At 69.0% G+C, this 56,054-nt stretch carries 57 protein-coding genes and 1 pseudogene (2 of these 58 cut by a window edge); 28 read left to right on the forward strand and 30 right to left on the reverse strand.

Annotated elements, in window-relative coordinates:
• Window positions 1–1,194 carry the 5' portion of a DNA polymerase Y family protein gene (locus ACQ5DX_RS16815; RefSeq protein WP_430333667.1) on the reverse strand. It extends 363 nt beyond the left edge of the window, so the window shows 1,194 of its 1,557 coding nt (coding positions 1–1,194); it begins with the start codon at window positions 1,192–1,194; the stop codon falls past the left edge of the window.
• A complete protein-coding gene (locus ACQ5DX_RS16820; RefSeq protein ID WP_430333668.1) occupies window positions 1,191–1,976 on the reverse strand; it encodes a hypothetical protein in 786 nt (261 codons plus the stop codon). Before ACQ5DX_RS16820 ends, ACQ5DX_RS16815 begins: the two co-directional genes overlap by 4 nt.
• Before the next feature lie 178 nt (window positions 1,977–2,154).
• Between ACQ5DX_RS16820 and ACQ5DX_RS16825 the strand changes: the two genes are divergently transcribed.
• Window positions 2,155–3,387, forward strand: a complete 1,233-nt coding sequence (locus ACQ5DX_RS16825) for a serine/threonine-protein kinase (RefSeq protein WP_430333669.1) — start codon at window positions 2,155–2,157, stop codon at window positions 3,385–3,387.
• A 9-nt stretch (window positions 3,388–3,396) separates the two neighbouring features.
• Here ACQ5DX_RS16825 and ACQ5DX_RS16830 read toward each other — a convergent pair whose 3' ends face one another.
• Window positions 3,397–4,071, reverse strand: coding sequence for a response regulator (locus tag ACQ5DX_RS16830; protein ID WP_430333670.1), 675 nt, complete (start codon window positions 4,069–4,071; stop codon window positions 3,397–3,399).
• A 9-nt stretch (window positions 4,072–4,080) separates the two neighbouring features.
• Window positions 4,081–5,460: a PspC domain-containing protein gene (locus ACQ5DX_RS16835; protein ID WP_430333671.1), complete on the reverse strand. Its 1,380-nt coding sequence runs from the start codon at window positions 5,458–5,460 to the stop codon at window positions 4,081–4,083.
• A gap of 104 nt (window positions 5,461–5,564) precedes the next feature.
• Between ACQ5DX_RS16835 and ACQ5DX_RS16840 the strand changes: the two genes are divergently transcribed.
• Both ACQ5DX_RS16840 and ACQ5DX_RS16845 read left to right on the forward strand, forming a co-directional pair.
• Window positions 5,565–6,857 (forward strand): PspC domain-containing protein, encoded by a 1,293-nt coding sequence (locus ACQ5DX_RS16840; RefSeq protein ID WP_430333672.1) that lies wholly within the window; start codon window positions 5,565–5,567, stop codon window positions 6,855–6,857.
• Window positions 6,858–6,882: 25 nt separating this feature from the next.
• Window positions 6,883–7,119, forward strand: coding sequence for a hypothetical protein (locus ACQ5DX_RS16845; RefSeq protein WP_430333673.1), 237 nt, complete (start codon window positions 6,883–6,885; stop codon window positions 7,117–7,119).
• Between the two features lie 63 nt (window positions 7,120–7,182).
• Here the strand turns inward: ACQ5DX_RS16845 and guaA are convergent, their stop codons facing one another.
• The 4 genes from guaA to guaB form a co-directional block, all read right to left on the reverse strand.
• A complete protein-coding gene (guaA, locus tag ACQ5DX_RS16850; protein ID WP_430333674.1) occupies window positions 7,183–8,754 on the reverse strand; it encodes a glutamine-hydrolyzing GMP synthase in 1,572 nt (523 codons plus the stop codon).
• A gap of 42 nt (window positions 8,755–8,796) precedes the next feature.
• Window positions 8,797–10,548 carry a GMC family oxidoreductase N-terminal domain-containing protein gene (locus ACQ5DX_RS16855; protein WP_430333675.1) on the reverse strand — a complete coding sequence of 584 codons (1,752 nt, stop codon included), beginning with the start codon at window positions 10,546–10,548 and terminating at the stop codon, window positions 8,797–8,799.
• A 174-nt stretch (window positions 10,549–10,722) separates the two neighbouring features.
• Window positions 10,723–11,862, reverse strand: a complete 1,140-nt coding sequence (locus tag ACQ5DX_RS16860) for a GuaB3 family IMP dehydrogenase-related protein (RefSeq protein ID WP_430333676.1) — start codon at window positions 11,860–11,862, stop codon at window positions 10,723–10,725.
• A 44-nt stretch (window positions 11,863–11,906) separates the two neighbouring features.
• Window positions 11,907–13,430, reverse strand: coding sequence for an IMP dehydrogenase (gene guaB / locus ACQ5DX_RS16865; RefSeq protein ID WP_430333677.1), 1,524 nt, complete (start codon window positions 13,428–13,430; stop codon window positions 11,907–11,909).
• A 192-nt stretch (window positions 13,431–13,622) separates the two neighbouring features.
• Here guaB and ACQ5DX_RS16870 point away from each other — a divergent pair, with 192 nt between their 5' ends.
• Window positions 13,623–14,027, forward strand: coding sequence for a DUF5319 domain-containing protein (locus ACQ5DX_RS16870; RefSeq protein WP_430333678.1), 405 nt, complete (start codon window positions 13,623–13,625; stop codon window positions 14,025–14,027).
• A gap of 87 nt (window positions 14,028–14,114) precedes the next feature.
• Here ACQ5DX_RS16870 and ACQ5DX_RS16875 read toward each other — a convergent pair whose 3' ends face one another.
• From ACQ5DX_RS16875 to ACQ5DX_RS16885, 3 genes are all read right to left on the reverse strand, one after another.
• Window positions 14,115–15,092 (reverse strand): anti-sigma-D factor RsdA, encoded by a 978-nt coding sequence (locus ACQ5DX_RS16875; protein WP_430333679.1) that lies wholly within the window; start codon window positions 15,090–15,092, stop codon window positions 14,115–14,117.
• Window positions 15,085–15,663 (reverse strand): sigma-70 family RNA polymerase sigma factor, encoded by a 579-nt coding sequence (locus ACQ5DX_RS16880; RefSeq protein WP_430333680.1) that lies wholly within the window; start codon window positions 15,661–15,663, stop codon window positions 15,085–15,087. The genes ACQ5DX_RS16875 and ACQ5DX_RS16880 overlap by 8 nt, the downstream gene beginning before the upstream one ends.
• A 129-nt stretch (window positions 15,664–15,792) precedes the next feature.
• The gene (locus ACQ5DX_RS16885; protein ID WP_430333681.1) at window positions 15,793–16,596 is read right to left on the reverse strand and encodes a hypothetical protein; all 804 of its coding nucleotides are present in this window, start codon (window positions 16,594–16,596) and stop codon (window positions 15,793–15,795) included.
• 508 nt (window positions 16,597–17,104) lie between these two features.
• Here ACQ5DX_RS16885 and ACQ5DX_RS16890 point away from each other — a divergent pair.
• Window positions 17,105–17,395: a WhiB family transcriptional regulator gene (locus tag ACQ5DX_RS16890; RefSeq protein WP_430333682.1), complete on the forward strand. Its 291-nt coding sequence runs from the start codon at window positions 17,105–17,107 to the stop codon at window positions 17,393–17,395.
• A gap of 75 nt (window positions 17,396–17,470) precedes the next feature.
• Here ACQ5DX_RS16890 and groL read toward each other — a convergent pair whose 3' ends face one another.
• From groL to ACQ5DX_RS16915, 5 genes are all read right to left on the reverse strand, one after another.
• Complete coding sequence (groL, locus tag ACQ5DX_RS16895) at window positions 17,471–19,084, reverse strand: chaperonin GroEL (protein ID WP_430333683.1); 1,614 nt, start codon at window positions 19,082–19,084, stop codon at window positions 17,471–17,473.
• An 89-nt stretch (window positions 19,085–19,173) separates the two neighbouring features.
• On the reverse strand, window positions 19,174–19,476 hold the full coding sequence (groES, locus tag ACQ5DX_RS16900; RefSeq protein ID WP_005518479.1) for a co-chaperone GroES: 303 nt from the start codon (window positions 19,474–19,476) through the stop codon (window positions 19,174–19,176).
• Between the two features lie 193 nt (window positions 19,477–19,669).
• Entirely contained in the window at window positions 19,670–20,968 is a 1,299-nt protein-coding gene (locus ACQ5DX_RS16905; RefSeq protein WP_430333684.1) for an MFS transporter, read from the reverse strand.
• 218 nt (window positions 20,969–21,186) lie between these two features.
• A complete protein-coding gene (locus ACQ5DX_RS16910) occupies window positions 21,187–21,621 on the reverse strand; it encodes a hotdog fold thioesterase (protein WP_430333685.1) in 435 nt (144 codons plus the stop codon).
• Window positions 21,618–22,589 carry a zinc-binding dehydrogenase gene (locus tag ACQ5DX_RS16915; RefSeq protein WP_430333686.1) on the reverse strand — a complete coding sequence of 324 codons (972 nt, stop codon included), beginning with the start codon at window positions 22,587–22,589 and terminating at the stop codon, window positions 21,618–21,620. Before ACQ5DX_RS16915 ends, ACQ5DX_RS16910 begins: the two co-directional genes overlap by 4 nt.
• Before the next feature lie 248 nt (window positions 22,590–22,837).
• Here ACQ5DX_RS16915 and ACQ5DX_RS16920 point away from each other — a divergent pair, with 248 nt between their 5' ends.
• The 10 genes from ACQ5DX_RS16920 to ACQ5DX_RS16965 all read left to right on the forward strand — a co-directional run bounded on the left by ACQ5DX_RS16920 (window position 22,838) and on the right by ACQ5DX_RS16965 (window position 32,125).
• Entirely contained in the window at window positions 22,838–24,175 is a 1,338-nt protein-coding gene (locus ACQ5DX_RS16920; RefSeq protein ID WP_430333687.1) for an aromatic ring-hydroxylating dioxygenase subunit alpha, read from the forward strand.
• Window positions 24,172–24,522, forward strand: a complete 351-nt coding sequence (locus tag ACQ5DX_RS16925; RefSeq protein WP_430333688.1) for a bifunctional 3-phenylpropionate/cinnamic acid dioxygenase ferredoxin subunit — start codon at window positions 24,172–24,174, stop codon at window positions 24,520–24,522. The genes ACQ5DX_RS16920 and ACQ5DX_RS16925 overlap by 4 nt, the downstream gene beginning before the upstream one ends.
• Window positions 24,523–24,529: 7 nt before the next feature.
• Window positions 24,530–25,768 carry an NAD(P)/FAD-dependent oxidoreductase gene (locus ACQ5DX_RS16930; RefSeq protein WP_430333689.1) on the forward strand — a complete coding sequence of 413 codons (1,239 nt, stop codon included), beginning with the start codon at window positions 24,530–24,532 and terminating at the stop codon, window positions 25,766–25,768.
• A 7-nt stretch (window positions 25,769–25,775) separates the two neighbouring features.
• Window positions 25,776–26,342 carry an aromatic-ring-hydroxylating dioxygenase subunit beta gene (locus ACQ5DX_RS16935; protein WP_430333690.1) on the forward strand — a complete coding sequence of 189 codons (567 nt, stop codon included), beginning with the start codon at window positions 25,776–25,778 and terminating at the stop codon, window positions 26,340–26,342.
• Window positions 26,343–26,387: 45 nt separating this feature from the next.
• Window positions 26,388–27,269 (forward strand): alpha/beta fold hydrolase, encoded by an 882-nt coding sequence (locus ACQ5DX_RS16940; RefSeq protein ID WP_430333691.1) that lies wholly within the window; start codon window positions 26,388–26,390, stop codon window positions 27,267–27,269.
• A complete protein-coding gene (gene hcaB / locus ACQ5DX_RS16945; protein WP_430333692.1) occupies window positions 27,266–28,102 on the forward strand; it encodes a 3-(cis-5,6-dihydroxycyclohexa-1,3-dien-1-yl)propanoate dehydrogenase in 837 nt (278 codons plus the stop codon). The genes ACQ5DX_RS16940 and hcaB overlap by 4 nt, the downstream gene beginning before the upstream one ends.
• The gene (locus ACQ5DX_RS16950) at window positions 28,099–29,700 is read left to right on the forward strand and encodes an acyl-CoA synthetase (protein WP_430333693.1); all 1,602 of its coding nucleotides are present in this window, start codon (window positions 28,099–28,101) and stop codon (window positions 29,698–29,700) included. Before hcaB ends, ACQ5DX_RS16950 begins: the two co-directional genes overlap by 4 nt.
• The gene (locus ACQ5DX_RS16955; protein ID WP_430333694.1) at window positions 29,697–30,095 is read left to right on the forward strand and encodes a hypothetical protein; all 399 of its coding nucleotides are present in this window, start codon (window positions 29,697–29,699) and stop codon (window positions 30,093–30,095) included. Before ACQ5DX_RS16950 ends, ACQ5DX_RS16955 begins: the two co-directional genes overlap by 4 nt.
• 154 nt (window positions 30,096–30,249) lie before the next feature.
• On the forward strand, window positions 30,250–31,080 hold the full coding sequence (locus ACQ5DX_RS16960; protein WP_430333695.1) for a class I SAM-dependent methyltransferase: 831 nt from the start codon (window positions 30,250–30,252) through the stop codon (window positions 31,078–31,080).
• 37 nt (window positions 31,081–31,117) lie between these two features.
• Window positions 31,118–32,125, forward strand: coding sequence for an endonuclease/exonuclease/phosphatase family protein (locus ACQ5DX_RS16965; protein ID WP_430333696.1), 1,008 nt, complete (start codon window positions 31,118–31,120; stop codon window positions 32,123–32,125).
• Here the strand turns inward: ACQ5DX_RS16965 and ACQ5DX_RS16970 are convergent.
• From ACQ5DX_RS16970 to ACQ5DX_RS17000, 7 genes are all read right to left on the reverse strand, one after another.
• A complete protein-coding gene (locus ACQ5DX_RS16970) occupies window positions 32,095–32,601 on the reverse strand; it encodes an HNH endonuclease signature motif containing protein (RefSeq protein WP_430333697.1) in 507 nt (168 codons plus the stop codon). The two genes, ACQ5DX_RS16965 and ACQ5DX_RS16970, sit on opposite strands and share 31 nt — an antisense overlap.
• Window positions 32,602–32,895: 294 nt before the next feature.
• A complete protein-coding gene (locus ACQ5DX_RS16975) occupies window positions 32,896–33,096 on the reverse strand; it encodes a hypothetical protein (RefSeq protein ID WP_430333698.1) in 201 nt (66 codons plus the stop codon).
• Entirely contained in the window at window positions 33,097–33,435 is a 339-nt protein-coding gene (locus ACQ5DX_RS16980; RefSeq protein WP_430335715.1) for a DUF222 domain-containing protein, read from the reverse strand.
• 139 nt (window positions 33,436–33,574) lie between these two features.
• The gene (locus ACQ5DX_RS16985; protein ID WP_430333699.1) at window positions 33,575–33,925 is read right to left on the reverse strand and encodes a hypothetical protein; all 351 of its coding nucleotides are present in this window, start codon (window positions 33,923–33,925) and stop codon (window positions 33,575–33,577) included.
• Window positions 33,926–34,069: 144 nt separating this feature from the next.
• A complete protein-coding gene (locus tag ACQ5DX_RS16990; protein ID WP_430333700.1) occupies window positions 34,070–34,888 on the reverse strand; it encodes an alpha/beta fold hydrolase in 819 nt (272 codons plus the stop codon).
• A gap of 129 nt (window positions 34,889–35,017) precedes the next feature.
• A complete protein-coding gene (locus ACQ5DX_RS16995; protein WP_430333701.1) occupies window positions 35,018–35,950 on the reverse strand; it encodes a 3-carboxyethylcatechol 2,3-dioxygenase in 933 nt (310 codons plus the stop codon).
• A gap of 65 nt (window positions 35,951–36,015) precedes the next feature.
• Window positions 36,016–36,822: an IclR family transcriptional regulator gene (locus ACQ5DX_RS17000; RefSeq protein WP_430333702.1), complete on the reverse strand. Its 807-nt coding sequence runs from the start codon at window positions 36,820–36,822 to the stop codon at window positions 36,016–36,018.
• A gap of 198 nt (window positions 36,823–37,020) precedes the next feature.
• Here ACQ5DX_RS17000 and ACQ5DX_RS17005 point away from each other — a divergent pair, with 198 nt between their 5' ends.
• The 12 genes and pseudogenes from ACQ5DX_RS17005 (at window position 37,021) to ACQ5DX_RS17060 (ending at window position 50,007) form a co-directional block, all read left to right on the forward strand.
• Entirely contained in the window at window positions 37,021–37,617 is a 597-nt protein-coding gene (locus ACQ5DX_RS17005; protein WP_430333703.1) for a helix-turn-helix domain-containing protein, read from the forward strand.
• Window positions 37,618–37,730: 113 nt separating this feature from the next.
• Complete coding sequence (locus tag ACQ5DX_RS17010) at window positions 37,731–38,528, forward strand: IclR family transcriptional regulator (protein ID WP_430333704.1); 798 nt, start codon at window positions 37,731–37,733, stop codon at window positions 38,526–38,528.
• A 156-nt stretch (window positions 38,529–38,684) separates the two neighbouring features.
• Window positions 38,685–39,413, forward strand: coding sequence for an HD domain-containing protein (locus tag ACQ5DX_RS17015; RefSeq protein WP_430333705.1), 729 nt, complete (start codon window positions 38,685–38,687; stop codon window positions 39,411–39,413).
• Between the two features lie 2 nt (window positions 39,414–39,415).
• A pseudogene (locus ACQ5DX_RS17020) lies at window positions 39,416–40,684 on the forward strand (cytochrome P450); the annotation flags it as partial.
• A 57-nt stretch (window positions 40,685–40,741) separates the two neighbouring features.
• A complete protein-coding gene (locus tag ACQ5DX_RS17025) occupies window positions 40,742–41,815 on the forward strand; it encodes a PEP/pyruvate-binding domain-containing protein (protein ID WP_430335716.1) in 1,074 nt (357 codons plus the stop codon).
• A 65-nt stretch (window positions 41,816–41,880) separates the two neighbouring features.
• Complete coding sequence (locus tag ACQ5DX_RS17030) at window positions 41,881–43,695, forward strand: PEP-utilizing enzyme (RefSeq protein ID WP_430333706.1); 1,815 nt, start codon at window positions 41,881–41,883, stop codon at window positions 43,693–43,695.
• Window positions 43,688–44,434 carry an SDR family NAD(P)-dependent oxidoreductase gene (locus tag ACQ5DX_RS17035; protein WP_430333707.1) on the forward strand — a complete coding sequence of 249 codons (747 nt, stop codon included), beginning with the start codon at window positions 43,688–43,690 and terminating at the stop codon, window positions 44,432–44,434. Before ACQ5DX_RS17030 ends, ACQ5DX_RS17035 begins: the two co-directional genes overlap by 8 nt.
• Before the next feature lie 11 nt (window positions 44,435–44,445).
• A complete protein-coding gene (locus ACQ5DX_RS17040) occupies window positions 44,446–44,766 on the forward strand; it encodes a 2Fe-2S iron-sulfur cluster-binding protein (protein WP_430333708.1) in 321 nt (106 codons plus the stop codon).
• A 2-nt stretch (window positions 44,767–44,768) separates the two neighbouring features.
• Window positions 44,769–46,079, forward strand: a complete 1,311-nt coding sequence (locus ACQ5DX_RS17045) for an NAD(P)/FAD-dependent oxidoreductase (protein WP_430333709.1) — start codon at window positions 44,769–44,771, stop codon at window positions 46,077–46,079.
• Window positions 46,080–46,085: 6 nt separating this feature from the next.
• Window positions 46,086–46,733 carry an HD domain-containing protein gene (locus ACQ5DX_RS17050; protein ID WP_430333710.1) on the forward strand — a complete coding sequence of 216 codons (648 nt, stop codon included), beginning with the start codon at window positions 46,086–46,088 and terminating at the stop codon, window positions 46,731–46,733.
• Complete coding sequence (locus ACQ5DX_RS17055; RefSeq protein ID WP_430333711.1) at window positions 46,730–48,196, forward strand: aldehyde dehydrogenase family protein; 1,467 nt, start codon at window positions 46,730–46,732, stop codon at window positions 48,194–48,196. Before ACQ5DX_RS17050 ends, ACQ5DX_RS17055 begins: the two co-directional genes overlap by 4 nt.
• Window positions 48,197–48,282: 86 nt before the next feature.
• A complete protein-coding gene (locus ACQ5DX_RS17060; RefSeq protein ID WP_430335717.1) occupies window positions 48,283–50,007 on the forward strand; it encodes a TIGR03767 family metallophosphoesterase in 1,725 nt (574 codons plus the stop codon).
• Between the two features lie 31 nt (window positions 50,008–50,038).
• Here the strand turns inward: ACQ5DX_RS17060 and ACQ5DX_RS17065 are convergent, their stop codons facing one another.
• A complete protein-coding gene (locus tag ACQ5DX_RS17065; RefSeq protein ID WP_430333712.1) occupies window positions 50,039–50,593 on the reverse strand; it encodes a potassium channel family protein in 555 nt (184 codons plus the stop codon).
• Window positions 50,594–50,817: 224 nt separating this feature from the next.
• Between ACQ5DX_RS17065 and ACQ5DX_RS17070 the strand changes: the two genes are divergently transcribed.
• Entirely contained in the window at window positions 50,818–52,215 is a 1,398-nt protein-coding gene (locus ACQ5DX_RS17070) for an exopolyphosphatase (protein ID WP_430333713.1), read from the forward strand.
• Here ACQ5DX_RS17070 and tsaD read toward each other — a convergent pair.
• The 6 genes in view from tsaD to alr are tightly spaced (at most 26 nt apart) and all read right to left on the reverse strand, a layout consistent with a single transcriptional unit that may run on beyond the window.
• On the reverse strand, window positions 52,160–53,200 hold the full coding sequence (gene tsaD, locus ACQ5DX_RS17075; RefSeq protein WP_430333714.1) for a tRNA (adenosine(37)-N6)-threonylcarbamoyltransferase complex transferase subunit TsaD: 1,041 nt from the start codon (window positions 53,198–53,200) through the stop codon (window positions 52,160–52,162). The genes ACQ5DX_RS17070 and tsaD overlap by 56 nt on opposite strands.
• Before the next feature lie 5 nt (window positions 53,201–53,205).
• Window positions 53,206–53,703, reverse strand: a complete 498-nt coding sequence (gene rimI, locus ACQ5DX_RS17080; RefSeq protein ID WP_430333715.1) for a ribosomal protein S18-alanine N-acetyltransferase — start codon at window positions 53,701–53,703, stop codon at window positions 53,206–53,208.
• Window positions 53,700–54,356: a tRNA (adenosine(37)-N6)-threonylcarbamoyltransferase complex dimerization subunit type 1 TsaB gene (gene tsaB, locus ACQ5DX_RS17085; RefSeq protein WP_430333716.1), complete on the reverse strand. Its 657-nt coding sequence runs from the start codon at window positions 54,354–54,356 to the stop codon at window positions 53,700–53,702. Before tsaB ends, rimI begins: the two co-directional genes overlap by 4 nt.
• Before the next feature lie 26 nt (window positions 54,357–54,382).
• Entirely contained in the window at window positions 54,383–54,880 is a 498-nt protein-coding gene (tsaE, locus tag ACQ5DX_RS17090; RefSeq protein WP_430333717.1) for a tRNA (adenosine(37)-N6)-threonylcarbamoyltransferase complex ATPase subunit type 1 TsaE, read from the reverse strand.
• Window positions 54,870–55,964: an alpha/beta fold hydrolase gene (locus ACQ5DX_RS17095; RefSeq protein WP_430333718.1), complete on the reverse strand. Its 1,095-nt coding sequence runs from the start codon at window positions 55,962–55,964 to the stop codon at window positions 54,870–54,872. The genes tsaE and ACQ5DX_RS17095 overlap by 11 nt, the downstream gene beginning before the upstream one ends.
• A protein-coding gene (gene alr / locus ACQ5DX_RS17100; protein WP_430335718.1) for an alanine racemase crosses the window boundary here: on the reverse strand, window positions 55,961–56,054 show its 3' end. It continues 1,025 nt past the right edge of the window; 94 of the gene's 1,119 nt are visible here — the last part of the coding sequence; the start codon falls outside the window, past its right edge; its stop codon occupies window positions 55,961–55,963. Before alr ends, ACQ5DX_RS17095 begins: the two co-directional genes overlap by 4 nt.

The following is a 56,054-nucleotide window of genomic DNA, read 5'->3' on the forward strand; positions in this document are numbered from 1 at the left end:
CACCAACGTGATTCGCTCCATCGGGCCACGGCCGCCGCTGAGTACCCCCACCTGGACGGACTCGCCGCCGAGCAGGCCCTGGACCCGGACCAGTGCCCGACGGGCGCGTTCGTCCTCCTCGCCGACACCACCCCACAGCCCCAACTGCAGCGCCCCGGCCGTGACCACTTCGACCGGTTCGAGGCGCAGCACCGTGATCCCGGCCGTGGGCCGGGACTCGCTGCGACCGGTGAGCCAACCGTCCAACTGCCACCGCACCCGGTCCGCGGTGCCCTCCGGCGTCAGCGGCTCGGCGCACCGCCACGTCCGGATCAGATGCTCGCCGTTCCCGGTGCTCGCCGACACCTGCAGCCGGGTGCACGCCACTCCCGCACCGGACAGCTTCGCGTGCAACCGCTCGGCCATGGCGCGGCCGGCGAAGGCCGCCGCGTCGACCCGCTCGATCGGCGGATCGCACCGCTGCTCCACCTCCAGGTCCGGAGGCAGGACGCGGGCCGACGGCGGGCGCTCCGGCTCCCCGCGGGCAGCCCGATGCGCGAGGACCGCGTCGGCGCCGAACCGCGACGCCACGTCCACCGCCGTCAGCGCCGCGAAGGAGCCGACGGTGCGCAGTCCGAGCCGGCGCAACAGATCCACCAGGTCGCCACGCTCCGGCGCGGCGAGACTGGGCTCGGCCGCGATCTCGGCGATCGGCAGCGGGGCCAGGAACCGCGCCCCGTCACCGACGGGGATCAGGGCCGCGTGGCGGGCCGCGATCACGGCGGTGGACAGTTCGTCGGCGACGCCGATCCGGCACTCCGCTCCGGCCGCGGCCACCGCGTCGACGAGCCGCTCGGCCGCGGCTTCCTCCGACCCGAAGTAGCGGATCGCGCCGCGCGCCGCCAGCACCAGCAGCCCCGGACGCAGGATCTCCACGCCGGGCGCCACCTCGTCGACGGCAGTGACCACGGACTCGAACAGTCGCGCATCGCGCTCCGGATCGGACTGCGCCACATGAAGTTCCGGACATCTCGCCTGCGCCTCCCGGCGTCGCAACCCGCGGCGCACCCCCTGCGACCGCGCCGTCGCCGAGCACGCGATCACCCGGTTGGCATGCAGCACCGCGACCGGATCCGTGGCCAGCAGGTCCGCCGCCGCGGCCGCGGCCACCGCGGGCCAGTCCGGACACCACACCGCCAGCACCCGTGCGCTCATCGGGCCACTGCCTCCGGGATCAACTCGACGGCCTCCGGAACCCACTCGACCCGCCCGCAACTCGACCGCACGTCCAGGCGTGCGGTCCTCGGCTGGAACGCCCGCCCCTGCGCCCGCACCGACAGCCGGACCGAACACAGCCGACCGCGTCCACCGTCCACCCCGCGACCCACTCCGTCGTAGCCGCGCACTCGGGCCTCCAACCGGACCTCGGCCCCGCCCCAGTGCCCGCCCGTCACCACCAGCGTCGACTGCCTGCTGCGGGCGCGAGCGACCACGGCGCGGGCCCGCGACGGCGGGACCGAGATCCCGCCCAGCCCGAGCACCACCAGGTCCATGCCGTCGAGCAGCACCGCCGCGACCTCGACGGGGTCCGGCCCGGGGTCCGGCACGAACGCGAGCCTGCGTAACTGGGCGCCCATCTCGGTGGCCGCCAGCACCCCGAGTTTCGGATGTCCGATCACCGCGGCATGCCCACCCGCCTCCGTCACCGCGGCCAACAGCCCCAGCAGCAGCGACGTCGCGCCGGAGACCGAGACCACCGAACCCCGGGTCAGCCCACCGCGTGGCAGGAGTGCGGCCAGCGGCCCGGGGACGGGAAGGACCCGTTCCACGACATCCCCGGCACCAGCCGCGTCCCGGGCGGCCGTCTCGCCACGGGCCGGCACCGCCGCAATCCGCCGGCGCAGGTACTCCAGCCGCTGCTGGCGGGTCAGCCCCGACAGCGGAGATTCGGAGGACGCCGGTGGCGGCGGTGCGGACAGCTGGGCTGGTTCGGTCATATCGACTCCCCGGGAGAACACATGTGCTGGTCTCGGGGCGTTTCGGTCCCGAGGTGTTTCGGCGCGCGGGGAAGACGCGACACACAGATGTTCGAACATGCATTCGAACACCTCCAGTAAAGCTCGCCGGGGGTCAGCCAGTCAAGACGAACGCCGCCGATCCACTAACCTCGAATGCGTGACTGAGCAGGAACGCACCCGATCCGACCGACGAAGCCGAGCGGTCGTCGGACCGGACTTCCTGATGGCAGGCAGATACCGGCTGCGCTCCAAGCTCGGCGGAGGCGGCATGGGTGCGGTGTGGCTCGCACACGACACGCTCCTCGACCGCGAGGTCGCCGTGAAGCAGGTCACCTCCACCACCGGCATGGACGACGAAGCGGCCCGCGAGATCCGGAACCGCGCCCTCCGTGAGGGACGCAACGCCGCGCAGTTGTCCCACGATCACGCGATCGCGATGTACGACGTCGCCGTCGAGTCGGGCGAACCGTGGCTCGTGATGGAGTACCTGCCGTCCCGCAGTCTCGCCGAGGCCATGAATCTCGTCGACACCCTCCCGCCGCGCGAGGTCGCACAGATCGGCACGCAGATCGCCGCCGCCCTCACCGACGCGCACGCGGCCGGCATCCTGCACCGCGACATCAAGCCGGGCAACATCCTCGTCGCCGACCGGGGCGACGCGCTCGGCGTCGTCAAGATCAGCGACTTCGGGATCGCGCGCGCCAAGGGCGACGCACCCAGCGGCAAGCCCGGCGTCATCACCGGCACCCCCGCCTACTTCGCCCCCGAGGTGGCCCGCGGCGACGACCCCACCGAGGCCAGCGACGTCTTCTCCCTCGGCGCCACGCTGTACACCGTCGTCGAGGGGCAGCCGCCGTTCGGACTCGACAGCGATCCGATCGCGCTGCTGCACCGGGTGGCGAAGGCCGAGATCTACCGGCCGAGCCTCAGCGGGCCGCTCACCGACACGCTGCTGCACATGCTCGAACCCGACCCGACCCGGCGCCCCACGATGGCGCAGGCGCGGGACGCGCTCGCCGCCGTCGCGCTCGACGCCGACACCCCCGGACATTCCGAACTGCTGATGGGCGAGCCCGTCAAGACGTCCGACGGCACCGTCCCGCACTGGGCGTACCGCTCGGCGCCGGCCGCGATCCCCCGACGCCGGCTCGGCTCCACGACGGCCACGGATCTTCCTGCAGCGCAGCCGAACACACCACTGAGTTCGGTTCCTCGCCCGGCGGCCGGGCGGGCGTGGCTGCGTCAGCTCACCGAGGGCCTGACCGGCCCGCAGGCGCCGACGGACCTGCGCGGCAAGATCGTCGCCGCCGCCCCGCTCGCGATGGCGGTCATGGTCGGCATCATCGTGCTGGCGTTCGTCGTGGTGCTGATCGTCGCGCTGGCGCTCTGAGGACCGGGCTCAGTCGATCCGACGCCGGTGCGCCCACCGCGTGAGGGCGTTCCTGTTGGACTGCTGAGTCTTTCGCAGCACGTTCGACGCATGCGTCTCGACGGTCTTCACCGAGATCACCAACTCCTCCGCGATCTCCCGGTAGGTGTAGCCGCGGGCGAGCAGTCGCAGCACCTCGAGCTCGCGGGGCGTGAGCGAATCCAGTTCCGGGTCGAGCGGCGGCTCCGGCACACTCGACCGCCCGGTGAACGAGTCCAGCACGAACCCCGCGAGCCGCGGGCTGAACACCGCGTCGCCGCCGGCGACCCGCCGCACCCCGTCCGCGAGTTCGGCACCGGAGATCGTCTTCGTCACGTACCCGCGGGCGCCGGCCCGGATGACCGCGATCACGTCCTCGGCGGCGTCGGACACGCTGAGCGCCAGGCACACCGGGCCCGAGTCGATCCCGCCCAGCACCGCGACACCGCCACCGTCGGGCATGTGCACGTCGAGCAGCACCACCTGCGGGCGCAGCGCGTTGATGCCGGCGATCGCCTCGGCGACGCCACCGGCCTCGCCGACGACCTCCATGTCGGCCTCCCGGCCGAGTTCCGCGCGCACACCCGCCCGGAACACCGCATGGTCGTCCACGAGGAAGACACGGAACTTGTCGGGAGCGGGCGAAGCGGAAGCCGGGAACGTCACGGCCCCAGATTAGGACATGGTGCCGGTCTCGCCCGCGACCTCCTCCGCGGCGGCGGCGTCGGCGGCCGTGTCTTCGAGGTCGTCGCCGACCGGCCGCGGCATGTGGATCCGCACCTCGGTGCCCTTCCCCGGTGTCGACCGAACCTCGACGCGACCGCCGCGCCGCTCGATGCGGGCGCGGATCGACTTCGCCAGACCCTGCCGGTCCTCGGGCACCGAGTCGGGATCGAACCCGACGCCGCGGTCACGGACGAAGATGCTCACCTGGTCGCGTTCGGTCTCGGCATACAGGTCGATGTTCGACACGCCCGAGTGCTTGGCCGCGTTGACGAGGGACTCGCGGGTGGCGCCGAGCAGCGCGGTGAAGGACTCGCGCGACAGCCCCGAACCCGGCTTCCCCTCGGTCTCGAGCGCGACGTCGCCGACGGTCACCGGACGCACCGTGACACCGTGGTGGTCCTCCACCTCACCGGCGATCGTCTGCAGCGCCTCGGACAGGCTCGTGTGCGCTGTCTCCCCGCCACCGAACAGCCACCGCCGCAGTTCCCGTTCCTGCCCGCGCGCGAGCCGGGTCACCTCTTGCGGTGAGTCGGCCTGCTTCTGGATCAGCGCGAGCGTCTGGAGCACGGAGTCGTGCAGGTGCGAGGCGATCTCCTCGCGTTCGTCGTTACGGATGCGCGCGGCGCGCTCCTCCCCGAGCGCCCGCCACAGTTTGAGCCACAGCGGCACGGTGAGCAGGCCCGCCCCGACGAGCGTCACGACGACGGCGAGCAGCGAGGACCGCAGCGCGGCGATGTCGACCTGGGCGAGAATCACCACACCCAGTCCGGTGACGATCAGGGTGATTCCGCCGAGGACCCGGGCCCAGGTCAGCACCGACGGCCGCTGCGGCAGCCCCAGCACCGAACGCGAGCCGTCGGTGTCGAACTCGCGCCACACCAGTGCCGCACCGAGCGCCACCACGATGAACGGCGTCACCACCGACGCGGCCGTCCCGTTGATCAGCCACGCCAGCGCGGCGCTGCCGGCGAGCCCGATGACCGCCAACCCCAGCGCACGCCGACGCTCGTCGGCACTAGGCCGCTCGGTGTCGGTGCCCGCCGGGGTGAAGATCCACAGCAGCGCGTAGGCGACGACGCCCGCGCCAGCCAGTGCGGCCAGCAGCGTGAACGCGACCCGCACCTTGAACACGTCGACGTCGAGATGATCGGCGATCCCTCCGGCGACGCCGCCCACGACGCGGCCCCCGACCCGGCGTTGCAGCTTCGGGTGGAGGGCTTCGTCCGGGATCGGAGCGGGAACCGCCGACAGTCCGGGATTCACCGCCTGGTTCGGGTCGGCCAAAGGTTGCACAGTCCCGATCCTGGCACGAATGCGCCGGTCCGACATCAGGGCCCGACCCTGAGATCCGGGAGCCGCGGGCCGGTGGATCAGGGAAAGATCAGGGTAGTTCCCGATGGTCCGGACCGCGGGGTCGGCGGCACGATTGACGCATGACGACTGGGAGCTTTTCCGATCAGCTTCACGACCTGTGGCGAACCCGCCCGCTGCGACTGCCTAAGCAGGGCCACGTCGCCGGTGTCGCGGCCGGGATCGGCCACCGCTACGGCGTCGACCCCATCCTGGTACGGGTCGCGTTCGTCGTGTCGACGCTCTTCGGCGGGGCAGGCATCATCCTGTACCTCGCCGGCTGGCTGCTGCTCAGCAAGCCCGGCGACCAGGTGTCACCGGCCGAATCGCTGCTCGGACGGGGACGGAGCTCGCAGTCCGGGACCAAGACCGTCGTCCTCGTCGTCGCACTCGCGATCGCCCTGAGCACGATCGGTCCGATCGGCTTCGGCATGGGCGGCTCGGTGTTCATCAGCTTCGCCCTCATGCTCGGTGGGCTGTGGCTCCTCTATCAGCGGCAGCCCGTCCCCCCGGCACTTCCGGCGAGTGTCACGCAGACGATGGCCGGCTACCCGGTCACGCCGTTCCAGACGGCGCAGGCGGGCGCGTACCCGCCGCCGGCCTACAGCCCGTACACGCGGCTGCCCGACCACTACGAACCCACCCCGCCCCGCCAGCAGGACGCCACCGGCGACGACCGCCCGGAGACCGGCGATCCGACGCCGCCCGCCTGGGACCCACTGGGCGTCGCGCCGTTCGCGTGGGATCTACCCGAACCGGCGAGCCCACCCGCACTGCCGGTGGAACCGCCCCGCAAGCGCTCCCGGTTCACGTCGGTGGTCCTCGGCCTGGCGATCCTGGCGGCGGCGGCCGCCGCGGCGGTGTCGGCCGCGGTCGGCTCGGAATGGTTGTCCCCCGGCCGGATCGGCGCGATCTCGCTCGCGGTGATCGGCGTCGGACTCCTCCTCGGCGCCTTCCTGCGCCGCGGGTACGGATTGCTCGTGGTCACGTTCCCGCTCCTGGGATTCGTCATCCTCGCGTCGATCGTCGGACCGATGAACTGGGACGAGACCAAGGTCGGGCACCAGGTGTGGACCCCGAACACCCTGGCCGAACTCGCCCCCGTCTACACGGGCACCGCCGGCGACTTCACGCTCGACCTCACGCACGTCGACCTGACCACGGACCGCGAGGTTCGTGTCGAGGGCAAGCTCGGCAACTACACGGTGATCGTGCCGCAGAACATGAACGTCCGGAGCGACTGCTCGGTGACCGTCGGCGACAAGATTTGCATCGGCGACGGCTACGTCGACGGCGGCGCCGACGGCACCGCCGGACCGGTCCTGACGGTGAAGATCGACAACAAGGTCGGAGAGGTGCGTGTCGAACGTGGCTGAATACGCTGAGAACTCGGAACCCCGCATGAACTCGGAACCCCGCGCCGAGGAGACGACCGAGCAGTCCACCCCGAGGGCGTCCCGGCGCCCGTCGGTGGGTCTGCTCCTCGCCGGACTGGCCGCACTGCTCGTCAGCGTCTGGGCCCTGATCGGGCCGTTCTCGCTCGCACCACTCGCGGACGTCGAGACCCGTTGGCTGTTCGTGATCGCGGCCGTGGCAATCGGCGTGGCGCTGGTGTTCGCGCCCCGTCGCCGCCGGTAACCACCCGGGAACAACGAAGGGCGCCTCGGCCGGATAGCCAAGGCGCCCTTCGTCATTCGGGGATCACTCCCACTCGATCGTTCCCGGCGGCTTGCTGGTGACGTCGAGCACGACGCGGTTGACGTCCGCGACCTCGTTCGTGATGCGGGTCGAGATGCGCTCGAGGACCTCGTACGGCAGACGGGTCCAGTCGGCGGTCATGGCGTCCTCGCTGGAGACCGGACGCAGCACGATCGGGTGACCGTACGTGCGGCCGTCGCCCTGGACGCCGACGCTGCGGACGTCCGCGAGCAGCACCACAGGGCACTGCCAGATCTGGCCATCGAGGCCGGCGGCGGTGAGTTCCTCGCGCGCGATCGAGTCCGCGTGGCGCAGGATCTCGAGGCGCTCCTGCGTCACCTCGCCGATGATGCGGATACCCAGGCCCGGGCCCGGGAACGGCTGGCGTCCGACGATCTCCTCGGGCAGACCCAGCTCGCGGCCGACGGCACGCACCTCGTCCTTGAACAGCAGACGCAGCGGCTCGACCAGCTTGAACTGCAGGTCCTCGGGCAGACCACCGACGTTGTGGTGGCTCTTGATGTTCGCGGTGCCGGTGCCGCCGCCGGACTCGACGACGTCCGGGTACAGCGTGCCCTGGACGAGGAAGTCGACGGTCTCGCCGTGCGCAGCGCTCTCGCCGAGCACCTCGGACACCGCGCCCTCGAAGCTGCGGATGAACTCGCGGCCGATGATCTTGCGCTTGGTCTCCGGATCGGACACGCCGGCCAGTTCACGCAGGAACGTCTCGGACGCGTCGACGGTCACCAGGCGGGCGCCGGTCGCGGCGACGAAGTCCTTCTCGACCTGCTGGCGCTCACCGGCACGCATCAGGCCGTGGTCGACGAACACGCACGTGAGGCGGTCACCGATCGCGCGCTGCACGAGCGCCGCGGCAACCGCCGAGTCGACGCCACCGGACAGACCACAGATGGCCTTGCCGTCGCCGACCTGCTCACGCACCTGCTCGATCAGCGCGTCCGCGATGTTCGCGGCCGTCCACGCGCCGGGGATCTCGGCGATCTCGTGCAGGAAGCGGCTGAGCACCTGCTGACCGTGCGGCGAGTGCAGGACCTCGGGGTGGTACTGGACGCCGGCGAGCTTGCGGGCGCGGTCCTCGAACGCGGCGACCGGCGCGCCGGCGCTCGACGCCGTCACCTCGAAGCCCTCGGGCGCGGCCGTGACGCCGTCGCCGTGGCTCATCCACACCGGCTGCGTCGCGGGCAGGCCGTCGTGCAGGACGCCGCCCGAGACGGTCATCTCGGTGCGGCCGTACTCGCGTCCACCGGTGTGCGCGACGGTGCCGCCGAGGGCGTTGGCCATCGCCTGGAAGCCGTAGCAGATGCCGAAGACCGGGATACCCAGGTCGAACAGGGCGGCGTCGAGCTGCGGCGCACCCTCCTCGTACACGCTGGACGGGCCACCCGACAGGACGACCGCGAGCGGCTTCTTGGCCGCGATCTCCTCGACGGTCGTGGTGTGCGGCACCACTTCCGAATACACCTTCGCCTCGCGTACGCGGCGAGCAATCAGCTGCGCGTACTGGGCTCCGAAGTCGACTACGAGAACCGGCCTGTCCTGCTGGGTTTCTGACACCTGCACAGTCTAATATGCGCAGCTCCGCCGCTTGCCCCGGGACTAGGCGACTCCGGAGCCGGCCCCCTTGTCCTCCTTCTGACCACCCCGGATCTCGACGATCGGCAGCGTCAGCGCGGCCGGCGCACCCGCGGGGACCACCGGCTCGTTCGGCGCGACGGCCGCCAGGCGCTCGTACGAGGCGCCCTGTGCGGGCCGAATGTCCTGCTCACCATTGTTCGGCCACAGCGACGCCGCCCGCTCCGCCTGCGCGCTGATCGTCAGCGACGGGTTCACGCCCAGGTTCGCCGAGACGGCGGCACCGTCGACGACGCTGAGCGTCGGGTACCCGTACACGCGGTGGTACGGGTCGATCACGCCGTGGTCGGCGTCGGCGCCGATGGTGCAGCCGCCCAGGAAATGGGCGGTGAGCGGGATGTTGAACACCTCGCCCCAGGTGCCGCCGGCGATGCCGTCGATCTTGTCGGCGATCCGTCGGGTGGCCTCGTTGCCGACCGGGATCCACGTCGGGTTCGGCTCGCCGTGGCCCTGCTTACTGGTGACCTTGCGGCGTCCGAGGACGCCCCGCTTGGTGTACGTGGTGATCGAGTTGTCGAGGTTCTGCATGACGAGCGCGATGATCGTGCGCTCGCTCCAGTTCTTCACCGACAGCATCCGGAGCATCTGCCCGGGGTTCGCGGCGATCGTCTTAAGCAGCTTCACGAAGCGTGGCGTCGTGCCACCGCCGTCGGTCATGAGCGTCTGCAGCAGGCCCATCGCGTTGGAGCCCTTGCCGTAGCGGACCGGCTCGATGTGGGTGTCGGACGTCGGATGGAACGACGACGTGATCGCGACGCCGTGGGTGAGGTCCATCGCCGGATCGACCTTCATCTTCCCGGCGCCGACGATCGACTCGGAGTTCGTGCGGGTGAGCTCGCCGAGGCGGTCCGACAGCTTCGGCAGCGCACCGGTGTCCTTCATCTTGTGCAGCAGGTGCTGGGTGCCCCACGTGCCGGCGGCCACGACGACATACTTCGCGGTGTAGGTCTTGTGGTTCTTGCGGACCTTCGCGCCGGTGCGGTGCGTGACGACATCCCACGTCCCGTCGGAGGCCTCGTGCAGCGCTTCGACCGTCGTCATCGGGACGATCGTCGCACCGGCCTTCTCGGCGAGCCCGAGGTAGTTCTTGATCAGCGTGTTCTTGGCGCCGTGGCGGCAACCGGTCATACATTCGCCGCACTCGATGCAGCCGGTGCGCGCCGGTCCGGCACCGCCAAAGTAGGGATCCTCGACCGTCTTGCCGGGCTCTCCGAAGAACACACCGACCGGCGTCTGGATGAACGTGTCACCGACGCCCATGTCCTCGGCGACCGACTTGATGACCTCGTCCGCGGGCGTCATGTGCGGGTTCTGCACCACGCCGAGCATCTTGCGGGCCTGCTCGTAATGCGGCGTGAGTTCGGCGTCCCAGTCGGTGATGTCACGCCACTGCGGGTCCTCGAAGAACGACGCCGGCGGCTTGTACAGCGTGTTGGCGTAGTTGAGCGAGCCGCCGCCCACTCCGGCGCCGGCGAGGATCAGGACGTCGCGCAGCAGGTGCACCCGCTGGATGCCGTAGCAGCCCAGCGCCGGTGCCCACAGGAACCGCTTGAGATCCCAGCTGGTCTTGGCGAAGTCCGAGTCGGCGTAGCGGCGCCCCGCCTCGAGCACACCGACCTTGTAGCCCTTCTCGACCAGCCGGAGCGCGGTGACGCTGCCACCGAATCCTGAGCCGACGACGAGCACGTCGTAGTCGGTTGCGCGCTGCTTGCCCATGGGATACCTCCACCGGAGAACCAGATTTGTTACTCGCCAGTATGCACCGCCTACCTGTGACTCGAGCCACAAGGGTGTCCTAACTGTAACCACCGGTCGCACCAACGGTGGCGGATCCCCGAAACACACGTGTGGCCCGGCACCGAGGTGCCGGGCCACACGGGAAGAGGTGGATCAGGCGCGAACGCTCAGGCCGACCTTCTGGAACTCCTTGAGGTCCGAGTAGCCCGACTTCGCCATCGAACGGCGCAGGCCACCGACGAAGTTGAGCGAACCGTACGGGTCGTCGGACGGCCCGTTCAGCACCTGCGCCAGGCTCGGACGCTCGCCGTACGACACCGGCAGCAGCGAACCGCGCGGCATCGACGGGTGCGCGGCGGCGGACGGCCAGAACCAACCGCCACCCGGGGCCTCCTGCGCGACCGCGAGGGGCGCACCGAGGACGGCCGCGTCGGCACCGCACGCGATGGCCTTCGCGAAGTCGCCCGACGTGGTGATGTCGCCGTCGGCGATGACGTGCACGTACCGTCCGCCGGTCTCGTCGAGGTAGTCGCGGCGGGCCGCGGCGGCGTCGGCGATCGCGGTCGCCATCGGCACGCCGATGCCCAGCACCTCACGGGTGGTGGTGGCGCCCTCGGTCGAGCCGTAGCCGACGATCACACCGGCCGCACCGGTCCGCATCAGGTGCAGCGCGGTGCGGTGGTCGCTCACGCCGCCGGCGATGACCGGGACGTCCAGCTCGGAGATGAACGTCTTGAGGTTGAGCGGCTCGCTCTCGCCGTGCGCGACGTGCTCGGCCGAGATGATCGTGCCGTGGACGACCAGCAGGTCGACCCCGGCCTTGATCAGCTCCGGGGTGAGCGCGCGAGCGTTCTGCGGGCTGACCCGGACGGCCGTGGTGACGCCGGCGTCGCGCACCTGCGCGACGGCGGCGGCCAGCAGACCCGGCTGCAGCGGTGCGGCGTGCAGTTCCTGCAAGCGCGCAACCGCGGCGTCGGGATCGACCTCCTTCTCGGCCAGCTCCGCCAGCTCGGCGAGCTTGCCCTCGACGTCGGCGTGCCGACCCCACAGGCCCTCACCGTTGATCACACCGAGACCACCGGCCTTGCCGAGCTCGATCGCGAACGACGGCGACACCAGCGCGTCGGTCGGATGAGCCAGCACCGGGATGTCGAAGCGGTACGCATCGATCTGCCAGGCCGTCGACACCTCCTTGGAGGAACGGGTCCGGCGAGAGGGAACGATGTTGATGTCGTCCAACTCGTAGGTGCGTCGGGCAGTCCTGCCCATGCCGATTTCGACGAGGTCGCGCACGCGCGCCCCTTTCTCGATTGTGTTGTGTGCTTAGCGGAGTGTGCTCAGCGGGCAGCGTAGTTCGGCGCTTCGACCGTCATGGTGATGTCGTGCGGATGGCTCTCCTTGAGGCCTGCCGCGGTGATCTGGACGAACTGCGCATGCTGCAGCTGCTCGATGGTGGCGGAGCCGGTGTAGCCCATCGCCGCACGCAGACCGCCGGTCAGCTGGTGGATGACCTGCGACAGCGGACCGCGGAACGGCACCCGCCCCTCGATGCCCTCCGGAACGAGCTTGTCCTCGGCGAGGACGTCGTCCTGGAAGTAGCGGTCCTTGGAGTACGACTTGCCCTGGCCACGTCCCTGCATCGCGCCGAGCGAGCCCATGCCGCGGTAGCTCTTGAACTGCTTGCCGTTCACCAGGATCAGCTCACCCGGCGACTCGGCCGTGCCCGCGAGGAGCGAGCCGAGCATCGCGGTGGACGCACCGGCCGCGAGGGCCTTGGCGACGTCGCCGGAGAACTGCAGGCCGCCGTCGGCGATGACCGGCACGCCGTGCGCCTTGGCCGCCGCAGTGGCCTCGAGGATCGCGGTGATCTGCGGGGCGCCGACACCGGCGATGACACGCGTGGTGCAGATGGAGCCGGGGCCGACACCGACCTTGACGGCGTCCGCGCCGGCCTCGATCAGCGCCAGCGCGCCGGAGCGGGTGGCGACGTTGCCGCCGATCAGCTGGACGCGGTCGCCGATCTCACCCTTGAGCTTGGAGATCATCTCGAGCACGCCGCGGGAGTGGCCGTGTGCACTGTCGACGATGAGGACGTCGACGCCTGCATCCGCGAGCGTCATGGCGCGGGTCCAGGCCTCGTCGCCGACGCCGACCGCGGCGCCGACCAGGAGACGGCCGTCGCGGTCCTTGGTGGCGTTGGGGTGCTGCTCGGTCTTGACGAAGTCCTTGACCGTGATCAGGCCGGTGAGCTTGCCGTGGCCGTCGACGATCGGCAGCTTCTCGATCTTGTGGCGACGCAGCAGGCCGAGCGCGACCTCGGCGGTGACGCCCTCGCGGGCGGTGATCAGCGGCGCCTTGGTCATCACCTCTGCGACCTGACGGTTCTGGTCGACCTCGAACCGCATGTCGCGGTTGGTGATGATGCCGACGAGCTGTCCGGCGTCGTCGGTGACCGGAAGACCCGAGATCCGGAAGCGCGCGCACATCGCGTCGACCTCGGCGAGCGTGTTCGTCGGCTTGCACGTCACCGGGTCGGTGACCATGCCCGCCTCGGACCGCTTGACAGTCTCGACCCATCCGGCCTGCGCCTCGATGGACGAGTTGCGGTGCAGGACGCCCATGCCGCCGGCCCGCGCCATGGCGATGGCCATGCGCGATTCGGTGACAGTGTCCATCGCGGAACTCACCAGCGGAACGTTCAGGCGGATCTCGCGAGTCAACTGGCTCGAGGTGTCCACCTGGTTCGGGACGACGTCGGATGCCGCCGGCAGCAGCAGCACGTCGTCGAAGGTGAGACCCAGCATCGCAACCTTGTTCGGGTCGTCTCCCCCGGTGTGCACGTGCCCTGCGGAACTACTCATGCGGCTCGGGCCCTCCATGAAGCGTCGATCGATTAAAGGAAGAAGCGGCGGGAGGCGCGACCGTCGTGCGACGTCGTCCGCCCGTCCCTGACCATGGTATCGGCTCGCCCGAGAGGGCACACGGGCGCTCCCGGCGACTCACCGGGCGCTATCAGCTAGCGCAGACCGGGCTGACCTGCGTACCGTGGTCTTGTGCGCGATCAACTGCCTCCCGGTCTTCCTCCGGACCCCTTCGCCGGCGACCCCGCCGACCCGTCCGCTGCGCTCGACGCGATCGAGCCGGGACAGCCGCTGGACCCCCACGAGCGTCTCGCCGTGGAAGAGGACCTCGCGGACCTCGCCGTCTACGAGGCACTGCTCAGCCACCGCGGCATCCGCGGGCTGGTCGTGTGCTGCGAGGACTGCCAGCAGGACCACTACCACGACTGGGACATGCTGCGCGCGAACCTGCTCCAGTTGCTGGTGGACGGCACGGTCCGCCCGCACGAGCCGGCCTACGATCCGTCGCCCGACGCGTACGTGACGTGGGACTACTGCCGCGGGTACGCGGACGCCTCGATGAACGACGCGCTCCACGGCGACAGCTTCGACCTCTGAGGCGCAGCACACAGACGACGACCACGGCCCGGCAAGGAAACTTGCCGGGCCGTGGTCATTTTCGCGTAGTGGTGCGTGCCGCCGGTGTCAGCCGGTCGGCGACGGCGACGTGCCGCCCGCGGATCCGCTCGTCGCCCGCGTGGTCGACGTCGCGGGAGACGACGTCGGGGTGGTGGTCGGTGTCGCGGTCGCCGGCGAGGACGACACGGGAGGCTGCGACGGGGTCGCGGTCGCCGACGCGGACGACTCCGGCGCGGTGGGGGTGCCCGGGATGGTCGACGGCGACTCCGGGTTCTGCGTCGTGCCCGCGCCTCCCGACATCGGCGAGGCGGTTTGCGAGCCCAGCACCGACGAGGACTCCGCGGCGGCCGTCGACTCCGACGGCGTCGCCGTCGGCGGGGCGGTCGGCGGGGGCGGCGGCGTGGCCTTCTCCAGTTGTGTCAAGAGCCGGTCTCGCCACCCGTTCAGTTCGTTGCGGGTGCTCGCCTCGTTGACGTCGCTCGCGCGAGCGCCGGCGGAATCGAGCTTGGCCTTGGCACCGGCCGTGTCACCGGAGGCGATGAGCCGCTCGGCGTCCTGCAGGTTCGAGGTTGTGTCGATCTTCGCGACGGTCGAGGCGGCACGCTCGGTGAAGACGACCTGCTTGACGCCCCACAACGGATCGCCGGGTTCGGCGTTGTACGAGAAGATCGTCATCCCGCCCATCGCAATCGCGACGACCGCTGCCGCGGCTGCGATCGGACGGAGCAGGCGAAGTTGGCTGCGACCAGATCGGGTGCGCGTGGAGAGGGATCCTTGCGCCTCGAGCTCACGGTGGACGCGCTCGACGATGTCGTCGAGGTCCGGCTCGGCGGGCATCGGCTGCGCGAGGATCTCGGTGCGCCAGTTGGAGAGCAGCGCAGCGACCTGGTATTCCTCGGGACTGTCGGTCGCAACGGGATCGCCTCCCGCGATCGCGTCGATCAGCGCGTCGTCGCGACGCACCGCCGAGACGTCGACCGGATTGCCGTTCCCGGCGAGATCAGCGTAGGGATCGCCCGGCTCGCCATTGTGTCCCCTAGCCATGTCTCTCACCTGCTCTCGTCACTTCCTTCTTCAACTTCGCGATGGCTCGGTGCTGAGCCACGCGCACTGCACCGGCGGTACTTCCTACCGCCGCCGCCGTCTCCTCCGCCGACAGGCCGACGACGAGCCGCAGAACGAGGATCTCGCGATGCTTCTCGGGAAGCGTTTCCAGCAGCGCGTTCACCTGTCGGCTCGTCTCCGAACTCAGCGCCCGGTCTTCGGGACCGTCTTCGGAGGAAACGACATCTGGTACTTCAGCAACTGGATCGGATTTGTTACGCGCCGCGTTTCGGTGCGCGTCGGCAACCTTGTGAGCGGCGATGCCGTAGACGAACGCCATGAAGGGACGGCCCTGGTCCTGGTAGCGCGGCAGCGCGGTCATGACGGCCAGGCACACCTCCTGCGCAACGTCGTCCGGGGACAGATTGCCCCGCTCCGCGGCCCCGACCCGCGCCCGGCAGTAGCGCACGACAAGCGGGCGAATTGTCTGCAAGACCTGGGACAGAGCGCTCCGGTCGCCCTGTGCCGCAGCGGCGACGACGGAGTTCAACTCCTCACCCGTGTTAGACATCGTCAGAGCGAATCCTGGCGTTACAGTGGCACGTCCCCCCAGCCGGGTGTGCTTCCGTCTCACGACGGAACGTCTGTAAGAGTAACGACACAGTCCGACCGGACAGTACAACGTTCCGATATCCGACGGTCATTTCGCGAAGTTCCCGCCCCGGCGCCCGATTTCAGCTGCGCATTCGTCCCGGACGGCTCGCGCGGCGGTGCTGGGCCGGACACCGTCGACGAGCATCGCAGCGGCCCACCGCAACGGCACGAGTCCGTGGGCGGCGCTGTCGGCCTCCACCCGTTCGGCGGTCTCGAGCGCCAGGTCCGACGTCGGTCGGCCGGTGGCGGCGGCCGCGAACAGCAGTGCCGACTTGACGCGGTGCCGGACGGACGGACCGTCGGCGGATCGGTCGACGGCCGCCTGCGCATGCGTCGTCGCCGTCGCGAAATCACCGGACGCCAGCGCGATCTCCGCGGCGACCCAGTGCAGTCGCACGTGCTGACGCCACAGCCCGTCCGCGTCCCCGCGGTCGTCGAGGTAGGCAGCGCACCGCTCCAGCAGTCGGTGCCCCAGGGCCAGCCGACCGCAGCCGAGGGCGTCGGCCGCGAGCCCGGTGAGCGCGTCGCATCGCGCTTCGTGCCACAACCCCGCATCCGACGGGTTGCCCACGGGGGTCGTCCCGACCAGAGCCAGGGCAGTGCCGTCGTACCCGGCAGCCAGGGCGTGGGAGCCCAGTTGCCGAAGCAGCGACGCCTGCGTGCTGGCCGCGAGCGACACGATCGCCGGCGACGCGGTCGACCGCCGTACCACCTCGAGTTCGGCGCGGGCTCGGGCATAACGCCCCTGACCACCGAGCGCCACGGCACGCAGCCACCGTCCGAAGGGATCGCCGGGCGCCGGCAGCGGGTTTCGCCCGGGGTCCGGGCCGAACGCAACGTCACGAAGCATCCGGTGATCATCTCACCGTGGCCTGCGGGACATTCGAACCGACCGACTCGATACGGGAGAGGAACTATCGGATTTGTCGGATTTCTCCAACTGGACGACCGTTTAAATTCTGCACCACATCCCGATCAGCGGAAACTCGCGCAGTTTGCTTCAATTTTGAAGAATATGTGGCCAACCGGTTAACGAGAACCGTCGGACAATACTCCCGAGTAACAAAATCGGACATCGGCTCCGGACGATCGTCCAGGTAAGGCGCGCATCGACCTGCGCCGACGTCACCAGCCTGCGTAGGGACTACGCAATCACACCAGCATGACGATGTAAATGACCAGCTCGTTAATTCTTCGCGCGGGAGATATGTAAACCGCCACTCGACGAAAGTATTGACGTGATTTCGTATACCCCTTTACGGTTGCCTGTGCGTGACCGATTTCATTGGTCCCGTCATCCACGGGGGGTGGCGGGCCGCTCGCAGCTTCATCGCGAGCCTGCTGACAGAGGAGTACTGATGCCTGTTCCTAATCACCTTCCCGGCCCGAATGCCGACATCTGGGACTGGCAGATGCGAGGGCTGTGTCGTGGCGTCGATTCCTCCGTGTTCTTCCACCCGGACGGCGAGCGTGGCCGTGCCCGGGCCCAGAGGGAGAACCGCGCCAAGGAGATGTGCCGGCGTTGCCCGGTGCTGACCCAGTGCCGCAACCACGCCCTGGCGGTGTCCGAGCCGTACGGGATCTGGGGAGGGATGTCGGAGGCCGAGCGGGAGATGCTGACCAGGCAGTCTCGCCGGCGAATCGCATAAGGGGATAGCCCGAAACACGAAGACCCCCGGACGAATTCGTCCGGGGGTCTTCGCTGTCAGCGGAGTCTGAGGAGATCAGTGAGCGTGGCCGTGGCCGTGATCCGCTGCTTCCTCGGTGGGCTTCTCGACGACGGCGCTCTCCGTGGTGAGCACCATGCGCGCGACAGAGGCCGCGTTGACGACGGCGGACCGCGTCACCTTGACCGGGTCGACGACGCCCTCGGCGACGAGGTCGCCGTAGGTGAGGGTCGCGGCGTTGAAGCCGTGGCCCTTGGGCGCCTCGGAGACCTTGCTGACCACGACGGCACCGTCGAGACCGGCGTTGGTGGCGATCCAGTACAGCGGAGCCTCGAGCGCGGTACGCACGACCTCGACACCGGTCGCCTCGTCGCCGGAGAGCGACGCGGCGAGGTCGGTGAGGGCCAGACCGGCCTGCACGATGGCGGAACCGCCACCGGGGACGATGCCCTCCTCGACCGCAGCCTTGGCAGCGTTGACCGCGTCCTCGACACGGAACTTGCGCTCCTTGAGGTCGGTCTCGGTGGCCGCGCCGACCTTGATGACGGCGACGCCGCCGGCCAGCTTCGCCAGGCGCTCCTCGAGCTTCTCGCGGTCCCAGTCGGAGTCGGTGTTCTCGATCTCACGCTTGAGCTGGCCGACCCGGGCCTCGATGTCGGCCTCGGTGCCGGCGCCGTCGACGATCGTGGTCTCGTCCTTGGTGACGACGACACGACGTGCGCTACCCAGCAGATCCAGGCCCGCATCCTTGAGCGTGACGCCCATGTCCGCCGTGATGACGGTGCCCGCGGTGACGACGGCCAGGTCCTCGAGGAACGCCTTGCGACGGTCACCGAAGAACGGAGCCTTGACGGCAACGGCCTTGAGCGTCTTGCGGATCGAGTTCACGACGAGCGTCGACAGCGACTCGCCCTCGATGTCCTCGGCGATGATCAGGACCGGCTTGCCGGATTCGGCGATCTTCTCGAGCAGCGGCAGGAACTCGGGCAGCGAGCTGATCTTCTCGCGGTAGAGGAGGACGAGCGCGTCCTCCAGGATCGCCTGCTGCGCATCGATGTCGGTGATGAAGTAGGGCGACAGGAAGCCCTTGTCGAACTGGACGCCCTCGGTGACGACGAGCTCGGTGTGCAGGGTCGAGGACTCCTCGACCGTCACGACACCGTCGACGCCGACGCGGGTCATGGCCTCGCCGACCATCTCGCCGATCTCCTCGTCGCGGGACGAGACGGTGGCGACCTGCGCAATGGCGTTCTTGTCCTCGACCGGCGTGGCGGCGGCGATCAGGGCATCGGAGACCGCATCGGCGGCCTTCGCGATACCGACGCCGAGCGCGATCGGATTGGCGCCTGCCGCAACATTCTTCAGACCGGCCTTGACGAGCGCCTGGGCGAGAACAGTGGCAGTGGTGGTGCCGTCACCGGCGACATCGTTGGTCTTGGTGGCGACGCTCTTGACGAGCTGCGCGCCGAGGTTCTCGAACGGATCCTCGAGCTCGATCTCGCGGGCGATGCTCACACCGTCGTTGGTGACGGTGGGGCCGCCGAAGGCCTTGGCCAGCACGACATGCCGACCGCGCGGGCCGATGGTGACCTTGACGGCGTCGGCGAGCTGGTCTACGCCGCGCTCGAGCGCACGCCGGGCCTTCTCGTTGAACTCAATTTGCTTGGACATTGATTCAGCTTCTCCTGGCTCAGGGTTTCATCCCGAAACGCACTCCGCCCCGGGTCCGATGCGGAACTCCGGGGCGGGAGGCGTGAGGCTTACTTGGCGACGACAGCCAGCACGTCGCGAGCCGACAGGATCAGGTACTCCTGGCCGGCGTACTTGATCTCGGTTCCGCCGTACTTGCTGTAGATGACGGTGTCGCCTTCCTGGACGTCCAGCGGGATGCGCTTCTCGCCGTCCTCGTCCCAGCGGCCGGGGCCAACGGCGACGACGGTGCCCTCCTGGGGCTTCTCCTTCGCCGTGTCGGGGATGACCAGGCCGGAGGCAGTCGTCGTCTCGGCCTCGTTGGCCTGGACGAGGATCTTGTCCTCAAGCGGCTTGATGTTCACGCTCGCCACGATGAGCCCTCCACTTTCAGGGGTTCGTTGGGTCCGAGGCTGTTCCTCGGACCACGATCAGTTCAGTCACCACGGTGACTCCTCACGGGCCCCGTCGTCGCGGGTGCCGGGACTCGCTCAGCGTCGACTAGCACTCTATACATGAGAGTGCCAGCACTCAAGGGCGGCGTGCGCTCGCGTCCGCTGCGCTCGCCTACTCGAGCACCTTGCCCTTCGTCTCGGGCATCGTCGCGACGATCGCGCCCGAAACCACGGCACACACCGCGAGGTAGACGAAGAAGTACCGACCGAGCCCGGCGGCCATGAGCGAAGTCATCAGCAGAGGTGCGGTGCCGCCGAACAGCGCGACGGTGACGTTGTACCAGGTGCCGATGCCGATTCCGCGCAGCTTGGTCGGGAACATCTCGGCCATCGTGCACGGCACGATCGAGGTGTTGATGGTGAACACCGCAAGGCCGATCACGAAGAGCACGACCATGTTTGCCAGACCCGGACCGATCAGGAACGACGCCGGAACGGTGAACACCGCCATGAAGGCGCAGTAGACCAGCAGCTGCGGTTTGCGCCCGAACCGGTCCGAGAACGCACCGGCGGGGTACTGCAGCGCGATGAAGAACAACGTGCCGATCGACAGCGCCACGAAGACGTCGGACGGGTCGGCGCCCTGGCCCTTGACGGCGTACGGGGTGATCGCCGAGTAGAAGGTGTAGTACGCCAGGCACGGCATCATGATGAAGCCGATGAGGTGGACGACGGCGCGCGGATGGTTGCGCAGCGTCGTACGCAGCGGGTGACGCACCTGGACCGCCTCGGCCTGCGCCTTCTTCGACATCTCGGTCTCGTCGAGGTTGCGGCGCAGCCAGAGCGCGAGCAGACCCAGGAGAGCACCGATCACGAACGGGACGCGCCAGCCCCACGTGTTCAACTGCTCGTCGGTGAGCAACTTGGTTGCGGCGACGCCGAGCAGGGACGCGAGCAGGACCGCGACACCGGTCGACATGTAGTACACCGACGAGTACCGCCCGCGACGGTCCGGCGGGGCGATCTCGGCCAGGTACGACGACGCGCTCGACGTCTCGCCGCCCATCGAGATGCCCTGGAAGACACGGGCAGCGAGCAGCAGGACCGGGGCGAGCCAGCCGACCTGTTCGTAGGTGGGCAACATCGCGAACACGAGCGACCCGCCGGCCATGAGGGCCACGGTCACGACCAGACCCACCTTGCGCCCGCGCATGTCGGAGATCCGGCCGATCAGGATGCCGCCGAGCGGCCGGAAGAAGAAGGCGAGCGCGTACGTCGCGAACGTGCTCATGAGCGCGAGTGCCTGATTGCCGGGCGGGAAGATCTGCGTCGCGAAGTAGATCGAGAAGGTGGCGTATACCGTCCAGTCGAACCACTCGATCGCGTTGCCGAGACCGGCAGCGAACAGGGCCCTGACCGGCATGCGGTGTGTACCGGAGACCTCCGCGTGCAATGGAGCAATTGCCGTCATTGAGAACGCCTTTCATGGATGCCGCCCGTGCGGATCGCAGGGGCGAAGGTGTGACCACGACCACGTCGGCGGAAATCCTCGCCGTGACCCGCGCCACAGGCGAGGATGCGTGCCGTCAGGCGGAACACCGGACATTTCCGACAGCACACGCACGCCGTCCCGAAAGACGAAAGTGGCGCCGGAGCGAATGCTCCGGCGCCACTTCCAGGTAACGGATGTCAGTACTGGGAAGGCATCTCCAGCACCGCCATGGTGCAACGGGACACGCACACCAGCTTGCCCTCGTCGTTCACGATCTTGATCTCCCACACGTGAGTCTTGCGGCCCAACGCGAGCGGCGACGCCTCGCCGTGGACCCACCCCGAACTCACCGGGCGCACGTGGTTGGCGTTGATTTCCATACCCACGCAGTGGAACCGGCTGCGATCGACGGCGAAGATGGATGCCCAGCTCGCGAGCGTCTCGGCCAGCGCGACCGACGCACCGCCGTGCAGTACGCCGGCGGGCTGCTTGGTCCGCTCGTCGACCGGCATCCGGCCCTTCAGCGAGTTCTCGGTCATCTCGGTGATCTCGATGCCGAGGTTGCGATTGAGGGTGTCGGCCCCCTTCTCGTTGGCGATCTCGATGGTGGGATCGCCGATCCAGATGCTCATGAGACCTTCACCACGACCTTTCCGTTGACGTCACCGTCGATCATGGCCTGGAACCCGGCATGGATGTCCTGCAACGGGATCACCCGGTCGATCCTGGGCCGCAGGCCGGTGGCCTCCATCATGCGCAGCATCGCCACCAGCTCGGCGCGGGTACAACCCGTCGACCCGAGGATGCGCTGCTGCAGGTAGAAGATGCGGGTCAGGTCCGCGGGCGGGTTCGATCCGGACGTCGCGCCGGCGATCACGATCGTGCCGCCCGGACGCAGCGCGCGCATCGAGTGCCCCCACGTCGCCTCGCCGACGGTCTCGATGACCACGTCGACCTTCTCGGGCAGCCGGGCCCCGGCCTCGACCGCCGTGTGCGCACCGAGCTCGAGCGCGCTCGCGCGCTTGTCGGCGCTGCGGCTCGCGGCGTACACCTTGGCGCCCGCCGCGGCTGCCAGGCTGATCGCAGCGGTCGCGACGCCGCCGCCCGCCCCCTGCACCAGGACACGATCGCCGGCCTTGATCTGTGCCTGTGTGAACAGCATCCGGTACGCGGTGGTCCATGCGACGGGCAGGCACGCGGCCTCGTCGAACGACAGCCACGCCGGCTTGGGGATCAGGTTGCGCTTCGGCACCACCAGGTACTCGGCGAACGAACCGTCGTGCTGTTCCGACAGCAGCGCCCGGTTCGGGTCGAGCGTCTCGTCGCCCATGCCTCCGTCGGCGTCGGCGATCACCGGGTAGATGATCACCTCGTTGCCGTCCTCGTCGACGCCGGCGGCGTCGCAGCCGAGGATCATCGGGATCCGGTCGGCCGGGTGACCGACGCCGCGCAGGGTCCACACGTCGTGCATGTTGAGCGCGGACGAGCGCACCGCGACCTTGGCCCAGCCGTCGGGAACGACCGGTTCGGGCACCTCGCGAAGCTCGAGTCCGCTCAGCGGATCGGCGGCGTTCTGGGCGACGGCGACGGCTGCGAGCATGGGTTCTCCTGTGCTGTCGGACACAACCACCGGGTGCAGCAGCTGTGAAATACGTGTTCGGGTAGCCATGTTCGACGCGACATCTCTCCTCGCGCGAGGGCGCGTTCCGTACCTCGGCACGACCGCTGGCCCCGGAAGTCGCCGGGACGGTCTCCTGTTACCCAGACCCAGCCGACAGCCCGCCCACCGCGGTGTCGGCTTGCGGGCCCGCCCGACGTCACCGTCCGCTAGATCAAGGGAGACGACACATGTGTACCTCCGATGGAGGAAGCCCGATCACGGGCTCGATCCAGAGGCCGGCCGCCCTCACCCGGTTCGTCGACGTGTCGACGATGGTGGACAGCGAGAACGGCTATGTCGATCGCGCGGTCTTCACCGACCACGCCATCTACCAGCAGGAGCTGCGCCGCATCTTCGCGCCCAGCTGGCTGTTCCTGGGCCACATCTCCCAGATCTCGAAGCCGGGCGAGTTCCTCACCACCTACATGGGTGAGGACCCGGTCATCGTGACGATGGGCAAGGACCGCAAGATCCGCGCGTTCCTCAACTCGTGCCGCCACCGCGGCGCCCGCGTGTGCCGCGCCGACTTCGGTGCCACCAAGAACTTCACCTGCACCTACCACGGCTGGAGCTTCGACACCGCCGGACAGCTGGTGAGTGTCCCCAACGAGGCGGGCTACCCGGATTCCTTCGACAAGAAGGACTGGGGCCTGGTCGAGGTCGCCCAGCTCGACACCTACCACGGGCTGATCTTTGCGACCTGGAATCCCGCCGCGCCGTCGCTGAAGGAAGCACTCGGCGGCATGGCCTACTACATGGACGCGATGCTCGATCGCGATCCCGAGGGCACGGTCGCCGTCGGCGGCATCCACAAGTGGGTGCTCGACGGCAACTGGAAGCTGGCTGCCGAACAATTCGCCACCGACTGGTACCACGTCAACATGTCGCACGCGTCGGCGCTGATGGTGCTCTCCCCCACCGGCCGCGGGCCCAAGCCGGAGATCGCCAACACCCCCGGCCGTCAGTTCTCCGATCCGCTCGGTCACGGCGCCGGCTTCCCGACCCACCCGCGCAGCCGCTTCGACGCGCAGCCGGTGCACGAGTTCTACGACTACGACGCCCTGCGTGAACGCCTCGGCGACGAGCGCGTCGAGGGCCCACTGACCACCGGTCACGCCACCGTCTTCCCGAACTTCTCGTACCTGCCGGTCAACGGCAGCATCCGCGTCTGGCACCCCAAGGGACCGGACAAGATGGAGGTCTGGGCGTGGACGATCGTCGACAAGTCGATGCCCGAGGACGTGCGTGAGGCCCAGCGTCTCTACAACCTGCGCACCTTCGGTCCCAGCGGCATCTTCGAGCAGGACGACGGAGAGAACTGGAGCGAGTGCCAGTCCATCGCAGGCGGTTTCATCACCAACAGTGTGCCGCTCAACTACCAGATGGGCCTGGGCAGCGAGCGCGAGGACGGCGTCTACCCCGGCAAGACGACCGAGCTGTACAGCGACGCCGCCGGCCGCGGTTTCTACCGGCGCTGGGCAGAACTGATGAACACACCGGCATGGCACGAAAAGGGCGCGAAGTGAGCGAGACCACCACCAAGATCAAGGTCGGCGCAGTCGGCGACATCGAGGACGGCGAGGCGCTGGTCGTCGACGCCGAGCAGACCGGCACGGGCGAGCCGATCGCGGTCTTCCACGACGACGGCGAGTACTTCGCGCTCAACGACCGCTGCAGCCACGGAGAGGCGTCCCTGGCGGACGGCTGGATCGAGGGCGGTCAGGTCGAGTGCCCGCTGCACTCGGGCAAGTTCTGCCTGCGCACCGGCGCGGTGCTCTCGATGCCGGCGACCGAGGACGTCGCTGCGCACAAGGTCGAGGTCGAGGGCGACGAGATCTGGCTGTACCCCGGCCAGTCCGCCGCCGCGGAGTGACGCGTCCATGAGCACACTCGAGCGCACTCCCGAACACATCGTCGTGGTCGGCGGCGGGCTGGCCGGCGTCAGCGCCGCCGGCGAGCTGCGGGTCCGCGGCTTCGAGGGCACGATCACCCTCGTGGACGGCGGACCCGCACCGTACGACCGCCCGCCGCTGTCGAAGGCGTTCATGTTCGGCACCGCCGACGAGTCCGATCTCGCCCTGGCGAAGCCGGATTGGTATGCCACGCAGCGGATCACGCTGCGCACCGGGGTTCCGGTGACGGCGCTGAAGCCGGACGAGGGCGTCGTCGAACTCGCCGACGGCTCGCGCCTGGACGCGAACGTCACGATCCTGACCACCGGCGCCGGCGCCCGACCGCTGCCGGTTCCGGGCGGCGACCTGCCGCAGGTGCACCTGCTCCGCACGATCGACGACGCCCACGCGCTCAAGGCCCGGCTGGTGCCGGGTGCGCGCCTGGTGGTCGTCGGGGCGGGTCTGATCGGCGCCGAGACCGCTTCGGCCGCACTGCAACTCGGCGCGACGGTGACGATCGTCGATCCGCTCGATCCGCCGATCGTGCCCGCGGTCGGTCCCGAGATGGCGCGGTACCTGCACGACCAGCACGCCGAGCACGGCATCGCGGTGCACACGGCCGGTGTCACGGAGATCCGTGAGAGCGGCGCCGCCGCGACCGTCGTGCTGACGACCGGCGCGGAACTGCCTGCCGACGTGGTGCTGGTGGGTATCGGCTCGATCCCGTCGACCGAACTGGCGGAGACCGCCGGCCTCGACGTCGACGGCGGCATCCTGGTCGACGAGAACCTGCGCACCAGCCACCCGGCGGTGTACGCGGCCGGTGACGTCGCGCGTCGACGCGACACCGACGGCACGCTGCACCGCCGCGAAGAGCACTGGGAGGCCGCACAACTGAGCGGACGCGCGGTCGCTGCTCGCGTGCTGGGGCAGGAACCCGAACCCGAGTGCGCTGGCTGGTTCTGGTCCGACCGGCACGGCATCCACGTGCAGGGCGTCGGATCGATGACCGCCGAGGGCGAGACCGTGATCCGGCCTGCTTCCGACGATCCCGCCCGCCCGCAGATGGCATTCCGCGTCCGGGGCAACGCCCTGGTCGGCGCCGCGTTCATCGACGCCGGCCCGGCCGTGCGGGCCGCGCGCATCATCATCGACCGCGCTCTTCCCGTCGATCCGGCCGCCCTGGCCGACCCGACCGTGAACCTGCGCAAGCTCGCCAAAGGATGAGTGACTCATGGCAACCGACACCACCTCGGCCGGCTCCGCCCAGCGGGCCCTCGCCGACGCCGACACCCACTTCCGGGTGCAGCAGCTGTACTTCCACGAAGCGGAACTGATCGACGACGGCCGATTCACCGACTGGCTCGACCTGCTCGCGGAGGATCTGCACTACTGGGCCCCCACCCGGACCAACCGGCTGCGGCGCCAGCAGTCACTCGCCGTCGCGGCGTGCGGCGAGGCCGCCTTCTACGACGAGACCCGCGCGAGCCTGGCGTGGCGCATCCGGCGCTTCGACTCCGGCATGGCGTGGGCGGAGGATCCGCCGTCGCGCACCCGGCACCTGGTGAGCAACGTCGTCGTGCGGCACGCCGACGAGGACGAGCGCGAGATCGGCCAGTGGTACGCCCGATCGAACTTCATCGTCTACCGCAATCGGCTCGAGCGTGAGGTCGACATCTACTCCGGCGGTCGCGAGGACATCCTCCGCGAGACCCCCGACGGCAACCTGGTGGTCGCCCGCCGCAAGATCCTGCTCGACCAGAACGTGCTGCTGGCCAAGAACATCAGCACCTTCTTCTGATCGCCCCAGCCACCGACTCTTCCCAGACACAGGAGCGCGTGAACAGTGACAACGAATGCAGCGGCGGAGACTGCCCTGACCACCCGCGAGGTCGAGACCTCGCTCGGCACCATCAAGGTGAGCGAGGCCGGCAGCGGCCCCGTCCTGGTGATGCTGCACGGCGGCGGTCCGGGCGCGTCGGCGATCGCCAACTACAGCCAGAACCTGCCGGCCCTGACGCCGCACTTCCGCGTCGTGCTGCCGGACCAGCCGGGCTTCGGCGGCAGCTACCGCCCCACGGAGGAGGACCTCCAGGAGCGCAGCATCACGCAGATCACCGTCGACGCGCTGATCCAGACGCTGGATGCGATGGGCATCGAGGAGTTCCACCTGATGGGCAACAGCCTCGGTGGCGCCGCCGCGATCGCGCTCGCGCTGGCGATCCCGCAGCGGGTCACGCGGCTGGTGCTGATGGCGCCGGGTGGCGGCTGGCTGCCGTTCGGTCCGACGCCGACCGAGGGCCAGAAGGCGATGTTCCGCTACTACAACGGTGGCGGCCCGACCGTGAAGAAGATGAAGGACTTCGTCCGCACCATGGTCGCCGATCCCAAGCAGTTCGACGACGCGAACATCCAGGCCCGCTACGAGGCGTCGCTGGACGAGAGCCACATCGAGTTCTACCACCGCTACAACGCCGCGTTCGCGCGCCGGCACGGCATGGATCCGCTGTGGCGTGACGCCCACAAGATCAAGGCTCCGACGCTGCTGCTGTGGGGCACCGACGACCGCACCATCACGTTCGAGGGCTCGCAGTTGATGCTCAAGCAGATCCCGAACGTGCAGCTGCACGCGTTCAGCAGGTGCGGCCACTGGGTGCAGGTCGAGCGTCAGAAGGAGTTCGAGCGCCTCGTCACCGACTTCCTGGCCGAGTGTTCGGAGGATCAGTGACCGGCTGGCTCGAGGGCAACGTCGCCCTCATCACCGGCGGCGGCTCCGGACTGGGCCGGGCCGTCGCCGAGCGGTTCCTCGACGAGGGTGCGTCGGTGGTCGTCGCCGACCGCGACCCGGCGAAGCTGACCGAGCTGGTGGAGGCGGCCGGTGACCGCGCCGACCGGGTCCACACGGTGGAGGCGGACGTCCGTTCCACCGCCGACCAGCATCGCGCGGTCTCCGAGGCCGTCTCGCGCTTCGGTAAACTCGACACCCTGGTGCCCAATGCCGGCATCTGGGACTACCAGCGTTCCATCACCCGGCTCGACGGTGAGTCGTTGTCGGCGGCGTTCGACGAACTGTTCGCCATCAACGTCAAGGGCTATCTGCTGGCCGTCGAGGCCGCGTGGCGGGAGCTGGTCAAGACCCGCGGCAGTGTCGTGATGACGTTGTCGAACTCGGCCTTCTACCCGAACGGAGGCGGTCCGCTGTACACCGCGAGCAAGCACGCCTGCCGCGGACTGGTGCTCGAACTGGCCTACGAGCTGGCTCCGAAGGTTCGCGTCAACGGTGTCGCGGCCGGCGGCATGCGCACCGACCTGCGCGGCCCGGAGTCGATGGGGCTGGCCGACCGTTCGATCGAGGCTTCGTTCGCGCGCAGCACCGCTACGGGTGACAACCCGCTGCTGCCGTTGCACGACGCGAGTGTCGACCCTGCCGACTTCACGGCGCCGTACGTGCTGCTGGCCTCGTCGGCCAACAGTTCCAACATCACCGGTGCGATCATTCCCGTCGACGGCGGTATCGCCGCGCGCGGGTTCCGCACCGCAGCGGGCGGAGACGATCTGTGAGCACCGAGAAGACCCCTGTGAACATCAGCCCCGCCCGTGCACTGCAGTCGCTCGGGCGGCTGCACGGCGCCAACACGGCGCTGATGTACGAGGGCCACACGATCGACTACCGCACGCTCACCGAGCGCGTGCACGCGATGGCCCTCGCCCTGCACGCGTCGGGCGTCCGCAAGGGTGATCGGGTGGCCTACCTCGGCCTCAACAGCCCGACCTTCCTCGTGACGTACCTGGCGTCGGCGTGGGTGGGCGCGGTGTTCGTGCCGATCAACTTCCGTCTCGCCGCTGCCGAGATCGCCTACCAGCTGGGCGATTTCGGACCGCGTGTTCTGATCGTCGAGCCCGGTCACATGCCCGTGGTGGACGAGATCGATCCGTCCGTCCTGCCGGCGCGGATGTTCGCGGTCGACAACGACGACGCGGTGCCGCTGGCGGGTGAGCCCGCCGAGCTGTGGGAGCGTCTGACGGCGGCGCTCGCGCGCGGGGCAGACCAGGGGGTCGAGCTGACGCCGATCCCCCGCTTCGCGGACGATCTGGCCGCGCTGATGTACACGTCGGGCACCACCGGGCGCCCCAAGGGCGTCATGCTCACGCACGGCAACATCTGGTGGAACTCGTTCAACGTGGACTCGGTGGTCGACACCAGCCGCCGCGACATCAACCTGGCGGTGGCCCCGCTGTTCCACATCGGGTGCCTCAACTCGTTCACGCTGCGCAGCCTCGCGCGCGGCGGGGCGACGCTGGTGCGTCGCACGTTCGACCCGGCCCGCACGCTCGCGGACCTGGTTGAGTACAAGGTCAACACCATCTTCGCGGTGCCGGCGATGTTCTCCGCGATCGCCCAGTTGCCGGAGTTCGCAAACGCGGATCTGTCGCAGCTGCGCTCGGCCATCGTCGCGGGCGCGCCCGTGCCGCCGAGCCTGGTCAAGGACTACGGCCACCACGGCGTCGCGCTGCAGCAGGCGTGGGGCCTGACCGAGACCGCGCCGTTCGCAACGTCGCTGCCGCCCGAGCGCACGCTCGAGCGGGCGTCGTCGGCGGGCCTGCCGATGCCGTTCACCGAGATCAAGATCGTCGATCCGGTGACCGGTGCGACGCTCACCGAGCCCAACGCGGCCGGTGAGATCTGCGTGCGCGGTCCGAACGTCACCCCCGGGTACTGGGCCAACCAGCAGGCCACCGACGCCGCGTTCGACGCCGAGAACTGGTTCCACTCGGGCGATCTGGGCTGCCTCGACGAGGAGGGTTTCCTCTACATCGTCGACCGCATCAAGGACATGATCATCTCGGGCGGCGAGAACATCTACCCGGCCGAGGTCGAGCGGGTGCTCGTCGAGTTCCCGGGTGTCACGGACGCGGCCGTCGTCGGCGCACCGGATCCCAAGTGGGGCGAGATCGTCGTCGCAGTCCTGGTCGTCTCGACCGAGGCCGATCCGACGCTCGAGGAGATCCGCGAGTTCACCGGCGAGCGCCTCGCCCGGTACAAGCTGCCCAAGGAGATCCTGGTTCTGGATTCGTTGCCGCGCAACGGTTCCGGAAAGCTCGACAAGGTCTCACTGCGCAAGCTCGCGGCCGCCGGCCACGGTTCGCTGAGCCGATGACCACGCCGGGCTGGCTGCTGGCGTACACCGTCGACGACGGTGGAACTCCCCGCGAGGTCCGCGCACGGTTCGCCGTGCGCGGGCCCCTGGGGTACGCCTATCCCGCCGGAATCGCCGATCTGGAACTCGATGCCGAGGGCCTGCGCGACGCCGGCGCGCTGCGTGCCCTCGGGGAACGGATCCTGCGGGAGAACCCGGCGTGCCGGCGGATCGTGCTGCCCGTCCCGGCGGGTGACCTGGACGCGATCGGCCTCGGCGAGGACGCCGGCTTCCGGTACGTCGTCGACGTGGACGTCCCCGGGGAGCCGGGTGCGATCGCGGAGCTCGCACTCCTGGTCATGGAGCCGGGCTGGGTCGCGGACGCCCCGACCGCAGTGAACGACCTCCCCCTCTGAGCGGGCCAGCCCGAAGGGTGGTCGGATTCGTCAGAATCCGGCTGCCCTTCAGTCATTTTCGACCCCCGCTGCGGCGCGCCTCCCCCACCTGGGACCGCTGGTCTGGTACTTGGTTGAGGTGAATACACCTGTTACGCCGAGCCCATCGGCCCTCATGTCAGCCGCCGCCCGAGCCGCGCACGCGATCGTGGACTCGCCCCCGCATCTGATCGTCGACGAGACCGCGCGACGGGTCTGCGCAGCCGCCGGCAGCCCGTCACCGCTCGACTTCCACCTCGCCCACCCCGCCGAACCGGTGCTCGCCGCGGCCCGGGTCTCGGCCGCCACCCGCAGTGCGTACACCGGCCGCGCCCTTCACACGTCCGGTATTCGTCAGTACGTCGTCCTGGGCACCGGCCTCGACACGTCCGCACTGCATGCACCGGACGGCTGCGACGTCTGGCATGCCGACCTTCCCGGCGTGCTCTCCTGGCGCGCGGCGCTCTTGGAGACTGCTGGTGTTCCCGAGCGGGGTGTGCCGGTGCCGGCCGATCTCGCAGTGAGCGACCCGGTTCCCGAGCTCGTGCGTGCGGGGCTGCGCCCGGATGAGTCGGTGTTCGTGTCGTGGCTCGGGGTGTCGATGTACCTCGACGCCGAGGCCGTGCGGCGGACGTTCGCGTCGCTGGGTGCACTCGCACCGGGGTCGGAGTTGGTGTTCGACCACATCGTGCCGCCGGCCGATCGGGACGACGCCGGCGCCGAGTACGCACGGGCGGTGGGTGCGGCGGTCGGCGCACAGGGCGAGCCGTGGCGGTGTACGCCCGCACTCGCCGAACTCGGGTCCTGGCTGGAGGGGGCCGGGTGGTCCGTCGTCCAGTCGATCGCCGAGCCTGATTCGGTTCCCGCAGGCTTCTGGGACCGGTCGGATGCGTTGCGCCCGATGAAGCTGGTCCAGTTCACGCACGCCCGCCTCTCGACAGCCGACGGGACCGGGCGAAACGGATAAACTGCGGCGTCTCGATCGACGACGTAGGGGGGATCCGATGAGGGGCTCGATCGCTGTTCGCCGGGCGGCGACGGTTGTCGGTGGTGCCGGGATCGCGTGCGGCCTGGCCGCGCTCGTCGCGTTCCGTTCGGGAGCTTCCACCAATGTCGTCATCGTGGCCGCGTCGCTGGCTCCGTTGCTGTTGGTGGTGACGATCGTCGGTGCGGTCGTCACCGCCGCGGCCCGGCAGTGGATTCTGCTCGGGATTTCCGCACTGGTACTGGCGTTGGGTGCGTGGGCGTTCGGACCGTTGTGGGTCGGGGGCGCATCGGGCGGTGGCCCCGATCCGCAGGGTCCGTCGATCCGGGTGATGCAGTCGAACATCATGGTTGGCTCCGCGGATCCGGAGGCGCTGGTGCGGACGGTGCGCGATGAGGCCGTCGACGTGCTCACCATCCAGGAGCTGACGGAGCCGTCGGTGGCGGCGCTGCGGGCGGCAGGGCTCGAGGATGCCCTGCCGCACACCTATCTGGCACCGCACGTGACGGGTGGTGGCGGCGCAGGGATCTACAGCCGACTGCCACTGTCGGCGGGGCGCCGGGTGGACGGGATGGCGCTGGCGAATCTCGCCGTCGAGGTCGATGCCGGGCTCGCCGGGCCGGTTGCACTGTACGACGTTCATCCGGTGCCCGCCTACATCGCACCGGCGGCCGACTGGACCGCGGACTTCGAGCGGTTGCGGGACGAAATGGATTCGGCGGCAGCCGCACACGAGAACGTGATCGTCAGCGGCGACTTCAACGCCACCTACGCGCACCGCAAGTTCCGTGACCTGCGGCGTGGCGGGTATGTCGACGCGGCGGACCAATTGGGCGCCGGCGTCGTGCCGACGTACCCGACCGACAAGCGCTATCCGGCTGTCGTCGGGATCGACCACATCCTCACCAAAGGCGCGCGGGCCACGTCGCTCGAGCGCATCGACGTCGTCGGCTCCGACCACCACGGGCTGATCGCGGACGTACGGCTCGGCAATTCTCAGACCGGCGGCGGCTCGACGTCGCGGTGAGCGACCGCAGTCCGTCCAGCGCGTCGACGGCGCGGGAGCCGCGGCACCAGCCAGTTCTCGGGGTCGCGCGCGAACGCGCCTCCGGGCAGGGTGACCGCCCTGGTGCCGTACCGGCTCGTCCACACCACGGTTCCGCCGCCGAGCATCGTGGCGCGGCAACGGCCCATCGTTTTCAGGTTGTGGTGAAACTGGCACAGGCACTGCAGATTCGCCGCGATGGTCCAGCCTCCGGCAAACGGCCGACGATGATCGAACGGAACGACGTGGTCGAGTTGGCAGCGCGGCGCGGGCACGGAACAGCCCGGGAATCGGCAGTGCCCGTCCCGTGTGCGCACCATCGTCGCGGTGGGGGCGTCCGGCCGCCGTCGCTGGACCGGCCGGGGCGCCGGATTGTCGGGCCGATCGAAGTCGGAATCGGTAGCGAGGCCCCGCTCCTCGTCGGAGACCAGCCCGAGTTCGGTTGCCAGATCGACCATCTCGGTGAGCATTGGCCTGCCAGGTCGCGTCCTCGGCCAACAACTGTGCGAGCTTCGGATCGATCGGACCGTGCCCGTCCAGGTGCGCCGGCGAGGCGGTCAGCCCGAGCAGCGTCGCGATGTCGACGGGGATCTGCACGAGCGGCTTCCGGCGTGACGGCATCGACGCCACACCTGCTTGGGGCAGTCCGCCTTCTCACACGTGCACGGCAGTGCTGATTCGCCGTGCATCAGTGCCATGAACGCATCGACGAACAATGCCTGACGGCCGCGTCGGTCCTTGCCGCAGACGGTCTAGGCCATTTCGCAGACGAGTTGCCACGCAGCCTGCCCCTGCTCGGCGGTGACCACCGCCGTGAATTCCGACAGGGGCCCTGCAGGGCGAACCTTGACACGGCACTCGGCGTCGGCGAGTTCCCGGTCGGAGTCGGCCTCGTCGGGACTGGCCCGGATGATCAGTTCCCTGATCTCGCGGCCGAGCGCTGTGGGCGCCAATCACTTTGCCGATTCGACGATTTCGGCTTCGAGTAGCGCGACTGTGGCCGGGAGAAGCCTGGCGGTCTCCCGATGGATCCGCCAGGCTCGGGCATAGTCGAGTTCGCCGGCCAGGAACGCAGCTCGGGTGCGCGGGAGACGGAGCCGGAGATCGACTCCGAGGTCGCAGAAATGGGAGGCCATGGTGTGCGAGCACCCGAGCCGAACCGACACCTCCGCGATGGCCTCGCTGCCGCAGTCGCGAATGTCGCCACCCCGCAATGCGACATCACGTTCCAGCGCGGAGAGTGTCAGCTCCCCCGCCAAGAGCACCTTGCGCGCCGCATGCATGTTCTCGATCCGCGCGCCCGCTCGGACAACTCGACGAACCGCACCGCGTCACGCGCGACATCCTCCGCCGCCAGTTCTCCGACCCCACCCCTGGTATCGAACATGATTTCGATACTACTGCCGCCCACCGACAAAACGACGGCGCTCGTCAGCGCCCGCGGGTACCCCCGAACCTCCGGCGGCGAACGATGACACCGGCCGCCACCATCGCTCCGACCAGAACCACACCGGCGACCGCCAGGATCGGCGTAGCGCGAACGGTGGTCCCCGCGGTCCGTGTCCCGATCACGGCCACGGGCGCAGACTCTTCGGGCGGATGCGGTGCGCCGTAGACCTGCTCCGTCACGGCGCGAATGTCGAACGGCGACCCGGTATAGGGACCGCAGGAATAGCCTTCCCAGGCCGCATCGACGTCGTACGGCCTCGACACGAAGAGCAGGTACTCTTTGCCGACCTCGTACCCGGTCCCGCAACCGTTTCCGTTCGCGAGCGTGCCCACCGTCGTCGTGGAACCGACGTCGCCTGCGAATACTTCCGAGACGTCGAACTCGTAGATGTCGGTGTATCCGTCGGAGACCTTGTCTGTCGCACGGGCAACGAAGACTCCGGATGCGGTGGAGACCGCTTCTTCCGGCGTCTCGCGTCACGCGACATCGTCGCGTCCCACCACCCGCTCGAGATGGGTGCGCAGCGCGCGTGACACGACGTCCGGGTCCTCGAGCATCGGGATGTGTCCGACACCGGGAAGGACGATTTCCCCGACCTCGCCGGACAGTTCGTCGAAGAAGCGCTGGATGCAGGTGTCCCGCGCCAGGAAAGTGTCGAACTCGCCCAGGATCAGCGACGTCGGCGTCGTGACCCGGTCGAGTCCGGTCAGCGGGCCGTCCCGGAGGAAGGCGAGCAGGATCGGCAGATACACGGTGCAGTGCGACACGGCGCGAACGACATTCGTCGCGTCGTCGGGATCGACGGCCGTGACGTCGTGGCTGCAGTTCGCGATCACGGGGCGCTGGAAGAACCTGCCGGCGGCAGCGCGGTCCCCGATCACGCGGGCGAGGGCCATGAGCGGAAACTGCGCGACGAACCCGAACCCGGTGCGGAACTCGGTGCGGGAGTATCGCTTCCACCCGCCACCAGGATTCACCCCGGCAACGGACCGGGCACGGCCCCGACGCGCCAGTTCGAACGCCACCTGACCACCCAGCGAGTTCCCGGCGACATGGCAGGTGTCCCAACCGATCGCGTCGAGTTCCCGTTCGATGCCGTCGGCGATCCCCGCGATCCCCAGATCACGCCACCGCAGACGCGCTCCGCCCCAGTGTCCGGGCATCGTGAGCGCCAGGACGTCGTAGTCGGCTGAAAGATCGTCCACCACGCGGTGCCACACGTGGTGCGAGAGCGTGAAACCGTGGAGCAGCAGCACCGGTTCGCCGGATCCCGCCCGCCGAGCAGAGGTCACCATGGCATCTCCTCCCCGTGAAGCCTGGTGATTCATGGGTAGCACCGCATGCCGTCGGTGTCCAGAGCCCCGCGAAACGACGCGAGGCCGGGCTCCCTTGTGGGGAACCCGGCCTCGCCGAGAGTTTTCCGGTTACTTCGCCGTGGTCACCGCGAAGCCCGCGACCCACTCGGGGATGGGCCGGTAGTAGCGCGAGTGCAGTTCGTACGAGCCGGATGCCGCGAGCGCCGCGTACGCCGCGATCCATGTGCGCACCTCGTGCGACGAGCCGCCGCCCTGCTCCTCGAAGAACTCGTTGGTCCAGCCGTCGAACCGCTCGAGGTCACCGGACGCGACGATGTCGAGCACGTCGTTGTCCCACTCGGGGTTCAGAGGCTTGCGCGTGGACGTGCCTGCGGCCAAGTCGATTCCGGACTGGACGACGCGCTGTTCACCGCGGGCCCGCTGCTCGGGGGTGGGCGGGTTGCCGAGAATCAGCGCCTCCGCGACGCGCGGCGGTGCGCCCGCGAGGATCGGCACCGGCGGGTCGTGCGACAGACCGCCGGACGCCAGGAACAGCACGCGCTTGTCGAGCAGCGACGCGGCTTCGCCGAGCGCCTTGCCGAACTGGCGGATGCGGCGCACCGGGCCGAGCGGCGCGGCCACACCGTTGACGAACACCGGCACGACCGGGACCGACTGGATGCCGCCGAACAGCATCTCCAGCGGCTGCACGAAGCCGTGGTCGACCACCATGCGGGCCGAGATCGTCAGATCGATGTCACGTTCGAGGACACCCTCGGCGATCCGGTTGGCCGACTCGGCGTCGACGAGGATCTCGCCCTCGGCAGATCCGAAGTCGCCCACCGCGATCGCACCCGTCGCGATCGCGAACGGAGGCATCTTCTCGTAGAAGAATCCGTTGTAGTGGTCGGGCGCGAACAGCACCACGAGCTCGGGATCGAACTCCTCGATGAACTTCCGCGCCCCGGCGACGGCGTGATCGACCTCGTCGAGCACCTGCTGAGCCGGGTCGTTGAGCCCGATCAGCGGTGAGTGGGACAGCGCAACCAGCGCGACTGGCATGGACGGCTCCTTCGGCCTGAATCAGATTCCGGGACAGGGTCTTCCCGGACGTTGTGGTGTCGGCTCTACGACGCGAGCGCAACCTGCGACGCGGACAGCGCACGCGACGCCGCCAGGCACACCCGGCGCAGTGCGGGCTCCGCGCTCGCGGGTGAGTACCGCGACGCCTGACCCGAGACGGAGAACGCGGCGATCGGCCGCGACCCCGCGCCGGTGACGACGCCGCCGACACACACGAGACCCTCGCGAGTCTCCTCACGGTCGAAGGCGACACCGGCCCGACGCACCTGGGACAGCTCGCCGCGCAGTCGGCCGATATCGGTGATCGTGCGTTCGGTCCTGGCCACCAGCTCGGGCCCGATCAGGCGCTCCGCGTCCTGGGCCGAGTACGCGAGCAACGCCTTGCCCACCGCGGTGCAGTGCGCCGGCGCGCGTCCACCGACCCGGGAGGGCGACGAGACGGACCGGTGACCGTAGAGCTTGTTGATGTAGAGGATGTCCGCCCCGTGCAGCACCGCGAGATGGACGGTCTGGCGAGTGGCCTCGTACAGGTCGGCCAGGAACGGCGTCAGGACGTCGCGGACGACGGAGTGCTGCGGCGCGTACACCCGGCCGCCGAGATTGTGGAGCTCGGCGCCGAGACGGTAGTCGCTGCCGACACGCTCGACGGCGTGGTTGCGCTCGAGCATGCCCAGAATGCGGAAGGCCGTCGACTTGCTCAGCCCGGACCGCCGGGCGAGTTCGCTCACGCCGACGCCGGAATGCGCGTCCTGGCCGAAGCTGGTGAGCAGGCTCATCGCCTTGTCCACGGCCGCGCGACCGTCCCGTCCCGAGCTCGGCTGCGACAGATCGGTCAGCTCCTGCACATCCATGACCCCTACCACTTCACTCTGCGAAACGGACATCTCCGGCGCGACCAGGCGCCGCGACCGAGTCTGCCCACCTGGCGTTTGCATGTCAAGATTGACGATGTTGATATTAAAAGTGACACCCTGTCCAGCTCGGCTTTAATCGTGTGGAGCATTCAGCGCATTGAGCGGCGCCGGACACCCAGATCGAGAGGAGGGTCCGTGGACAGCAACGGGCTGATCGCACGCAATGTGCAGCGATTCCGCAACGAACGTCAGATGAGCATGGGCGACCTCGCCAAGCGCGCGAACCTGTCGAAGCAGACCCTCTCGAAGATCGAGCAGGGTGTCGGCAATCCCACAGTCGAGACCATCGACGCGATCGCCGAGGCGCTCGACGTCCCACTTCGGCGGCTCGTCACCGAGTGGGGAACCCGGGTGTTCGTGGTCCGCACAGGTGAGGGGTCGTGGGTCGACCGGGTGGGCAACGGTTCCACCAAGGTCCTCGACCAGATCTACGGCTCCGGCTACGTGCGCACCAGCCTGACCCGACTCCGCAACGCCGGAACCGACGACGTCGACGCCCTGGTCCGCGCACCCGACTCGGCCGGGACGCTCATCCACGCCTATGTCATCGCCGGCCGGGTCCGCACCGGGCCGGCGAACGAACTGACCGACCTGGCGACCGGCGACTTCGTGCAGTTCCCGAGCGACGTGCCGTGGGTGCTCACGTCGCTCACCGCCGAAGCCACCGTCCACGTCGTCACGACGATGCCGCAGGTTCCGCAGTTCGGACCACTGAGCGACGAGAGCGCTTGAGTCGCGCGTCCGACGCGATCCCACCGAATCCCACCGCACCGATGTAGAACCGATCGGCCCGCCTGGAGCAGTATCTGGGTACGAACGGGACGAGAGTCGGAAGGCGGTTCCACATGGCAGGCACCCCCCGCGAAGCCGGTCGGAGCACCACGTCGCGGGTGCTCGCGATCCTCGAGGTGTTCGGGGACGATCCCGGGCCGATCACGTTGAGTGACATCGCGACCCGAACGGGCATGCCGCTGACGACCGTCCACCGCCTGGTCGGCGAACTCGAGCAGTGGGGCGCACTGCTGCGCGTACCGGACGGCAGGTACCAGGTCGGCATCCGACTGTGGGAGATCGGACAGAACGCCGGCGTCCGCCTCCGCGACATCGTCCACCCGCCGCTGCAGGACCTGTTCGACCTCACACACGAGACCGTCCACTTCGTCGTCCGACGCGGCACCGAGGTGATCTACGTCGATCGCATCTACGGAAGCCGACGCGTCCCCCGCCTCGCGCGAGTCGGCAGCCGCCTACCGCTGCATCCGACAGCGGTCGGGAAAGTACTTCTGGCATACCAGGATCCATGGTTCCGCGAGTCGTACCTCGCCAACTCCCTGGAACGTCACTCCCGATTCACCATCACCGAACCGGCACGCCTGGCGCGCGAACTCGACTCCATCCGCGAACAGGGCTACGCCAAGACCCAGGAGGAGATGGCGCTCGGATCGTGCTCGGTCGCGATCCCGGTCCGTGCACCGAACGACGAGGTCGTCGCCGCGATCGGCGCAGTGCTCCCGAGTAACCGTTCGACGGACATGGCCCGGTACCTGCCACCCCTGCGTGGCACCGGAGCCCGTCTCGAGAAGGTGTTCAAGGCGCTGCCGCAGCCCGTCGAACAGGCAATACGCAGCTTCTGGCTGGGCTGATTCCGTTCATCGGAAGGATTCTCTTGGTCCTGCCACGCCCAGCGGTCAGAGTGTTCCGTGTCACAAGGAGGACGACATGGAGACCACGAGCACAAGGCATCCAGGAGACCGTGATCGCACCGCCGTCAGCCGGCGCCGTCCGATAGGCGCACCCGCATGACCGGCCTCCTCGGCCGGGACATCCGGGCCCACGTTCCCGGCACCGGGGACGACCCCCACCTGATCGGAACGGACCCGGTGCACGATCGCATCTGGCGCCGGGCGGCCCCCTATCTTTGCGTGCGGGACAACGACTCTCACACCCTGTATGCGTTCGGGATCGCCCGCGTCCTGATCGACCGGGTGCCGGGGGCACGGCCCGAGATCGCGCTGCCGGCGATCCTGCTCCACGACGTCGGCTGGTCGGCGGTACCCGAGGAACTGGTGCTCGAGGCGATAGCGCCGCAACCGCAGCATCCGGAACTGGTCCGCGTCCACGAGATCGAGGGCGCCGCGATCGCGCGGTCGATCCTCGGCGACCTCGGCACACCCGAGGCGGAGATCGACGAGATCGCCGCGATCATCGACGGCCACGACAGCCGCCGCGAGGCGACGAGCCCCAGCGACGCCGTGGTCAAGGACGCCGACAAGCTGTGGCGGACAACGCCACACGGGTTGACCACCGTCGGTCGATGGTTCGGGCTCACCCCACCCGAAACACTCCGACTGGTCGGATCCCGCACCCACGACCACCTCTGTACCGAACCGGCCCGAGCGATGGCCCGCGCGTTCGCGGCCATCGCGTCGATCGACATCTCACCGCAGCTTCGCGAACTGTCGTCCGCCGCGCCGAGTACCCCAGATACCGCGCTCAACGAGCACCCGACACCCCGAGTCCAGGAGTGAACATGTCCGCGCCGACGCAGAAGACGACCGACACCGTCGCCACCGGCGGTTGTCCCGTCGACCACCATGGCTACGAACCGTTCGACATGAACGACCCGTTCTCGGCTTACGCCCGCCTCCGCTCGTCGGAACCCGTCATGTTCGACGAGCGGATCGGCTGCTGGGTCGTCACCCGCTACGAGGACATCAAGGCCGTCTTCGACAACTGGGAGGTCTTCAGCAGCGAGAACGCGCAGGCGCCGGTCCGTGAACGAGGGCCGCAGGCGAGGCAGATCATGGCCGACGGCGGGTTCACCGCCTACTCCGGCCTGTCGGCCCGCCGGCCACCCGAGCACACCCGGATCCGCAAGGCGACCTCGAAGGCGTTCACGCCGCGCCGCTACAAGGCACTCGAACCGTTCATCCGCGCGAACGTCGATCACCAGCTGCGGGCCCTGCTCGCGCACGAGGACCACCGGGGCGACCTGCTGCGCGACCTCGCCTACGACGTTCCGACCGTGACCATCCTGACGTTGATCGGCGCCGACGCCGGTCAGGTCGACCAGTACAAGCGCTGGTCGGACTCGCGCGCCGCCATGACGTGGGGCAACCTGAGCGACGAGCAGCAGATTCCACACGCCCACAACCTGGTCGAGTACTGGCAGGAGTGCCTGCGGCTGGTCTCTCACGCCCACGAGCACGGCGGCGACAACCTGGTCGCCGACCTGGTCCGCGCCCAGCAGGAGGGCACGGAGATCACCGACCACGAGATCGCGTCGGTCTGCTACAGCCTGCTGTTCGCGGGACACGAGACGACCACCACGTTGATCTCCAACACGCTGCGACTGCTGCTGGCCCACCGGGACCAGTGGGAGGTACTGCGGGAGGATCCGAAGAAGATCCCGAAGGCCGTCGAGGAGGTGCTGCGCTACTCCCCCTCGATCGTCGCTTGGCGTCGAAAGGCACTCGAGGACACGATGATCGACGACACCCCGATTGCGGCGGGGGCCGAGATCCTGTTGGTGATGGGCTCCGCCAACCGCGACGAGTCACAATTCGCCGATCCCGAGGCCTTCGACATCACTCGGGACAATGCGCGCGAGCACCTCGCCTTCGGCTTCGGCCTGCACTACTGCCTGGGCAACATGCTCGCCAAACTCCAGACCCGCATCGTCGTCGAGGAGGTGCTGAAGACGGCGCCCTTCCTCGAACTCGTCGACCCCGACGCGATCACCTTCGGCGAGAACCTGTCGTTCCGGGCGCCGACGTCGGTGCCCGTGCGCTGGGACGCACCCGGCGATGCCGCGACGAACGCACCCGACGGCGCCGAGGCCGCCGCGGCTCGATACATCCAGTTCTTCGACGGCCCGCAGGAGCCGCAGCACGACCGGTTGGGCGGCAAGTGCGCTTCGCTGGTGTCGCTGACGGCGGCCGGGATGCCGGTGCCGCCGGGCTTCGCGCTGACCACCCTGCTGTACGACGACTTCATCGCGGCGGCCGGAATCGCCGACGAGATCCGGGACCTGCTCGCGGGCCTCGATCCCGAGGACGTCACCCGCGTGGACGAGGTCTCGGCGCGGATTCGGGACGCGATCACCTCCCGGCCCGTCCCGGAGCCGCTGCGACGCCTGACGGTCGACGCGTACGAGCGGCTGCAGTCCCGGTTCGACCAGCCCGTGCCGGTCGCGGTCCGCTCGTCCGCGACCGCGGAGGATCTGCCCGACGCCAGCTTCGCCGGCCAGCAGGACACATACCTGTGGCTCAACGGGATCGACGAGGTGCTCGAGCACATCCGCCGCTGCTGGGCGTCGCTCTACACCAGCCGCGCCATCACGTACCGGCTCAAGAACGACATCCCCGACGAGGGGCTGTCGATGGCCGTCGCGGTCCAGAAGATGGTGAGCGCCAAGGTCGCCGGAGTCGCGATGACGATGGACCCCACCAACGGCGATCGCTCCAAGATCACCGTCGACGCGTCCTACGGCGTCGGCGAGATGGTGGTCTCCGGACAGGTCACCCCGGACAACATCGTGCTCGACAAGGTGATGCTGAGCGTGGTGTCCGAGACGATCGGCGACAAGCACGCCGAACTGATCCCCGACCCGATCTCGCACCGGCTCGTCGAGCGTGAGGTCACCGCCGACCGTCGCACGTGCCGAAGCCTGAGCGACGCGGAACTGAAGGCCGTCGCCGCGATCGCCAAGCGCGCCGAGAAGCACTACGGATGCCCGCAGGACATCGAGTGGGCACTCGACGCCGACCTCCCGGACGGCGAGAACCTCCTGCTGCTGCAGTCCCGACCCGAGACCGTCTGGTCAGCAAAGCCCTTGCAGGACAAGACACCCGACACACCGAAGCCCGCCCGACGCGGCCTCGACCTGAGTTCGATCAGCCGCGCCATGGCCGGACCGCGCACCGCCTGATCCGTCCACGGCCGCGCGCACCAGTCCAGCACCCACCCCGCACCACTTCCGTCCAGAGGAACCCCATGACGATGAAGTCCTTTCCGAGCCCCTTCGATCTCGACGTCCCCGCCGGCGCCGAGGGATGGGAGGAGCTCTACCCGTACAACATGGTCTTCCAGCCGAACCGCAAGGACGTCGACGACGCCAAGTTCTGGTTCTGCGACAGCCAGCACTGGCCCACGGTGTTCAAGCCCTTCGAGACCATCGGCGGCGAGTTCGCCGTCAAGTGCCTGGGCCAGTACAACACCCGGCACCTGCTGATCCCGAACTCCAACGGCATCGAGTTCAAGATGCACCTCGGCTACCTGTACATGTCGCCCATTCCCGCGCCCGAGGAGGAGTTCGACACGCGCGCACCGCTGTTCGAGGAGCGGGCCGCGTACTACTACGCGAACTGGGATTCGCTGCTCGAGCAGTGGCACAAGAAGGTTCGGCAGACGATCGACGAGATGAACGCGCTGACCTTCGCCAAGCTGCCCGACATGGTCTCCATCGAGGACATCCGCTCGGGGACCGCCAAGGACGGCACCGAGGTCCTGCTCGAGAACTACGACCGCCTGATCCAGCTCTGCTACCAGAACTGGCAGTACCACTTCGAGTTCCTCAACCTCGGCTACATCGCCTACCTCGACTTCTTCGGCTTCTGCAAGGAGGTGTTCCCGAACATCCCCGACCAGTCGATCGCGACGATGGTCCAGGGCGTCGACATGGAGCTGTTCCGGCCCGACGACGAGCTGAAGAACCTCGCGAAGCTGGCCGTCGCACTCGGTCTGGACGGCCTGTTCGACCACACCGACGATCCCGACGGCACCCTGGCCCGAATTGCCGCTGCCGACAACGGCGCCCAGTGGATCGCACAGTACGAGGGCGCCCAGGATCCGTGGTTCAACTTCACCGTCGGCAACGGGTTCTACGGCCACGACAAGTACTGGATCGAGCACCAGGAACTGCCGCTCGGCTACATCGCCGACTACATCCGGCGCCTGAACGCGGGCCAGGAGATCATGCGCCCGGTCGCCGAACTCGCCGTCGAGCGCGAGCGGATCGCCGAGGAGTACCGCGACCTGCTCGACGACGACGCACGGGAGACGTTCGACGCCAAGCTCGGACTGGCCCGCACCGCGTACCCGTACGTGGAGAACCACAACTTCTACATCGAGCACTGGACGATGGGCGTGTTCTGGCGCAAGGTCCGGGAGCTCTCCCGCATGCTGCACGACGAAGGGTTCTGGCCCGAGCCGGACGACCTGCTGTACCTCAAGCGCGGCGAGGTGCGCGAGGCCCTGTTCGACCTGGCGACCGCGTGGGCCGTCGGCGCGGAACCGACGGGACCGCACTATTGGCCCGCCGAGATCGAACGCCGCCGGGGCATCATCGATGCGCTGAAGTCCCGTCGGCCGGAGCCGGCCCTGAACACTCCCCCGGAGTTCATCACCGAGCCGTTCACGAGCATGCTGTACGGCATCACCACCGAGCAGGTCCAGCAGTGGCTCAGCGACGACGCCGAGTCCGGCGACCACCTCCGCGGCATGGCGGCGTCGCCGGGTGTCGTGGAGGGGATCGCCCGCGTCATCACCAGTTCCGACGAGCTCTCGCTGGTGCAGGACGGCGAGATCCTCGTCGCCCCGGTCACGGCTCCCTCCTGGGGCCCGATCTTCGGCAAGATCAAGGCGACGGTCACCGACATCGGCGGCATGATGAGCCACGCCGCGATCGTGTGTCGCGAGTACGGGCTGCCGGCCGTCACCGGCACCGGCTCCGCGTCGACCCAGATCGAGACCGGGCAGCGACTGCACGTCGACGGCACCAAGGGCGTCGTCACGATCCTGGGTGAGTGACATGAGAACCGTTCTGATCACCGGTGGCGCAGGCGGACTCGGCCGCGCCTTCGCGCAGGGTTTCGCCGACCGCGGCTACCGGGTGGCCGTCGCCGACATCGACGCCGGCGGGGCCGAGGAGACCGCGCGGCTGGTCCGCGAGAGCGGGGCCGAGGCGCTGTCGCTGCCGGTGGACGTCACGTCCGTGGAGTCCACCGACGCGATGGCGGCCGCGGTCGCCGAGTTCGGCGGCGGCCACATCGACGTCCTCGTGAACAACGCCGCGATCTACGCCGGCGTGACGCGGTCCCCCTTCGAGGAGATCGCCCCAGATGAGTGGGACCGCGTCATGGCCGTGAACCTCAAGGGCCCGTGGATGTGCGCCCGGGCCTGCAGCCCGCACCTCGCCGAGGGCGGATCGGTCGTGAACCTTTCCTCCGCAACGGTTCTCAGCGGCTCCGCGCAGTGGATGCACTACGTCGCCTCGAAGGGCGGCGTCGTCGCACTGACCCGGGTCATGGCCAAGGAACTGGGTTCGCGGTCGATCACCGTCAACGCCATCGCTCCGGGCTTCACCCTCACCGAGGCGAGCTACGGACTGATGGACGACGCCGAGAACTACGGCGTCGACCGCGGCGCGATCAAGCGGGCCAGCCGGCCCGACGACGTCGTCGGAGCCGCACTGTTCCTGGCCGGTCCGGACAGCAACTACATCACCGGCCAGACCCTCGTCGTCGACGGCGGCCGACAGTTCATCTAGGAGGCGCAGCAATGCCCACAGTCACCTACACCGATCACGACGGCAACACCCGCGTGATCGAAGGCAGCGCCGGCGATTCCGTGATGGAAGTCGCGATGCGCAACGGAGTCGCCGGCATCGTCGCCGAGTGCGGCGGTTCGCTGTCGTGCGCCACCTGCCACGTCTTCGTCCGACCGGACCAGTTCGCCGATCTGCCCGCGATGGACGACATGGAAGACGAGATGCTCTACGGCACCGCGGTCGACCGCCAGGACAACTCCAGGCTGTCCTGCCAGGTCAAGCTCACCGACGGGATGGATCTGCACGTGCACACACCGGAAACGCAGGTGTGACCATGTCTTCCGAAGATCCCGGCGCCGTCGGCAACGGGCTGCTCGTCATCGGATCGAGCCAGGCCGGCGTCCAGCTGGCCGGCTCGCTCCGCGCCCTCGGATACACCCCGCCGATCACGTTGCTGGGCGACGAGAACCACCGCCCCTACCAGCGACCCGCACTGTCCAAGGAGTTCCTGCAGGGCCTGGTGTCGGCCGAGTCGCTCGTCTTCCGCAGCGCGGAATACTGGGACGAGCACCGCATCTCGCTGGTCAAGGGTGAGCGCATCACCGCCGTCGAACGCGGACCCCACGGGTCGGGCGTCGCGGTCGCGGCCTCCGGCGCGCGGTTCCCGTTCGATCGTCTCGCGCTCACCGTCGGTGCCCGCGCCCGGAGGATCGACGTACCGGGCCACGACCTCGACGGGGTGCTCTACCTGCGCAACGCCGACGACGCGCTCGAACTCAAGCGGCGCATGCCCGAGACCACCGACATCGTCGTCATCGGCGGCGGATTCATCGGTATCGAGGCGGCGGCCAGCGCGATGAAGATGGGCAAGACCGCGACGGTGCTCGAGGCGGGGCCGCGACTGGTCGGCAGGGCCGTCGGGTCGGAGACGTCGCAGTATCTCCTCGAGGCACATCGCGGACGCGGCATGCGAATCGAGTTGGACGCCGAGGTGGCCCGGATCGTCGGGGCCGACGGCGTCGTGACCGGCGTCGAGCTGGGCGACGGTCGGGTCCTGCCCGCGCAGATCGTGCTGGTCGGGATCGGTGTCGTACCCAACGTCGAACTGGCTCGGTCGATGGGGCTCCTCTGCGACGACGGGATCCGTGTGGACGAGTACGCGCTCGCCTCCGACGGCACCACGGTGGCCGTGGGCGACTGCGCGAACATGCCCAACCCCGTGCCCGGCGCGGATCCCGGCGACCGGATCCGGGTCGAGAGCGTCAACAACGCGATCGAGCACGCCAAGATCGCCGCCTACTCCCTGACCGCGCGTCGCACCGAATACACCAGCATCCCGTGGTTCTGGTCGAACCAAGGCGATCTGAAACTGCAGATCGCCGGCCTGTCGACCGGATACGACACCACCGTCGTGCGCAGGGACGACACGAAGGGCAAGTACACCGTCGTGTACTACCGCGGCGGACGCGTCGTCGCCGCCGACTGCGTGAACAATCCGATCGACTTCATGGCCGTGCGCAGCGCACTGGCGAAGGGCGCCCACATCCCCGCCGATCTCGCGGCCGACCCGGCGACGGCCCTCAAGACCATCACCATCGAGAGCGCCGACGCCCTCTCGGCATCGACTCCCCCCGAATCGAGGTAACGCGCCATGCGTACCCCCACCGCTCATCCCGTCGACACCTCGCCGATCGTCGTCGCGCCCGGCACGGGCACCGATCTGGACCCGATCTGGAAATCGGTGGTTCCCGAATCCCGGGCCCGCGGCAACGACATCCACCTGCCCACGTCGTTCGCCTACGCCGAGCGCCTGTGCGACTGCTACCCGGACGCGGACGCACTCGTGGTCCGCGTCTCGATCCTGTTGCACGACACCGGTTGGGGACGAGTCGACGAATCACGGATCCTGTCGGAGGGCTTCAGCGGCGACTGGCGCAAGGCCGCGATCCGCTACGAGCACGAGCGCCAGGGCTGCATCATCGCGCGCGAAGTGCTCCCGCCGCTGGGCTACGACGACGAGTTCGTCGAACGCGTCTGCGCGATCATCGACGGCCACGACACGCGCCCCGACGCCGAGTCGCTCGAGGACGAACTGGTGCGCGACGCCGACCGGCTCTGGCGGTTCGCGCCCGTCGGGATCGCGCTCGCGTCGTCCTGGTTCGGGATGACTCCGTCGGTGTACTGCGACCGACTCGAGACCGAGATCCTGCCCGAACTGAAAACCGAAGCCGGATACCGGATCGCCGTCGCAGACCTCGAGCGGTCGCGCGCGTTGTTGAAGACGGATGTGCTGCGATGACCCGGAACGATCTCACGTTCCCCCACACCCACGTCCGTGACCTGTTCATCGACGGCCACTGGGTCGCGGCGACGAGCAACGAGCGCATCGACATCGTCGACCCGGCGACCGAGGCGGTGTGGGGTTCGGTCCCGAACGCCTCCGCCGGCGACGTCGACGCCGCGGTCGATGCCGCCGACCGCGCCTTCCACGGCCCGGGCTGGTCGGACCTCCGCCCCTCCGAGCGCGCGGAGTACCTGCTGCGGATTGCGGACGAGATCGAGAAGCGGGCCGAGCCCATGGCCTGGACCACGACCCGGGAGAACGGCAGCCCGGTCGCCGAGGCCTCGGGCAGCGCAGCGAACGCCGCAGGCATCTTCCGTTACTTCGCGTCGCTGGCGCCGTACCTCGAGAGCGACGACGAGCGGCCGTACCCCAACGGCCAGGGAACGACCGCCGTCTTCCGCGACCCCGTCGGAGTCTGTGCCCTGATCGCCCCGTGGAACTTTCCGATCAACCTTGTGGTCGCCAAGCTGGCACCGGCGCTCATCGCCGGGTGCACGACGGTGATCAAGCCCGCCGAGTCCACACCGCTGTCGATCCGGTTCGTCGTCGAGGCCGTCGCGGCGGCCGGCGTGCCTGCCGGCGTCGTGAACCTGGTGACCGGGACGGGTGCGGTCGGTGACCGATTGGTGCGTCATCCACGGGTCCGCAAGGTCGCCTTCACGGGATCGACCGGCGTCGGCCGGAAGATCGCCGCGGCGTGCGGCGAACTGCTGCGCCCGGTCACGCTCGAGCTCGGTGGGAAGTCCTCGGCGATCGTGCTCGACGACGCCGACCTGGACGCCTTCTCGCAGGTGCTCATTCGCTCCTGCATGCGCAACACCGGCCAGACCTGCTACATCGCGACCCGGATTCTGGCGCCCGCAACGCGCTACGACGAGGTCGTCGGCGTCGTCAGCCGGACCGTCGCCGCCGCGAAGCAGGGCGATCCCTTCGACAGCGACACCGTCTTCGGCCCGTCGGCGACGAAGGAGCAGTACGACAAGGTCCTCGGGTATATCGAGGGTGCCCGCGCCGAGGGTGCGCGGGTCACGACCGGCGGCGGCCGCGCCGACACGACCCGCGGCTACTTCGTTCAGCCGACCGTCTTCGCCGACGTCACCGAGGACATGACGATCGCCCGCGAGGAAGTCTTCGGTCCGGTGGTCACGATCCTGCGGTACGACACCGTCGACGACGCCGTCCGGATCGCGAACGGCACCGAGTTCGGTCTCGGCGGAATCGTCTTCTCCGCCGACGAGGACCGGGCCGTCGAGGTGGCGCGCCGAATCGACACCGGATCGGTCGGAATCAACTTCTTCGCCTCGAACCACAGCGCGCCGTTCGGCGGACGCGGTGACTCCGGGCTGGGCGTCGAATTCGGGATCGAGGGCTTGAACGCATACCTCACGCCGCAGTCCGTCCACCGGAAGCGGGCGTGACACGCCCACACCATGTGCACCGAACGAACGCTGTAGGCGATCCGTCGCCTACAGTGTTCGCCGTGGGTGAACATCAGGTGAACGGCATGAATCGGCGAAGCTTCCTCGGAGCTGCGGGCGTCGGCGCCCTCGGAATCGCAGGACTTCCACTCATCGGCAACCGGTCGTGGAATCCGCTTGTGGGACAGGCGCTTGCCGCACCGCTCCCCTCGTCGATCGCCGGCACCACGCTCGAATCCGTCGCGGTCCCCCTCGGGACCAGCGGTTACCGTCGCCTCACCGCCGGTCCCGGCTGGCCGCTGGTGGTCCGGAACGACCTCGCCGAGGCCAAGTCCGGGCGTGAGGACCGCCGCACTCCGCTCGCCTCCATGGTCCAGCTCACCGACGTCCACGTCCTCGACGCGCAGTCGCCCGTGCGGTTCGAATACGTCCACCCGTTCCAGGGCGCCGCGTTCCGCCCGCACGAAACCATGACCACCCAGGGCCTGGTCTCGCTCATCTCCCGGGTGAACTCCCTGCGCATGGGTCCGCACACCAAGCGCGACTTCGACGCCGTCATCACCACCGGCGACAACACGGACAACAAGGAGTTCGTCGAACTCGGCTGGTTCCTGACCGCCCTCAACGGCGGCACGATCACCCCCAACACCGGCGATCCGACCCGGTACGAGGGCGTGCAGAACTCGGGCGCCGACCTGTACTGGAATCCCGAGTCGTCGATCCAGGACATCTACAAGAAGGCCGGATTCCCGGAGGTCCCCGGGCTGCTCGGCGCGGCCCTGCGGCCCCTGCCCAGCCCGGGTCTGAACACCAAGTGGTACTGCGTCTTCGGCAACCACGACGATTCCGTCGAGGGGACGCTGCCGAGCGGCATCCCGTTCCTCGAGCAGATGTACACGGGCGACAAGAAGTTCGAGGTGCCCGACTCCGCCGACCAGGCGGCACGCATCTCGAGTGCCCTCAGCTCCGACCCGACGGCCCTGCTCAACCTGCTGTCGGCGATCACCACGCCGCCGCGCATCGTCACTCCGGACGCGCGGCGCAAGCCGTTCACCCCGCGCGAGTTCATCGCCGCGCACCTCGATCCCGCCAACACCGGCCCCGGCCCGGTCGGCCACGGCTTCGCGCTCGACGCCGACGAGTCCGGAATCGGCTACTACACGTTCGAGATCGCGCCCGGCGTCATCGGCATCAGCATGGACTCGACCAACCGCGCCGGCCTGGTCGACGGCTCGCTCGGCGAGGAACAGTTCAAGTGGATCGAGCAGACCCTGCTGACCGGTAGCAGCAAGTACTACGACACCAACGGTGCCCTCATCACGCAGAGCCGCACCGACAGCTACTTCATCCTGTTCAGCCATCACACGAGCACGACGATGGCGAACACGCTCCCCGACCCCGAGCGTCCGCTCGAGCCCCGGGTCAAGGGCGCCCAGCTGGTGGATCTGCTGCACCGTTTCCCGAACGTGCTCGGCTGGGTCAACGGCCACACCCACGAGAACCGGATCACGCCGCAGGTGGGACAGACGCCCGAGCAGAGCTTCTGGGAGATCAACACCGCGTCGCACATCGACTTCCCGCAGCAGGGCCGCATCATCGAGGTGGTCGACAATGAGGACGGCACCGTGTCACTGCTGACGACACTGTTCGAGGGCGACAGCCCATACCAGGTCGACTACGACGACTTCTCGCCCTCGGGCCTGGCGTCGATGTACCGGGAGTTCTCGTTCAACGACATCCACGCCGATCCGAAGCTGCTCGGCGGATCGCCGGACCACAACGTCGAACTGGTTCTCGCAACACTGCGCTGAGTCTTCTCGCGAAGCTACGCAAGGCCCGTCGTCACGCGTCCTCGTCGGACGCGTCTCGGCGGGCCTTGCCCCACTTCACCGCCTCGACCAACAGTTTCACGACCACGGCCAGCATCACCAGGTTGCCGACCATCATCACGCTGACGATCGCGCGCGCCGTCTCGTCGATCGCGACGATGTCGCCGAACCCGACGGTCGCGAAGACCGTGACCGTGAAATAGAGTGCGTCGACTCGGCCGAGCGATTCGTTGAACGCGTCCGAATCCATCTGGGCGAGCAGGAAGATCGTGGTGGCCGAACCCAGCAGGTACGCCGGCAGCGTCACGGCCAACGCCTCTGCCGCGCGCAGCGCCGGAGTGGGTGAGCGCACGATCTGCAGTACCTGCCAGGTGCACAGCACCGCGACGAGCAGCAGTTCGAGGACGAGGATCACGACGGCGCCCGCATTCGACAGGCGATCCATCGGCAGCGTGAAGTACGCGGCCACCAGCAGCACGACGGTGAAGAACGGCCGCAGCAGTGCGATTCGCAGCAGCCGACGCCGCTCGTGCCGGTCCAGTTCTCGCAGCCGGTCGCCCTCGGACATCGGCCCCTCGCTTCCGCAGTCCCACTTGCACAACCGTCAGCCATTCTTATCGCGAAACACTCCAGGTGACCTGCGACGACACACCGTATCGAGCGCCGGCGGACGATGTTCGGTAACATTCAGATAACGGCGCCCGACTGTTGGAGAGGATGCACCGAACCTTTCCGCTGCGTCCGAAGCCAGAACCCGACCAGTTCCGGAAAGACAGCAACGGGAGGTGAACAGTGCGCAACTCGCTCGGGATCTCAGCCGGATCGGCCGGCGTGTGCGGCGCCCTCGTCACCACCGACGACGCGGGCAGCCAATCCGTCGAATACCGAACGATCTCCGCAGACCTCGACAGGCACGCCGATCTCGGCGACCTCGCACTGTCCGCGATCGGCCTCATGACCACGCAGGTCCCCGATCGGCGCATCGAGCCCGACGCGATCGCCGTCGCCTACCGCACCGACCGCCAGGCCGCGGCCGTGCGATCCGCAGCCAAGACGCAACGTCAGGCGATTCGCCTGGTGCCCGAGACGGTCGCCACGCTCGCCTATCTGCGGAGCACCGGACTCGTCGACCGATACGACTGCATCGCGCTCGCCGACCTCGGCGCGTCCGGGCTGACCGTCACGGTCGTCGACCCAGCCGACGACACCGTCACCTTCCGCGATCGGACCTCCCATGTGCGCGGTGACGGCGGTGCCGACGGAACCGCCCGGATCGGCTCTCGGGTAGCGACGTTCGTCGCCGACACCATGAGCCGTTCCGACCGCGAACCCGCCGCCGTCGTCCTGGTCGGCGGAGGCGGAAACATCCCCGACATCGGCGAGACACTCGACGCGGCCTTCGACTGCGCCGTCATCGTCGTCCCGGAACCAGAGGCCGCCACCGCCAAGGGCGCGGCGCTGCTGGCCGGATCGAATGCCCGACAGCAGTTCCCGGTCGTCACCGGGTCCGGCAGCCGAGTGTCCGCACCCCTGATCGCGGCCTTCGTGCTGGGCGCGCTGATCATCGGTTACGGCGTCCAGCAGATGATTCCGCAGAGCGCCGAGAACTACTCGCCTGCGAACAGCCTGGTCGAGACACCCAGCGTGAGCCCGACATCCACCATCGACACCGCGGAACCGACCATCGTGCATCCTGACGAGACGAGGATCCCGTCCGTCGACCCGACCCCGACATCGACGTTCCCGGTGTTCCCCCCGACGTCCGAACTCCCCGAAGCCACCACGACGACCACGTCACCGTCACCGACACCGACACCGACTACGACGTCGCCGACACCGACCAGCACCACGCCCGAAACACCCGAAACCACCAAGCAGCCACGACCGTGGATCCCGCCGCGGTGGCCCGAGAAGCCGAGTTGGCTGCCCGAGGATGCGACGCCGCCTCGGCTGCCGGACTTCGGCGACCTCGAGGACTTCGACAACTTCAGTGGATTCGGCGACTTCGGGGGCTTCGGTGACTTCGACAGGCCGCACGGACGACCGGACGGGATACCCGGATTCGCCCCGCCCCGTCTGCTGGACCGGGTACCGGGCTTCGCCGAATGGAGCCGCCCCGACGGAGGTCCTGCGGTCAGTCCCGAACCTGACTCACCGAAACCGGAAGGCCAGGGTTCGTCGCAGATGTGAGCTGCGACGGCTGCGCACCACCCGCGATCAGATGAGCTCCGAGCGCGGCGATCATCACCCCGTTGTCCGTGCACAACCGCGGACTCGGCACGCGCAATGTGAGACCGGCTGCGGCACAACGCTCCTCCGCGAGAGAGCGGATCCGCGAGTTCGCGGTCGCACCGCCGCCGAGGACGAGGGTGTCGACGCCCACGTCCCGGGCGGCGCGCACGGCCTTCATCGTCAGCACGTCCGCAACCGACTCCTGGAAGCCCGCGGCCACATCGGCCACCGGAACCGGTTCGCCCGCACGCTGCTTCGCCTCGACGAACCGAGCGACCGCGGTCTTGAGACCCGAGAACGAGAAATCGTGACGCGCGTCCCGCGCACTGGTCATGCCACGCGGGAACACGATGGCGTCGCGGTCACCTCGCTGTGCGAGACGATCCAGGGCAGGTCCGCCAGGGAACCCGAGGTCGAGCAGACGGGCGACCTTGTCGAACGCCTCTCCGGCCGCGTCGTCGACGGTGGTGCCGAGCTCGACGATCGGCTTGCGGCCCAGTTCCTCCACGTGCAGCAGGTGCGTGTGCCCACCGGAGACGAGCAGCGCGACGCACGGCGGCATCGGGCCGTGCTCGATGGTGTCGACCGCGACGTGTCCACCGAGGTGGTTGATCGCGTAGAACGGCACTCCCCACGCGGCCGCGTACGCCTTGGCCGCCGCGACGCCGACGAGCAGCGCACCAGCCAGTCCGGGACCGATGGTCACGGCGATGGCGTCGGGCTTGTCGATGCCGGCGGCCGCGAGCGCCCGCTTCATCGTCGGCACCATCGCCTCGAGGTGTGCGCGCGACGCCACCTCGGGCACCACGCCGCCGTACCGGGCGTGCTGGTCGACGCTCGACGCCACCTCGTCCGCGAGCAGCTCGCACCGGCCGTCACCGAGCCATCGGACGATGCCGACACCGGTCTCGTCGCAGGAACTCTCGATACCCATCACGATCATGGCCGTCACTCCTTGCCCGGCCGCTGGGCGGCCTCGGTCTCGATCCGCGCCGGACGACGCATCGTGAAGGCGTCCGCGCCGCTCGGCTGGTAGTACCGCTTCCTGGTGCCGACGATCTCGAAGCTCTCGCGCTCGTACAGCGCGATCGCCGGCTCGTTGTCGGTGCGGACCTCGAGGAACACCGGTCCGCCCCACTTGTCGGCCACGCGCAGCAGCTCTGTGAGAAGCGCGCCGCCGATGCCGCCGCGCTGCGCCGTCGGATCCACACCGATGGTGTGCACCTCGGCCTCCGGTGTCATGCTCGTGCCGAGCAGCGCCACCCCGGCGTACCCGATCAGCACGTCGGCGTCGTCACGGGCGGTGAAGTAGTGGTTGTGTCCGCCCGCCAGCTCCGACCGGAACGACTGCGCGCTCCACGGGTCGTCGCCCGGGAAGAGCACCTGCTCGAGCTCGGCGCACCGGTCGGTGTCGGCGTCGGTCATCGGGACGATGCGGACGTTCATTTGCGCCGGTCCGCCAACTCCACCGCGTCCGGACGGCGCAGATACAGGGGCACCATCGGCTCCGGTTCGACGCCCACGCGAAGCGCCTGCGCGGCAACCGACACCAGCCCGACCGGCGACGGAGTCTCCACCGGCTCGACGGGCAGGTCGAACATGTCCACGTGCGAGGCGGACCCGGCGATCACCTCCGACGGCGCCGGGTCGAGTTCGGAGGGCTTCACGACGTTGGGGCCCTCGACCCGCTTGCCGCCCGAATAGCGAGCCCAGTACACCTCGCGGCGGCGGGCGTCGGTGACCACCAACAGATCCCGATCGTCGGAGACGTCGGCGGCAATCGCGTCGAGGCTGCACACGCCATGCACCGGAATGCCCAGCGCGTCGCCGAACGCGGCACCGGTCGCCATGCCGACCCGCAGGCCGGTGAACGGTCCCGGTCCCACCCCGACGACGACCGCGTCGAGATCGGCAGGGGCGTGACCGGATTCGGCGAGACACTCGAGGATCTGCGGGGTCAGCACCTCCGCGTGTGCACGGGCGTCGACGGTGATCCGCGTCGCCAGCGCCTTCGGGGCATCGGCGTCGGATTCACGATCGAAGCGCACGACACCCGCGGTGACCGCGGGAGTGGAGGTGTCGATGGCAAGCACAAGCACGGTAGTCCAGGCTACTCGGCGTGCGACTAGCCGCTGGACACCCACTCCCAGCGGGCCGTGCGGACGTCGGATTCGGGCTCGCGGCGCAGCCGCACCCGCAGGTGCCGATCCGCGAGATGTTCGACGACGCCCTCGCCCCACTCGACCACGACGACCGCCGACGCGAGATCGGTGTCCAGGTCGAGGGCATCGAGCTGATCGTGCATGTCCACGTCACCGCCACCGCCCGCCTCGCCGAGCCGGTAAGCGTCCACGTGGACCAGGGCGACGGGCGCGCCGCCGTCCGGTCGGGTACCCGGCCGGTGCTCGCGCGCGATGATGAACGTGGGCGACGTCACCCGCCCCTCGACCCCGAGACCGGCCGCGATACCGCGGGTCAGGGCGGTCTTGCCGGCCCCGAGCGGCCCGTCGAGCACCACGAGATCCCCGGCCACCAGGCCGCGGGCCAGCGCACGGCCCAGCGCCTCGGTGTCCTCCGTCGTGGGCAGCGTCGCACTGCCGCCGGTTCGTGTGTCAGCCGACATCGGTCTGCTCCAGTTCACCCGTCGACGCTGCAATTTCACGATTCTCGCGGCTCGACACGGCGCGCCGGACCAACCGATCGATCGCATCGGAGGTTACCTGCGGGAACTCGAGCTCGACGAGATGGCCCGCACCGCGGACCCGCACCAGTTCGGCGCGGGGCAACGCCGCGGCGAGCGACTTCGAACTCGGGAACGGGATGATCATGTCGGTGTCCCCGCACAGCACCAGCGCGGGCGTGTCCGCCAGCACGGGCAGCGCCTCGGACTCGTCGTGCAACTCCAGCGATTCGAGGAAGTTGACGATCGTCACGACGGAGATGTCGTTGAGCATGCCCTCGGAGAATTCGACGAGCCGCGGACTCACCTCGGTGCCGTACGACGCGGCCCGCAGGATCGGCGAGATGATCGCGCGGGCGGCGCCGCGGGCCTGCTGCACCACGCCCGGCGCGGTGCGGACCGCGAGCCGGAACGCATCGATCACCGGATTGTTCAGGTTGCGGCCGAGCCCCGACTTGTTGAGACCGGCCGCCGTCGTCGCGAGCAGACCGACCCCGATCACCTTGTCGCCGAACAGCTCCGGGAACTGTCGGGCCATCGCCAGGATCGTCATGCCGCCCATCGAATGCCCCACGAGCACTACCGGGCCCGTCGGCGCGACGGCGTCGAGCACCGCCGCGAGGTCGCGCCCCAACTGCGCGATGGTGCAGCTCTCGGCGGTCGGAGTGCCGGACTCGCCGTGACCGCGCTGGTCGTAGAACACCATTCGCGCCGAGTCGCCCCACGCCTGCTCGAGCTGCCGGCGCTGGAAGTGCCACGACTCCATCCGCAGGCAGTACCCGTGCACGAAGACCACCGTCAGCGGCGCGTCCGCCGGCCCCACTTCGCGGACCAGCAGCGGCACGTCGTCCTCCGTCGGGACGACCCGGCTGCGGTCGCGGCTCATCAGCTCGAAGTCCTCGGCCCCGTAGATCTCCGGTCCGCGCCGCGTCGTCACGGCCTTGACCACGTTGAGCCCGGCGAGCGTGCCGATCGCGGCGACGCCCGCGACTCCCCCGAACAGGCCGAGCCTGTTCAGGAGGTTCATGACCGCCCGCCCGGTCCTCCGACGTATGTCCGGACCGTGCGCCCGCGCACCGACGTCACCACCTCGTAATGGATCGTGTCGAGGGCGTCC

The sequence above is a fragment of the Rhodococcus sp. ACT016 genome, assembly GCF_050477185.1.
Taxonomy (GTDB): Bacteria; Actinomycetota; Actinomycetes; order Mycobacteriales; family Mycobacteriaceae; genus Prescottella.

Coding starts and splice junctions, on each gene's coding strand:
- ACQ5DX_RS16820 (WP_430333668.1), bottom strand. CDS start 1,976: ATGACCGAACCAGCCCAGCTGTCCGCACCGCCGCCACCGGCGTCCTCC.
- ACQ5DX_RS16835 (WP_430333671.1), bottom strand. CDS start 5,460: ATGTCGGACCGGCGCATTCGTGCCAGGATCGGGACTGTGCAACCTTTG.
- ACQ5DX_RS16840 (WP_430333672.1), top strand. CDS start 5,565: ATGACGACTGGGAGCTTTTCCGATCAGCTTCACGACCTGTGGCGAACC.
- ACQ5DX_RS16845 (WP_430333673.1), top strand. CDS start 6,883: ATGAACTCGGAACCCCGCGCCGAGGAGACGACCGAGCAGTCCACCCCG.
- ACQ5DX_RS16855 (WP_430333675.1), bottom strand. CDS start 10,548: ATGGGCAAGCAGCGCGCAACCGACTACGACGTGCTCGTCGTCGGCTCA.
- guaB (WP_430333677.1), bottom strand. CDS start 13,430: ATGAGTAGTTCCGCAGGGCACGTGCACACCGGGGGAGACGACCCGAAC.
- ACQ5DX_RS16875 (WP_430333679.1), bottom strand. CDS start 15,092: ATGGCTAGGGGACACAATGGCGAGCCGGGCGATCCCTACGCTGATCTC.
- ACQ5DX_RS16880 (WP_430333680.1), bottom strand. CDS start 15,663: ATGTCTAACACGGGTGAGGAGTTGAACTCCGTCGTCGCCGCTGCGGCA.
- ACQ5DX_RS16885 (WP_430333681.1), bottom strand. CDS start 16,596: ATGCTTCGTGACGTTGCGTTCGGCCCGGACCCCGGGCGAAACCCGCTG.
- ACQ5DX_RS16890 (WP_430333682.1), top strand. CDS start 17,105: ATGCCTGTTCCTAATCACCTTCCCGGCCCGAATGCCGACATCTGGGAC.
- groL (WP_430333683.1), bottom strand. CDS start 19,084: ATGTCCAAGCAAATTGAGTTCAACGAGAAGGCCCGGCGTGCGCTCGAG.
- ACQ5DX_RS16905 (WP_430333684.1), bottom strand. CDS start 20,968: ATGACGGCAATTGCTCCATTGCACGCGGAGGTCTCCGGTACACACCGC.
- ACQ5DX_RS16910 (WP_430333685.1), bottom strand. CDS start 21,621: ATGAGCATCTGGATCGGCGATCCCACCATCGAGATCGCCAACGAGAAG.
- ACQ5DX_RS16915 (WP_430333686.1), bottom strand. CDS start 22,589: ATGCTCGCAGCCGTCGCCGTCGCCCAGAACGCCGCCGATCCGCTGAGC.
- ACQ5DX_RS16920 (WP_430333687.1), top strand. CDS start 22,838: ATGTGTACCTCCGATGGAGGAAGCCCGATCACGGGCTCGATCCAGAGG.
- ACQ5DX_RS16930 (WP_430333689.1), top strand. CDS start 24,530: ATGAGCACACTCGAGCGCACTCCCGAACACATCGTCGTGGTCGGCGGC.
- ACQ5DX_RS16935 (WP_430333690.1), top strand. CDS start 25,776: ATGGCAACCGACACCACCTCGGCCGGCTCCGCCCAGCGGGCCCTCGCC.
- ACQ5DX_RS16955 (WP_430333694.1), top strand. CDS start 29,697: ATGACCACGCCGGGCTGGCTGCTGGCGTACACCGTCGACGACGGTGGA.
- ACQ5DX_RS16960 (WP_430333695.1), top strand. CDS start 30,250: ATGTCAGCCGCCGCCCGAGCCGCGCACGCGATCGTGGACTCGCCCCCG.
- ACQ5DX_RS16965 (WP_430333696.1), top strand. CDS start 31,118: ATGAGGGGCTCGATCGCTGTTCGCCGGGCGGCGACGGTTGTCGGTGGT.
- ACQ5DX_RS16970 (WP_430333697.1), bottom strand. CDS start 32,601: ATGGTCGATCTGGCAACCGAACTCGGGCTGGTCTCCGACGAGGAGCGG.
- ACQ5DX_RS16990 (WP_430333700.1), bottom strand. CDS start 34,888: ATGGTGACCTCTGCTCGGCGGGCGGGATCCGGCGAACCGGTGCTGCTG.
- ACQ5DX_RS16995 (WP_430333701.1), bottom strand. CDS start 35,950: ATGCCAGTCGCGCTGGTTGCGCTGTCCCACTCACCGCTGATCGGGCTC.
- ACQ5DX_RS17000 (WP_430333702.1), bottom strand. CDS start 36,822: ATGGATGTGCAGGAGCTGACCGATCTGTCGCAGCCGAGCTCGGGACGG.
- ACQ5DX_RS17010 (WP_430333704.1), top strand. CDS start 37,731: ATGGCAGGCACCCCCCGCGAAGCCGGTCGGAGCACCACGTCGCGGGTG.
- ACQ5DX_RS17015 (WP_430333705.1), top strand. CDS start 38,685: ATGACCGGCCTCCTCGGCCGGGACATCCGGGCCCACGTTCCCGGCACC.
- ACQ5DX_RS17030 (WP_430333706.1), top strand. CDS start 41,881: ATGACGATGAAGTCCTTTCCGAGCCCCTTCGATCTCGACGTCCCCGCC.
- ACQ5DX_RS17040 (WP_430333708.1), top strand. CDS start 44,446: ATGCCCACAGTCACCTACACCGATCACGACGGCAACACCCGCGTGATC.
- ACQ5DX_RS17045 (WP_430333709.1), top strand. CDS start 44,769: ATGTCTTCCGAAGATCCCGGCGCCGTCGGCAACGGGCTGCTCGTCATC.
- ACQ5DX_RS17050 (WP_430333710.1), top strand. CDS start 46,086: ATGCGTACCCCCACCGCTCATCCCGTCGACACCTCGCCGATCGTCGTC.
- ACQ5DX_RS17055 (WP_430333711.1), top strand. CDS start 46,730: ATGACCCGGAACGATCTCACGTTCCCCCACACCCACGTCCGTGACCTG.
- ACQ5DX_RS17060 (WP_430335717.1), top strand. CDS start 48,283: ATGAATCGGCGAAGCTTCCTCGGAGCTGCGGGCGTCGGCGCCCTCGGA.
- ACQ5DX_RS17065 (WP_430333712.1), bottom strand. CDS start 50,593: ATGTCCGAGGGCGACCGGCTGCGAGAACTGGACCGGCACGAGCGGCGT.
- tsaD (WP_430333714.1), bottom strand. CDS start 53,200: ATGATCGTGATGGGTATCGAGAGTTCCTGCGACGAGACCGGTGTCGGC.
- rimI (WP_430333715.1), bottom strand. CDS start 53,703: ATGAACGTCCGCATCGTCCCGATGACCGACGCCGACACCGACCGGTGC.
- tsaE (WP_430333717.1), bottom strand. CDS start 54,880: ATGTCGGCTGACACACGAACCGGCGGCAGTGCGACGCTGCCCACGACG.
- ACQ5DX_RS17095 (WP_430333718.1), bottom strand. CDS start 55,964: ATGAACCTCCTGAACAGGCTCGGCCTGTTCGGGGGAGTCGCGGGCGTC.